At 41.8% G+C, this 41,955-nt stretch carries 34 protein-coding genes, 1 tRNA gene, 2 pseudogenes and 3 riboswitches; of the genes and pseudogenes, 22 read left to right on the top strand and 15 right to left on the bottom strand.

The window, feature by feature from the left end:
* Positions 1 to 240 precede the first annotated feature (240 nt).
* Positions 241 to 1,794 (top strand): hypothetical protein, encoded by a 1,554-nt coding sequence (locus tag B4G81_RS15045; protein ID WP_294083948.1) that lies wholly within the window; start codon positions 241 to 243, stop codon positions 1,792 to 1,794.
* Between the two features lie 137 nt (positions 1,795 to 1,931).
* On the opposite strand, the gene B4G81_RS15040 is transcribed toward B4G81_RS15045, so the two are convergent.
* Entirely contained in the window at positions 1,932 to 2,207 is a 276-nt protein-coding gene (locus B4G81_RS15040) for an antitoxin (RefSeq protein WP_294083946.1), read from the bottom strand.
* Positions 2,200 to 2,589 carry a nucleotidyltransferase family protein gene (locus B4G81_RS15035; protein ID WP_349678764.1) on the bottom strand — a complete coding sequence of 130 codons (390 nt, stop codon included), beginning with the start codon at positions 2,587 to 2,589 and terminating at the stop codon, positions 2,200 to 2,202. The genes B4G81_RS15040 and B4G81_RS15035 overlap by 8 nt, the downstream gene beginning before the upstream one ends.
* Positions 2,590 to 2,789: 200 nt before the next feature.
* On the opposite strand from B4G81_RS15035, the gene B4G81_RS15030 reads away from it, so the two are divergent.
* Together B4G81_RS15030 and B4G81_RS15025 are read left to right on the top strand one after the other, a co-directional pair.
* Entirely contained in the window at positions 2,790 to 4,283 is a 1,494-nt protein-coding gene (locus B4G81_RS15030; RefSeq protein WP_294083944.1) for a hypothetical protein, read from the top strand.
* A 1-nt stretch (position 4,284) separates the two neighbouring features.
* Positions 4,285 to 4,824, top strand: a complete 540-nt coding sequence (locus B4G81_RS15025; RefSeq protein WP_294083942.1) for an epoxyqueuosine reductase QueH — start codon at positions 4,285 to 4,287, stop codon at positions 4,822 to 4,824.
* On the opposite strand, the gene B4G81_RS15020 is transcribed toward B4G81_RS15025, so the two are convergent.
* Positions 4,808 to 5,401, bottom strand: a complete 594-nt coding sequence (locus B4G81_RS15020; RefSeq protein WP_294083940.1) for a DUF2284 domain-containing protein — start codon at positions 5,399 to 5,401, stop codon at positions 4,808 to 4,810. The two genes, B4G81_RS15025 and B4G81_RS15020, sit on opposite strands and share 17 nt — an antisense overlap.
* A gap of 44 nt (positions 5,402 to 5,445) precedes the next feature.
* On the opposite strand from B4G81_RS15020, the pseudogene cobO reads away from it, so the two are divergent.
* From cobO to B4G81_RS14955, 13 genes and pseudogenes are all read left to right on the top strand, one after another.
* Positions 5,446 to 5,988 (top strand): annotated as a pseudogene (gene cobO / locus B4G81_RS15015) (cob(I)yrinic acid a,c-diamide adenosyltransferase); the annotation flags it as partial.
* 169 nt (positions 5,989 to 6,157) lie between these two features.
* Positions 6,158 to 6,363, top strand: a riboswitch (cobalamin riboswitch).
* Between the two features lie 228 nt (positions 6,364 to 6,591).
* The gene (locus tag B4G81_RS15010; RefSeq protein ID WP_349678763.1) at positions 6,592 to 6,831 is read left to right on the top strand and encodes a thioredoxin family protein; all 240 of its coding nucleotides are present in this window, start codon (positions 6,592 to 6,594) and stop codon (positions 6,829 to 6,831) included.
* Positions 6,828 to 7,208, top strand: coding sequence for a class Ib ribonucleoside-diphosphate reductase assembly flavoprotein NrdI (gene nrdI, locus B4G81_RS15005; RefSeq protein WP_294083936.1), 381 nt, complete (start codon positions 6,828 to 6,830; stop codon positions 7,206 to 7,208). The genes B4G81_RS15010 and nrdI overlap by 4 nt, the downstream gene beginning before the upstream one ends.
* Positions 7,209 to 7,274: 66 nt before the next feature.
* Entirely contained in the window at positions 7,275 to 9,365 is a 2,091-nt protein-coding gene (gene nrdE, locus B4G81_RS15000) for a class 1b ribonucleoside-diphosphate reductase subunit alpha (RefSeq protein WP_294083934.1), read from the top strand.
* A 248-nt stretch (positions 9,366 to 9,613) separates the two neighbouring features.
* Positions 9,614 to 10,609, top strand: coding sequence for a class 1b ribonucleoside-diphosphate reductase subunit beta (nrdF, locus tag B4G81_RS14995; RefSeq protein WP_294083932.1), 996 nt, complete (start codon positions 9,614 to 9,616; stop codon positions 10,607 to 10,609).
* A 52-nt stretch (positions 10,610 to 10,661) separates the two neighbouring features.
* Positions 10,662 to 10,849: riboswitch (cobalamin riboswitch) on the top strand.
* 167 nt (positions 10,850 to 11,016) lie between these two features.
* Positions 11,017 to 13,302, top strand: a complete 2,286-nt coding sequence (gene metE, locus B4G81_RS14990) for a 5-methyltetrahydropteroyltriglutamate--homocysteine S-methyltransferase (RefSeq protein WP_294083930.1) — start codon at positions 11,017 to 11,019, stop codon at positions 13,300 to 13,302.
* A gap of 210 nt (positions 13,303 to 13,512) precedes the next feature.
* Positions 13,513 to 15,021, top strand: coding sequence for an acetyl-CoA carboxylase biotin carboxylase subunit (gene accC / locus B4G81_RS14985; RefSeq protein WP_294083928.1), 1,509 nt, complete (start codon positions 13,513 to 13,515; stop codon positions 15,019 to 15,021).
* Positions 15,022 to 15,179: 158 nt separating this feature from the next.
* The gene (locus B4G81_RS14980) at positions 15,180 to 15,695 is read left to right on the top strand and encodes a biotin/lipoyl-containing protein (RefSeq protein WP_294083926.1); all 516 of its coding nucleotides are present in this window, start codon (positions 15,180 to 15,182) and stop codon (positions 15,693 to 15,695) included.
* Positions 15,696 to 15,803: 108 nt separating this feature from the next.
* Positions 15,804 to 17,336 carry an acyl-CoA carboxylase subunit beta gene (locus B4G81_RS14975; protein WP_294083924.1) on the top strand — a complete coding sequence of 511 codons (1,533 nt, stop codon included), beginning with the start codon at positions 15,804 to 15,806 and terminating at the stop codon, positions 17,334 to 17,336.
* Positions 17,337 to 17,552: 216 nt separating this feature from the next.
* A riboswitch (cobalamin riboswitch) is annotated at positions 17,553 to 17,796 on the top strand.
* Positions 17,797 to 17,913: 117 nt separating this feature from the next.
* A complete protein-coding gene (gene nrdD, locus B4G81_RS14970; protein ID WP_294083923.1) occupies positions 17,914 to 20,031 on the top strand; it encodes an anaerobic ribonucleoside-triphosphate reductase in 2,118 nt (705 codons plus the stop codon).
* A 127-nt stretch (positions 20,032 to 20,158) separates the two neighbouring features.
* The gene (gene nrdG / locus B4G81_RS14965; RefSeq protein ID WP_294083921.1) at positions 20,159 to 20,632 is read left to right on the top strand and encodes an anaerobic ribonucleoside-triphosphate reductase activating protein; all 474 of its coding nucleotides are present in this window, start codon (positions 20,159 to 20,161) and stop codon (positions 20,630 to 20,632) included.
* A gap of 92 nt (positions 20,633 to 20,724) precedes the next feature.
* Positions 20,725 to 22,743 carry a TonB-dependent receptor plug domain-containing protein gene (locus B4G81_RS14960; protein WP_294083919.1) on the top strand — a complete coding sequence of 673 codons (2,019 nt, stop codon included), beginning with the start codon at positions 20,725 to 20,727 and terminating at the stop codon, positions 22,741 to 22,743.
* A gap of 14 nt (positions 22,744 to 22,757) precedes the next feature.
* Positions 22,758 to 23,843: a YncE family protein gene (locus B4G81_RS14955; protein WP_294083918.1), complete on the top strand. Its 1,086-nt coding sequence runs from the start codon at positions 22,758 to 22,760 to the stop codon at positions 23,841 to 23,843.
* Between the two features lie 176 nt (positions 23,844 to 24,019).
* On the opposite strand, the gene lepA is transcribed toward B4G81_RS14955, so the two are convergent.
* The 4 genes from lepA to purB form a co-directional block, all read right to left on the bottom strand.
* Positions 24,020 to 25,807, bottom strand: coding sequence for a translation elongation factor 4 (gene lepA / locus B4G81_RS14950; protein WP_294083916.1), 1,788 nt, complete (start codon positions 25,805 to 25,807; stop codon positions 24,020 to 24,022).
* Between the two features lie 2 nt (positions 25,808 to 25,809).
* Positions 25,810 to 27,207: an asparagine--tRNA ligase gene (gene asnS, locus B4G81_RS14945; RefSeq protein WP_294083914.1), complete on the bottom strand. Its 1,398-nt coding sequence runs from the start codon at positions 27,205 to 27,207 to the stop codon at positions 25,810 to 25,812.
* A 265-nt stretch (positions 27,208 to 27,472) separates the two neighbouring features.
* Entirely contained in the window at positions 27,473 to 28,678 is a 1,206-nt protein-coding gene (locus B4G81_RS14940; RefSeq protein WP_294083912.1) for a pseudouridine synthase, read from the bottom strand.
* A gap of 114 nt (positions 28,679 to 28,792) precedes the next feature.
* Complete coding sequence (purB, locus tag B4G81_RS14935) at positions 28,793 to 30,130, bottom strand: adenylosuccinate lyase (RefSeq protein WP_294083910.1); 1,338 nt, start codon at positions 30,128 to 30,130, stop codon at positions 28,793 to 28,795.
* 302 nt (positions 30,131 to 30,432) lie between these two features.
* Between purB and B4G81_RS14930 the strand changes: the two genes are divergently transcribed.
* Positions 30,433 to 30,507, top strand: a tRNA-Val gene (locus B4G81_RS14930).
* A 290-nt stretch (positions 30,508 to 30,797) separates the two neighbouring features.
* Positions 30,798 to 31,067: pseudogene (locus B4G81_RS14925) on the top strand (Arm DNA-binding domain-containing protein); the annotation flags it as partial.
* 126 nt (positions 31,068 to 31,193) lie between these two features.
* Here B4G81_RS14925 and B4G81_RS14920 read toward each other — a convergent pair.
* The 5 genes from B4G81_RS14920 to B4G81_RS14900 are packed head-to-tail and all read right to left on the bottom strand — an operon-like array spanning position 31,194 to position 35,165.
* Positions 31,194 to 32,117, bottom strand: coding sequence for a hypothetical protein (locus B4G81_RS14920; protein ID WP_294083954.1), 924 nt, complete (start codon positions 32,115 to 32,117; stop codon positions 31,194 to 31,196).
* Positions 32,089 to 32,787 carry a condensin complex protein MksE gene (locus B4G81_RS14915; RefSeq protein ID WP_294083908.1) on the bottom strand — a complete coding sequence of 233 codons (699 nt, stop codon included), beginning with the start codon at positions 32,785 to 32,787 and terminating at the stop codon, positions 32,089 to 32,091. Before B4G81_RS14915 ends, B4G81_RS14920 begins: the two co-directional genes overlap by 29 nt.
* Positions 32,757 to 34,073: a hypothetical protein gene (locus tag B4G81_RS14910; protein ID WP_294083906.1), complete on the bottom strand. Its 1,317-nt coding sequence runs from the start codon at positions 34,071 to 34,073 to the stop codon at positions 32,757 to 32,759. The genes B4G81_RS14915 and B4G81_RS14910 overlap by 31 nt, the downstream gene beginning before the upstream one ends.
* Before the next feature lie 34 nt (positions 34,074 to 34,107).
* The gene (locus B4G81_RS14905) at positions 34,108 to 34,374 is read right to left on the bottom strand and encodes a hypothetical protein (protein ID WP_294083904.1); all 267 of its coding nucleotides are present in this window, start codon (positions 34,372 to 34,374) and stop codon (positions 34,108 to 34,110) included.
* Complete coding sequence (locus B4G81_RS14900; protein WP_294083902.1) at positions 34,359 to 35,165, bottom strand: hypothetical protein; 807 nt, start codon at positions 35,163 to 35,165, stop codon at positions 34,359 to 34,361. Before B4G81_RS14900 ends, B4G81_RS14905 begins: the two co-directional genes overlap by 16 nt.
* 20 nt (positions 35,166 to 35,185) lie before the next feature.
* Here B4G81_RS14900 and B4G81_RS14895 point away from each other — a divergent pair, with 20 nt between their 5' ends.
* The 3 genes from B4G81_RS14895 to B4G81_RS14885 are packed head-to-tail and all read left to right on the top strand — an operon-like array spanning position 35,186 to position 36,534.
* On the top strand, positions 35,186 to 35,566 hold the full coding sequence (locus B4G81_RS14895) for a hypothetical protein (RefSeq protein WP_294083900.1): 381 nt from the start codon (positions 35,186 to 35,188) through the stop codon (positions 35,564 to 35,566).
* Between the two features lies 1 nt (position 35,567).
* Complete coding sequence (locus tag B4G81_RS14890) at positions 35,568 to 36,194, top strand: hypothetical protein (RefSeq protein WP_294083898.1); 627 nt, start codon at positions 35,568 to 35,570, stop codon at positions 36,192 to 36,194.
* Entirely contained in the window at positions 36,148 to 36,534 is a 387-nt protein-coding gene (locus tag B4G81_RS14885; protein WP_294083896.1) for a hypothetical protein, read from the top strand. Before B4G81_RS14890 ends, B4G81_RS14885 begins: the two co-directional genes overlap by 47 nt.
* Here the strand turns inward: B4G81_RS14885 and B4G81_RS14880 are convergent.
* From B4G81_RS14880 to B4G81_RS14870, 3 genes are read right to left on the bottom strand one after another with little or no spacing between them, the layout of a single operon-like run.
* The gene (locus tag B4G81_RS14880; protein WP_294083894.1) at positions 36,531 to 39,449 is read right to left on the bottom strand and encodes a TOTE conflict system archaeo-eukaryotic primase domain-containing protein; all 2,919 of its coding nucleotides are present in this window, start codon (positions 39,447 to 39,449) and stop codon (positions 36,531 to 36,533) included. The two genes, B4G81_RS14885 and B4G81_RS14880, sit on opposite strands and share 4 nt — an antisense overlap.
* Positions 39,450 to 39,458: 9 nt before the next feature.
* Positions 39,459 to 40,412, bottom strand: coding sequence for a nucleotidyl transferase AbiEii/AbiGii toxin family protein (locus tag B4G81_RS14875; RefSeq protein ID WP_294083892.1), 954 nt, complete (start codon positions 40,410 to 40,412; stop codon positions 39,459 to 39,461).
* Positions 40,405 to 41,172: a type IV toxin-antitoxin system AbiEi family antitoxin domain-containing protein gene (locus B4G81_RS14870; RefSeq protein ID WP_294083890.1), complete on the bottom strand. Its 768-nt coding sequence runs from the start codon at positions 41,170 to 41,172 to the stop codon at positions 40,405 to 40,407. The genes B4G81_RS14875 and B4G81_RS14870 overlap by 8 nt, the downstream gene beginning before the upstream one ends.
* Positions 41,173 to 41,570: 398 nt before the next feature.
* Between B4G81_RS14870 and B4G81_RS14865 the strand changes: the two genes are divergently transcribed.
* Complete coding sequence (locus B4G81_RS14865; protein WP_294083886.1) at positions 41,571 to 41,912, top strand: ISAon1 family transposase N-terminal region protein; 342 nt, start codon at positions 41,571 to 41,573, stop codon at positions 41,910 to 41,912.
* The last annotated feature ends 43 nt before the right edge of the window (positions 41,913 to 41,955 follow it).

Below are 41,955 nucleotides of genomic sequence, written 5' to 3'. Positions count from 1 at the left end.
TATGTCTTGGTAACCATAAAGTTACGAAATAATATCCAATCAACCAGCTGATATTCAATATATTATATTAATATTTCTAAATTCAAAACAGATTCTTAAAAAGAATTTATTGATTATGAAACAAAAAAAATTATTCATGGTCGCCATTATCTTGTTACTATAAGTTTCTTCATTGGCTGTTCCGACAAGGAAAATATTCTGGATGTCAATGATGTAGAAAATACTCTTGACAGGATAATTTTGCAAAAAAGGAATGCAAACTATCCTCTTCCAATTTATGATGAACCTAAGTCAAGAGCACTACAAACCAGAACCGAAACTACTGATTTTAAAAGTTTTCTTGGGAGTTCTTTCAGATTGAGAGAGTTTCCATATGAAGATGGTGTAAATATAGGCTCTCCAGTTATAGATATGCCTAAATATTTAGCTGATTATCCAAACGCCGTCAAATCTCTTCCCGCAAAAAAATCCGATACCGATTATTCTTCTTATGCAGGCTACGATAGATACGAAATAAAAATCAATAAAAGTAAGACTATCAGTAGTGGATTTAAGTTGGATTTTAAAGTTTTCTCAATAAGTTCAAAGAAAAAAAGTACCGAAATTTTTAAAGGTTCGATCATACAAGAAAGCAAACGGGTGAATGGCGAATTGAGTGTAAAATTTTATGATAGATATTATGAATTCGTATTACCCGTGAGCATTCGAGATGAAGTTTTTGAAGATTATATGGATAAATCATTTTTGAACATGCTATATCGACTTTCGACAGATGAATTAATCGAAGAGTATGGTGCTTTCGTCTTAATAAAATTTTATTCAGGAGCACAAGCATATGCTCTCTATGAGGCAGAGTCCAAAACAGACACTCATAATGAAGAAAGCATAATTGAGAAAAATCTTGATCGTGAAATCAATGCAACTATTGATTTGAAAGAAAATAACAATAAAAAAAGCACATTAAGTGCCTCCAATGATGATTATCAACGCTTCGTATTAGGAAGAACTCCCGGTACAGAACAATTTGAAACCAATTCGTTTACGAAAGTTCAATTCTCTATACGGACAGTGGGCGGATTACCAGCCTATTCAAAATTCACCACACCTAAAAACATTGATGAAACCAACTTTGATATTACTAATTGGTGTAATTCTTTAGCAAATAAAGAAGAACTTACTATAGCTGCTTTGCCTGAAAAATCGCTTATTCCTTTAGCCGACTTCATAGAGGAAGATAATTTAAAGAATGCTCTATACCGATACTATGAATTCGGTCCTACGCCCGAAAATAAATTCAAATATATGCAGGAGCCTTGCATAAGCATAAGAATGGTCTTTTATAATCAGCAAATAGCTGTTTATGAAACAAGCATAAAAACAAGATATGGAGAGTATATTCCATTAAAAAGAGCATCCATGTTTCCGACACAAGCTTCAGCATATTTAGTGGAAGAAGCCGAAAGAATAAAGAAAATTTTTCCAAATCTGGCAATTGAGGGTTTGCCAAACTATTACAAGACATTAGATGATAGTCAAAATTCTCTATATGCGAATGTTTCGGATGATATTAATGAATTTGATATGGATAATATGACTAAATTCATAGATTCAAGCACCGGCAAAATTTATCTTCTAACTTCCGTACAAGCCACCGGCAAAAAAATAGCTTATACACTATACAACGACAAAGTGGTCAAATCCTATATATTTCAAAACCTTATAAATAGTTTGCCAGTTAACAATAGTATCAGCTTAGAAACTATAAGAAAAAATCACTATAAAGTTGCTTTATAAGAAGAACTTTGTTACGCTAAATCGAAAAGAGCCCCCGTATTAAATCAAAAAACGTGGGGCTCTTTTTATATTCTCCTGCCACCGGAATAAACTACAAACCTCATGCCTAAACCGACTCATTCTCGAATCATCCACCCCTAAGCATGGGCGATAAAATCGCGAAATCCCATAATATTTTTCCATTCCATTTCAGAATATTGAGACAGTAATTCACTTCTACTCCGTCTCTCGATTTTCTTGATCTCTTCACCCACAGCCATAAGCCTTATCGCAGTAATGTCGAGTGCATCTACTCCGGAAGGGGTTTTAAGGAAATCATCAACGGTTTCAATCCACGAAGTACGATCAATAATATGCAATAGCGACTTTTCGATATTGTGCAACCCATTTATGATCAGTTCCAAATCATACATAAATAACCTCCTTTTCAATCTGACTCCTGAATTGTAAGGGCATATATTCAGTTTTACGTACTACATCTACGGGAGAACCTAATATCTCTTCCAAACGATGTTTTATACCTATGAGCGATAACAAGTCTAAGACGGGAGCTTCTATCAGAACGTCCACATCACTATCTTCTGTCTGTTGGCCACGTGCTACTGAACCGAAAATCCCAATCCGAGAAATTCCGTATTCTGCACCATGCTCTGAAACAAAACTGCGCAATAATCTTATATATTCTTCGCGCGTTGCCATTAATCTGTTTAAATCAGTTGCTACAAAAATAGTGAAAGGTGAGAGAAAAACCAAACTTGTTTGAGTTTTTCTAAGGGGCGCATCCTGATATGTCATTATAGTTGTTTCTATCCGATTACAAAATAACTAACTATTTGTAGAAGCTAAAGCCTTGCACTGAAAAAGTGCATGATTTTCACTGACGAACTTTAAAACAAAATAATTCGGGAAAGAATAGCTTTTCAACCTGTTTTGTGCTATTTTTGTATAGGAAAAGACTCTTTATGTGCCTGCATCTTGTTCGCACGATTTGACTTATGAAACGGAAAATATTTTTTTGCATGTTGTTGGCAATTACTTTTGCCTGCAGTTCGGATGACCCTATCAATGGTATTGATAATCCGGAGGAAATAGTAGATAATCCGGAGGACAATACTCCCGAAGCAAAAACCGATATATTTTTCACGCCTTATACCCATTCGGGAATCAAAGATGGCGACTACTCCCAATACTGGGGAACGGGGCAGAAAGAGGGTACCAGACTGAGAGGCGACTCCCTATCGGCAGACCGGCCGGTTATTGACATTGAAAGAGTCTTCACCGAAGAACCCCATTTTTTCGAGGCGAGAAAACTCCTCACCTCCGAATATCAATCTTTCGTAGTAGCTGATCCAAAACAATATGTGCAAGTTACCTCTTTCAGCGATAAAGGACTCGATGAATTGCTACCATCCGGTAAATTAAACCGACCGGGACGACTATTTGCGGAGGTGGTCAATGAAAGAATTGAAATATTATACAGGTCCATGGCCTCTACTTACATAAAAGGGATAATCGCCGAAAAATATCTCCTTCCCGAATTTTTAGACAAGCTGCATCACAACAGTATCGACAAGGTAATCGATGATTACGGTTCTTATCTTCTTATGAATTTCGTGACAGGATACAAAACTGTGGCATTCTATACCGGATTATACCGGGGAGAAGCCTCCGATTCCGAAAAAAAGGCGGCATTTTCTTCTTATATCTCCGGCATAAACCACACGGAAGAAGCCGTGGATAAGGAAGGAAACTCGGTCCGTAATGAATATATATACACTGACCAGAAAAGTAAGGATCCGAACATCACCGATGTGGAGATATCCATCCAAAATATAGGTGGAGGCGGAGAATTCCGGGAGTTGTCGCATCTGGCGAAGGTAGATAAAATCAAGGTGCACCTTACTCCCTGGGCTAAGACTTTTAATAACGACAACCTGGCTCTCATTGCGGACGAGGATCAAGGACTTCAACCGCTCTATGATTTCTTGTTGGAAGAGAATTTCAAGGAGAGGGCAAAAGAATATATCGACGAAAACAAAACGCCGCCTGCTATGCAGGAACCCCGTATCGAAATTGTAAACCAAAGCGATAACGGGAAGAGTTATCTCCATGTCTGTCTCGTAACCCGTTTCGGGGATAACGTGCTGATTGATTCCCGGGAACTCTCCCCGGGTGAAGACGCTACCCAACTGGCAGCGGAGATAAAAGAGGAGAAACAGAAGTTCTACCGGTTGAATATCCTTTACCGGGAAGCAAAACCTTCCGAAACCATCAAGGCTTTTTCATTCAATGGAATGGATGAGACGAAAATGAAAAAAATTGTCCGGAACGGGATGACCTATCTGCAGTATTCGAAGGGAACAGACCGGTATGCTTTTTCCGTTTATGACAAGCAGATAATGGATGCCTACGGGATAAAGGAATGGGTGGACGGAATGGAAGAGAGTGATAAATTATATTCCCAACGGTGTATATTCATAGGATTGTGACATGGAAAAAGTATTGCTACACTGCTGTTGCGCCCCTTGTTCGGCCGCTATCATAGAATGGATGATGATGCACGATATGCGTCCCACATTGTTCTATTTCAATCCCAATATCTTCCCGGAAGAGGAGTACCTGAAACGGAAGAACGAATGCACACGGTACGCGGAGTCGTTGGGTCTTGAGATTATCGATGGCGACTACGATCATGCCGAATGGCTCCAACGAATTAAAGGCCTCGAAAATGAACCGGAAAGGGGTAATCGCTGTCGCCGCTGTTTTGAAATACGCCTGCAGGCTACCGCACTCCTCGCCGCACAATCCGGTTTTCCTGTGTTTACCACTACCCTTGCCTCTTCCCGTTGGAAAAACCTTGTGCATATATTCGAAGCGGGCAACCGGGCCGCCTCCACGGTCGAGAATGTGACTTTCTGGGATAAGAACTGGCGAAAAGAGGGATTGACCGAACGACGAAATATATTGTTACAGGAGAATAACTTTTATAACCAGCAATATTGCGGTTGCGAATTCAGCATAAGGAAGTAAAATTCACCAAATCGATTTCGTGATCCGAGAAAACCGCACTTACGAGTGTGAAATATTCAGGCAAAACAAGATTTTCGCTCCATATAAGTGTGATACCCAGAAGCTCGGATGTGGTTCTCGCAATGTCGAACCCGTATGCTTCTAACGAAGATCGAGCTTTTTCAGGGAAAATACACTCCTGACCTTTACTCCGTGTACACTCTTCCTTACTGCATAGAAAACAACTTCCCGCAAAAAAAACCAGACTGCCGGGATATTGCTTCTCAAGACCGAGTAATCGTCCATCTATACCTTTACGGGTCTCTTCCATTATACAGTATGAAATATCCTTCTGCTCTTGAGGATTGGTCGGGGTATGGCGTGTAACTTCGTCTATAAACACTTTTGTTCCTACTATATAAACATATTTATAGTTTTCAATGCGGGAGAGCGGCTCAAACCGGTAAGGGGGACATACCCACATAGTACCATACTTGTTGCATTCTTTGCAATATTCTATAAAACGACAGGCGTCCCGGTAATTGTTTATATAATCACAGGCAGAAACCCGTTTTACGATGTTTTTAATTTTCAACATAAGAAACCGTGCAGACAAAATAAAGTCCCAAATATAAAACAAATAAAGAAAAGATATATCTTTGTTTCATGGAAAATAAAGGTTACATCCATATATATACCGGTAACGGACAAGGTAAAACTACTGCTGCGTTCGGGCTTGCAGTCCGGGCATTAGGTGCCGGCAAGAGAGTATATATAGGTCAATTCATCAAAAGTATCAAATATAACGAGACAGATATAGAGAACCTCCACTCGAATGTAAAAATTGAACAGTTTGGCCGGCGTTGCTTTATTGATGGCGATCCTACTTCTGAAGACTTTGATGCAGCCCGTCAAGGATGGAAGAAAAGTAAGCATCTGTTGCATTCCGGACAATATGACCTCGTAATACTCGACGAACTCAATATAGCGCTTCATTATAAACTGCTCGACATGCAAGATGTCATTGAAAGCCTTCAAAATCGACGTACTTCAACAGAAGTGATCATTACTGGAAGATATGCACCTCAAGAGATTATCGACATCGCCGATCTTGTAACCGACATGCGGGAAATAAAACATTATTACACTCAAGGCATTCTATCCCGCAATGGATTTGATAAATAATTTTTTTTGCAGATTGGAAAGGATTCCATATGAAGTGCGCATTATAATTTTCAAAAAGGAAAACTTTTTGATATAAAATAAAACTAAAGTTTTCCATTTATATAAACTTTGTCGATACTTCATAGAAAATAAAATATCTTTTAAGGTGCCAATTCCATTTTTTTATTCGATATTTGTAGCACGTTTTGGTGTTCCGGCGGAGAGGCCTCTCGACCGGAATGAAAAGGGAATCAGGTGTAAGTCCTGAACAGAACCCGCTGCTGTAAACTCATTCAAATGTTTTCGCAATTCTTTTTGCCACTTTTATTTATTTGTAAAGGGAAGGCTGCCGGAAACAGAGTAAGTCAGAAGACCTGCCAAAATAAAAATTGAATTTTCTTTCGGGATGATAAAGAAAATAACATTACGGGAATTTTAAACAACTCTTTCGGTATTTATTTATCAAATGTATGACAGGATTGTTATACGTATTACGTATATAGACTATATTAATTAATTACATACATAACAAATCAAAATAGAACCGACATAAAAGTCATTATGCAAAACAAAGATGATTATTGCGAGTTCCATATGATATGTTTAAAAATCAATAATTTACATATGAAAAAGATCGTCAAGTTTGAAAAAGAAGATTGCAATCCCTGCGTAATGGTATCTCAGTTTCTTGAGAATAAGAACATTGCTTTTGAAGCAATCAATCCGTTCAATAGCCCCGAATTGGCCATGAGGCATAGAGTACGCTCCGTTCCCACTACAATTCTGATTGATGGAAACGAGGAGCTGGCACGCATTGTAGGCTATGATCCGGAGAAGCTAAATGCAATGGCAGCACAGTTATGACCATCTATTACGACAGCAGGACGGGTAACGTGGAACGTTTCGTACGCAAGATAGCGGCCAAAACCGAATGGCAATGCCTGAAAATAACCGGTCAATTGGTCGCATTAAAACCCGGTCACTTGATCACTTATACTACGAAAATTGGTCAGGTCCCGGAATCCACAGAACGGTTCATGCAGACAAACCATTCCTCTATCCTCTCTGTCTCCTCGAGCGGAAATATGAACTGGGGAGCCAATTTCGGACTGGCAGCCGATAAAATTTCTGCAAAATACGATATACCGGTGCTGTTGAAATTCGAACTGTCCGGGTTGGAACGGGAGGTGAATAGCTTTATCGAGAAAGTGAATGCGTATCAGCCTATGTATAATTTTTAATGTACCAAAAGTCTGAATTCTTTACTATAAAAATAGTCTTGGCTCTTGGCTCTTGATTCTAAAAAAATGAAAGTAAAAAACTGGATATTACTCAACAACCAGGTGATGGTGAAAAAGGACGATGAGTTTCAGTTCGGGAAGGACAAAGAGGCGGTGCGCTCCTACTTCCTTGAATATGTGAACAAAAATACCGTCTTCTTTTATACGCTAAAAGAAAAGATTGATTACCTGATCGAAAACAATTATTACGAGAACCTGCTGGAATGGTACTCCTTTGAAGAGGTCAAGCAGGTATACGATTTGATGTACCGTAAGAAATTCCGTTTTCCCTCCTATATCAGTGCATTCAAGTTCTTCCAGAACTATGCGCTGCGGGATGATAGCGGCGAGAAATTCCTGGAGCGGTATGAGGACCGACTGGCGTGCGCAGCCCTCTATCTTGGTCGGGGCGATATTGACAAGGCGATGGAGTATGCCGAACTGTTTATCAATCAGGAATACCAACCCGCCACGCCCACCTTCCTGAATGCCGGCAAAAAGCGGTCGGGAGAGCTGGTCTCCTGCTTCCTCGATGAGATTGGTGACAACTTGAACGGCATCGGCTATGCCATTAACTCTTCAATGAAGCTCTCCTCCATCGGTGGCGGTGTGGCACTCAACCTCTCCAAACTGCGCGGACGCTCCGAAGCGATAAAAGGTGTGGAGGGACGTGCCAGCGGGGTATTGCCGGTGATGAAATTGTTGGAAGATGTCTTCTCTTATGCCAATCAGTTAGGGCAGCGGCCCGGTGCCGGAGCGGTTTATTTGAACGTATTCCACTCCGATATCGAGGAATTCCTCGATTGTAAGAAGATCAACGTAGACGAGAAGGTGCGTATAAAATCGCTTTCCATCGGCGTGGTGGTGCCCGACAAGTTCATGGAGCTTGCCGAAAAGGATGAACCGTTTTATGTGTTCTATCCGCATACCGTCTATCAGGCGTACGGGCAGTACCTCGACGAGATGGATATCAACGAGATGTACACCGAACTGATTGACAATCCCAAAGTGAGGAAGAAAAAACTCAACGCCCGGATGATGCTGGTAAAGATTGCCCAAACACAGAAGGAGAGTGGTTATCCCTACCTTTTCTTTAAGGATAACGCCAATCGTGGGCATGCACTAAAAGATATCGGTGAAGTGAAATTCTCCAACCTCTGTACCGAGATCATGCAGTTATCGGAAGTATCGGAGATCAACGATTATTACGAGGAGGATGTGATCCGTCGCGGTATTTCCTGCAACCTGGGCTCGTTGAACATTGTCACCGTGATGGACAACAAGCGGATCAAGGAAGCGGTAAAAACGGCCATTAGCTCCTTGACGGTAGTTTCGGATATTTCTAATATCGACATCGTTCCTTCCATCAAAAAAGCCAACGAGGAGTTGCACAGCGTGGGACTGGGCGCGATGAACCTGCATGGGCTGTTCGCCAAGAATTTTATCGCATACGAGAGTACGGAGGCGCTCGACTTCTGTAACGTATTTTTCATGATGATGAATTTCTACTCGCTGGAACGCTCCATGGAGATCGCCCGGGAAAGAGGAATTGTCTTCAAGGATTTCGACAAGTCGGAATATGCCAAAGGCACCTATTTCGACAAATATACCGAACAGGAGTACCTGCCTAAAACCGATAAGGTAAAAGCGCTGTTTGAAGGGATTGAAATCCCGGGGATCGAAGAGTGGAAGAGCCTGAAGGAGCAAGTAATGCAACATGGTCTGTATCATGCCTACCGACTGGCGATAGCGCCTAACCAGTCGACGTCGTACATCATGAGTTCCACCGCTTCGGTAATGCCGGTGGTGGATACGATCGAGGTGCGCGAATATGGTGACAGCACATCGTTCTACCCGATGCCCTACCTCACCAACGATAATTATTTCTTCTACAAATCGGCGTATGACATGGACCAGATGAAGGTAATCAGGCTGATCTCGGTGATCCAGCGGCACGTCGACCAGGGTATATCGACCATCCTGCATACCAAGAGCAGCCATACCACCCGCGACCTGGCAAGGTATTATATCTATGCCCATAAAGCGGGATTGAAATCATTGTATTATACCCGGACAAGGAAAACAACAGTCGAGGACTGCATCTCCTGCTCGGTGTAATTGAACAATTGGATTCTCACAAGCATATTTGGAATATGATTGCAAACTAAAGCGGAGACCTTTAGATGTTTTGTGGGGACCCATAGCTCGAAGTGAGCGTAAAAAGAGTAGTTAGCGAAGCGATTTTCTACTCTTTTAGCGGACAAGAGCTGCAATAGGCCACAAAACATCGGCAGTCGGATGCTTTAGTCGCAATCATACAACTGCAAAAAGAAGAATATAAAGAATCATATAATCCAAACAAAATAATGAAACAATTTAAAGCCGTCAACTGGAATACTCCCGAGAACGACTATGTGGAGATGTTCTGGGAACAAAACCTGAAACAGTTCTGGATCGACACCGAATACATCCCCTCGAAAGATATCGACTCCTGGAAGTCACTTTCACCTGAATTGCGTGAAGCCTATAAAAAAGCACTGGGCGGACTCACCCTGCTCGATACCCTGCAAAGCCATACCGGCATGCCAAAGGTGATCGACCATATCGAGGGATTGCAAAATAAATCGGTACTCTCCTATATGTGTATGATGGAGGCCATCCACGCCAAATCCTACTCCACCATCTTCACCACGGTGGCTTCCACCACCGAAATAGATGCCATCTTCGAATGGGCATCCACCAACGAACAGCTCCAATTTAAAGCCAAAACCATCGACAGCTATTACCGGAAACTCGATAAGGAGAACGTCTCGAAAGAAGAGATCTATATGGCACTGGTTGCTTCGGTAATGCTTGAGACCTTCCTGTTCTACAGCGGTTTCTTCCTCCCCCTGTGGCTGGCCGGACAAGGGCAGATGGTGGCCAGTTGCGATATCATCAAAAAGATCATTGCCGACGAGTCGATCCACGGCGTGTTTGTCGGCTTGCTGGCGCAGGAGATATTCAACACTTTCAGCGAAAAGAAAAAGGAAAAACTCAAAGCTGAACTATTCATCCTGATGGATATGCTCTACGAGAACGAAATGAAGTATACCGATCATGTTTACAGTGATGTAGGCCTCGGATCTGAAGTGAAGGAATACATCCGTTACAACGGCAACAAGGCGTTGATGAACCTTGGCTTCGAGCCGCGTTACGAGGTCAGTGAGGTGAATCCCATCGTGCTGAACGGATTGAATGTGGAAACGACGCAACACGATTTCTTCTCCAAAAAATCGACCAACTACGAAAAGACCCTCGAGGTGGTACATCTTCACGACGAGGATTTCGACATGAAAAAAGAATTGGAGATGGAGATTTGATAGTATTCATCTATTTTTCCTTATCTTTGCCGCACAAAAGTTCTTTTTATCATTTCTTCAACCGGTAAGGTGCCCCCTAAAAAGGGATAATAGGGAACCACGTGAGAATCGTGGACTGTCGCGCAACTGTAAGCACGGCCAAAGTTTCCGCCCATAGCAATCCACTGCCCTGTCAATCGGGGTGGGAAGGACGGCGGAAATCGTGCAAGTCAGGAGACCTGCCTTTATTCGGATTGACATTGCTTCGCGATAAAAGTATATGGTCAGGCTCATTCGTTTCTACCTAATTGATCAAGGGCAGAAGTATCTCCTGCATTTACTCCATCTTTTTTATCAGCCGTTGCATTGCAAAAGTTCGGAAAAGACTTTTAGCTTCATGGGTTATTCACTTTAATAAGTTAAAAGAAATGCAAACAAACATTCTTGGCTACCCGCGGATCGGTAGCCGGCGCGAACTCAAAAAAGCCTGCGAAAGTTTCTGGGCGGGCAACATCACCGAAGAGGAACTCCTCAAAACAGGAGCGGATATCAGACAACAAAACCGGTCGCTTCAGAAAGAGTCGGGTATAGACCTTGTCCCGTCGAACGATTTCTCTTTCTACAACCAGGTACTGGATACTACACTGACGGTTGGCGCCATTCCTGCCCGTTACGCTTCACTGCAAAACGACAGGATGGCGCTCTATTTTGCCATGGCGCGCGGTTACCAGCGCGAAGGCAAAGACATTACCGCGATGGAAATGACCAAGTGGTTCGACACGAACTACCACTATATCGTCCCCGAGTTTACCAAAAACCAACATTTCTCCCTCTTTTACAACAAGGCACTCGAAGAGTACCGCGAAGGGAAAGCACAGGGTATCGAAACCAAGCCGGTACTGCTCGGGCCGGTCTCCTATCTCTTGTCGGGCAAGGAAAAAGAAGCCGGATTCCACCGGCTGGAGTTGCTAGAACGGTTACTGCCCATATATATCGAATTACTGAAAGAATTGGAAGAGGCCGGAACGGTATGGGTGCAACTCGACGAACCGTTTCTGGTAACCGATATCGACGAAAAAACAAAAATTGCATATACCGCAGCCTACGATGCCATCAGGAAAGCCTGTCCACGGTTAAAACTGCTGGTCGCCACTTACTTCGAGGGGTTGGGGGACAACACGCCGCTGGCGGTTAACCTTCCGGTGGATGCGCTGCATATCGACCTGGTACGCGCGCCGTCCCAGCTGGATGATGTGCTGGCACAACTGCCGTCGGACAAGATCCTATCATTGGGCGTGGTGGACGGCCGCAATATCTGGAAGAACGATTTCGACCGGTCACTGGAGTTCATCTATAAAGCAGTTGCCGGACTGGGAACTGGACGGGTGATGATCGCCGGATCGTCGTCGTTCCTGCACGTACCCTACGACCTCGACCTGGAAACGGACGAAGAGGCGCTTACGCCCGAAATAAAACAGTGGATGGCTTTCGCCAGGCAAAAGGTGGAAGAACTGGCACTGTTGAAAAAACTGACGGAAGGGGATGCCTCTGTCCGGGGCCGCTTGGAAGAGAACCGTCGGGCGATGGAGAGCAAACGCACCTCCCCGTTGATCCATAACAAAAAGGTGGAAGAACGCTGTGCCGCTGTATCGGACAATGACGCCAGACGGAGAAACCCATTCCCTGTGAGGAAGAAACTACAGCAACAGGAATTGCAGCTTCCCTCCTATCCCACTACCACCATCGGCTCTTTTCCCCAGACGAAAGAGGTGCGCTCCTGGCGGGCGAAATTCAAAAAGGGAGAACTGTCGGCGGAAGAATACGACCGGCTGCTGAAATCCGAAACTAAAAAAACCATCGAATGGCAGGAAAGGATCGGCCTGGATGTGCTGGTGCACGGCGAGTTTGAACGGAACGACATGGTGGAATACTTTGGTGAGCAACTCGATGGCTTTGCCTTTACCCGGTTCGGCTGGGTGCAGAGTTACGGTTCACGGTGTGTGAAGCCGCCCGTTATTTATGGGGATGTGTCCCGTCCCCACCCCATGACCCTCTATTGGACAAACTACGCACAGTTGCTTACAACCAGACCGGTGAAAGGAATGCTCACCGGACCGGTCACCATCCTGCAATGGTCGTTCGTGAGGAACGACCAGGAGCGCTCCAAAACCTGCCTGCAAATAGCATTGTCTATCCGCGACGAAGTGCGTGACCTCGAACAGGCAGGAATCAGGGTCATCCAGATCGATGAACCGGCAATCAAGGAAGGGTTGCCGATCCGCCATAACGACTGGAAGAATTACCTCGACTGGGCTGTAAGATCGTTCTCTATTGCCTCCACGGGCGTAGAAGACAAGACGCAGATCCATACACACATGTGCTATTCTGAATTCAACGATATTATCGAACATATCGCATTGATGGATGCCGATGTGATCACCATTGAATGCTCCCGTTCACAAATGGAACTGCTGGACGCCTTTGTCCGTTTCAGTTACCCAAACGATATTGGCCCAGGAGTGTATGACATCCACTCTCCGCGCGTGCCAACTACAGACGAGATCGTCGACCTGCTGAAAAAAGCCGCCCGCGTTATCCCACAGGAACAGCTATGGGTCAACCCCGACTGCGGACTGAAAACACGAGGCTGGAAAGAGACGGAGGAGTCACTGAGAAGGATGGTAAAAGCTGCCCGATTGATGCGGGAACATTAAAAAATAAAACTAAAACCATATTGTTTTCGATCAAATTATGCACAATAGAGAACAAATTGTGCAAAAAAATTGTTTAAACAGTACCCTTTTTAGGGTGAATTGAAAATCAAGAGTTTCATCTGTTGTAGTTAGTGATGACTGCTATCATAACTTGTTGGATATCAACTATAACTTCTAAAAAATCATTTGGTGTAATTCCATTTTATAATAATGATACAAAAGATTTTAATTGCAAACCGGGGTGAGATTGCCGTACGTGTCATGCGCACCTGTAAGGAGATGGGAATCAGAACCGTGGCTGTTTATTCAGAGGCTGATCGCACGTCAAGGCATGTCTCTTATGCCGATGAAGCAGTATGTATAGGCTTGGCCTCTTCACAAGAGAGCTACTTGAATGTCGATAAAATCATTAACGCGGCAAAACAGTTCAAAGCGGATGCCATTCACCCCGGATATGGGTTTTTGAGTGAAAATGCCGACTTCGCACGCCGTTGCAAGGACGAAGGAATCATTTTTATCGGACCATCTGCAGAGAGCATTGAGGCGATGGGAGACAAGATATCGGCCCGCCGTACAATGATAAAAGCTAAAGTGCCTGTGGTACCCGGCACATCAGAGGATTTGAAACCGAGGGATCTCTTCCGTGTATGCCGCAAAATAGGGTTTCCTGTGATTATCAAAGCAACTGCGGGTGGTGGTGGAAAAGGTATGCGTTTGGTATATGAAGAGAGTCAATTACAGGCAGCGTATGATTCTGCCAAGTCGGAAGCAAGGGCTTCATTCGGGAACGACTCGGTCTATATCGAAAAATATATAGAATCGCCCCACCATATCGAAATACAGTTTTTGGGGGATTCGCATGGGAATGTGATACATCTGTTCGACCGTGAGTGCTCGGTGCAACGACGTCATCAGAAAATTGTGGAAGAAAGTCCATCCCCTTTTATCGATGAGAAGACCCGCCTGGCGATGGGCGCAATTGCTGTCAAAGCAGCCAAATCTATCGGTTATGTCGGAGCAGGCACCATTGAATTTTTGGTGGACGGGGATATGAATTTCTATTTTCTTGAAATGAATACCCGTCTTCAGGTGGAACATCCTATTACAGAAGAGGTATTGGGTGTGGACCTGGTAAAAGAGCAGATTCATATCGCCAACGGAAAAAAACTGCGCTTGCGTCAGAAGAATTTACACCAACGCGGACATGCCATCGAGTGCCGCATATGTGCGGAAGATCCCGAGAAAAATTTCGCTCCGTCGCCCGGTACCATCCGGCATATCCAGACACCTGAAGGAATAGGTGTGCGGGTGGATAGTTTTATTTATGACGGGTATGAGATTCCGGTCTATTACGATTCTATGCTTGGCAAGCTGATCGTGTGGGCTACCAGTCGTATTTATGCGCTGGAACGGATGCGCCGTGTCTTATATGAATACAAGATCACGGGCGTAAAGACCAATATCGATTACCTCCGCCGTATCATGGATACGCGTGACTTTGTGAAAGGTAATTATACCACTCATTTTATCGAGGACAACAGCAAGAAGTTGCATAAAAGTGCAGTGAATGACAACGAGATTGAAGATATGGCCATCATTGCCGCTTATATTGATTATATAGTAAATAACAATGATGCGCCGTCATCTTCGCTTACCGACAACCTTCCCATAAGCCGATGGCGTGCCTTTGGCAAACAAAAAGGAGTTTTGAGGATATAATTTGATCAGGAATAGAAGAATACTTAACTTTTATTTATCAAAAGTCTTGATTCTTAGTTCTTGAATCTTTAAAGAAACAAGGTTAAAACCCAACTGTTTCATCCCATTTTTAAACGGAAAAAAACGTTTCGGGATGCTTGGTTCTAAATTATAAAACGATGAAAGCTAAAATAGGAGACAGAACATGCGAGGTGGAACTGATTTCAAAAGATGAAAATAAAGTGGAAATCTCGCTGGACGGAAAAATATATGACATCGATGTGGTGATGTCAGAAAACGGATTCTGTTCTATCCTCCATGAGGGACGATCGTACAACGCCGAATCGGTGCGCCACTCAGAAGGGAAATACACCATCACTACCAATTTCCGTTATTTTGACATCGAACTGTCTAATCCGCAGAAAAAATACTTAAGAGGGCGGCAAGCAGCTGTGGAAGAAGCACAGGAAACCATCACATCTCCCATGCCGGGAAAAATCATAAAAGTAATGGCGTCCGAAGGTATGGAAGTGAAGCAGGGTGATCCACTTATTGTGGTGGAAGCCATGAAGATGCAGAGCACTTATACGGCAGCACAGAATGCCGTTGTGGAGAAGATACATGTTGAGGAAGGCGATTCGGTGGCACGAGATCAGTTACTCATCTCTTTTAAAACCGACTATTCCGACAAGTAAAGTAATAAGAACAGAACATAGGCGCTTGCTTGAGAGTTCGTCGTTACAAGCTTGAGAGTTCTGTCGTTACAAGAAAGAGCCTGATTTTAATGAATTAAAATAGCAATAATGACACTACAGGAAATATATCACTCTTTTGAGGAAAAAGACAAAGCTGCCGAATTGGGTGGTGGAGAGAAAGCGATTGAAAAACAAAAGAATGCCGGTAAACAAACAGCCCGTGAGCGGATCGACATGCTGTTGGACGAGAATACGTTTGTGGAAATAGATAAATTTGTGTTTCATGAATGTCATGATTATGGCATGCAAAACAAGCGCATAGCGGGAGACGGAGTTGTAACCGGCTACGGAAAAATAGAAGGGCGACTGGTATATGTATATGCCTACGATTTCACGGTATACGGTGGTTCTTTGAGCCGCACGAATGCCAATAAAATTGTAAAAGTACAAAAACTGGCAATGAAAAACGGTGCTCCTGTTATTGCGCTGAACGACTCGGGCGGTGCACGTATTCAGGAGGGAGTTATGGCACTCAGCGGATATTCCGATATTTTTTACCAGAACATCAAAGCTTCGGGTGTTGTACCGCAAATTTCCGCTATTCTGGGACCTTGTGCCGGCGGGGCCTGCTATTCCCCTGCTCTCACCGACTTTATCTTTATGGTGAAAGAGAAGAGCTACATGTTTGTCACGGGACCAGATGTCGTGAAGACGGTCACCCATGAAGAGCTGACCAAAGAGGAGTTGGGAGGTGCCAATACCCATGCTTCTAAAAGCGGCGTGGCTCACTTTGTGGGTGAGGATGAAGAGGAAACATTGATGATGATTCGTGAATTATTGAGTTTCCTTCCTTCCAATAATATGGAAGATCCGCCGATAGTGCCCACACAGGATAGCATTCATCGTGAGTCACCCGACTTGCAGACGTTGATTCCCGACGATCCCAATATCCCCTATGACATGAAAAAACTCATTGAGGAGGTGGTGGATGAACATTACTTCTTCGAGATCATGTCGCAATTTGCGCAAAATATTGTGGTGGGGTTTGCACGGTTAGGAGGTCGATCGGTGGGGATCGTCGCCAATCAACCGGCCTATCTGGCGGGGGTGCTTGATATCGATGCGTCGGACAAGGCAGCGCGGTTTATACGTTTCTGCGACTGCTTCGATATCCCTATCATCACTTTTGAAGATGTGCCGGGTTTCCTTCCCGGGCGCGACCAAGAACACAATGGTATTATTCGTCACGGTGCCAAAATTGTCTTCGCCTATGTGGAAGCTACCATACCCAAAATAACACTGATTACCCGGAAAGCCTATGGGGGAGCATACATTGTCATGTCGTCAAAAGAATCGGGCGCGGATGTGAACCTGGCTTATCCGAATGCCGAAATTGCAGTGATGGGTGCGGCCGGTGCGGTAAACGTACTTTATCGCTCATCGAATGAGGAAGAGCGCCAAAAAGCATTGAACGAATACAACGAATTGTTTTCCAACCCTTATCGGGCTGCAGAGAAAGGATATGTCGACGAGATTATCTTGCCGAAAGATACCCGCTATAAACTGATCCAGGCATTGGAAATGACGGCCAATAAAACAGAGACCAATCCACCTAAGAAGCATGGTAATATGCCGTTGTAGGAAAGTTTTTTTCAGTCTTATTGGCAAAACAGGGATTATATCACCTCGATAAGTGCACATCACAATTCCCAAAATAGAAAACTTTGTATAATTTTTCCACAGCCCATATTGGCACAATATAAATATAATATTCTGAATTTAAACTATTTAAATATTTGAATAAATATTGTTGATAACTTTTCAGGGAAACTTTGTATTTCATTTTCCAGGAAAAGTTATCTTTGTTTTGCATTTGGTTTTTATTCACACAAACTAAAAAAGAGGCTGTGAATAGAATGAAAAGGGAATGCCGTGAAAGTCGGCAACAGTTCCCGCTGCTGTAAGCTCTGTTTGGAAGCCGTTGTGCAATATTTTATATCCACTGACCTGACCTCTGCCTATGGGAGAGGACTGAAAAAGGCCGGGAAGGATGCACAAAGGGAGAGCGAGTCAGAAGACCTGCCAGATGTATACACTTTTTGATCTCTTTCGGGTAAAAAGAAGGTCGAATTGGATGATCGCCGTCCCGGCAGCTGTTTTCCCGTATCGAAAAGTGTAATGGCATTCGTATATACTATTCACGCTAAAACAAAATCGTATGGAAAATCCAGCAATTCAGATCGTGAAACGGGATGGTAAATGTGTCCCTTTCTCCATTCAAAAAATTGAAAATGCCATTGCAAAAGCATTTCTATCGGTAGGCACGTTCGCCACCCAGGATGATTTCATTGCTATCCTCTCACGTCTTCATGTCTCCGACGGGATGACAGTGGAAGAGATCCAAAACCAGGTAGAAACGGCACTGATGGCAGAGAAATATTTTTCTGTCGCCAAATCTTATATGCTTTACCGGCAAAAGCATACCGAAACCCGCGAAATACGCGATAATATGAACTTTCCGATGAACTATTGCGATGCACAGAATGCTGCCACAGGAAGTAAATTCGACGCGAACGCTAACGTGGAGAAGAAAAATATCGCCACCCTCATCGGGGAACTGCCCAAAAAGAGCTTTATCGACCTGAACCGGAAGATGATCACCGACCGGATAAAAGAGATGTACGGGAAAGAACTCGCGGATAAATATATCGGTATGCTGAATGAACATTTCATCTATAAAAATGATGAGACCAGCCTTGCCAATTATTGTGCAAGTATCACCATGTATCCATGGCTGCTGAATGGTACCTTGGGCATTGGTGGAAATTCCACCCCTCCTACCAACCTGAAATCGTTCTGCGGCGGTTTCATCAATATGGTATTTATGGTATCGAGCATGCTGAGCGGTGCCTGTGCCACTCCCGAGTTCCTGATGTATCTGGACTATTTCATCCGTAAAGAATATGGTGACGATTACTTCACCCATAGCGGGGATGTGGTGGATCTATCGAAACGGAAACGTACACTCGACAAGGTGATCACCGACTGTTTTGAACAGATCGTCTACTCCATTAATCAGCCGACCGGTGCACGTAATTTCCAAGCCGTCTTCTGGAATATATCCTACTACGATAAGTATTATTTCGAAAGCCTATTCGGAGAATTCGTGTTTCCCGACGGATCACGCCCCCTGTGGAAATCGCTCAACTGGCTCCAGAAACATTTTATGCAGTGGTTCAATAAAGAGCGTACCAAAACGGTACTCACTTTCCCTGTAGAAACAATGGCATTACTCACGAAGGATGAGGATGTAATGGACACCGAATACGGCGATTTTACAGCTGAAATGTATGCCAGGGGACACTCGTTCTTCACCTATATGAGCGATAATGCCGATTCGTTGTCGAGTTGCTGCCGGCTGCGCAATGAAATACAGGACAACGGCTTTAGTTATACCCTCGGCGCGGGAGGTGTTTCTACCGGATCGAAAAGCGTGCTGACTATCAACCTGAACCGATGTGTCCAATTCGCACGACGCACAGGACAATCCTATACAACCTTCCTCGAAGAGATAGTTGATTTAACACACAAAGTGCAGACCGCCTATAATGAGAACCTGAAAATGTTCCGGCAGAAAGGCATGCTCCCCTTATTCGATGCAGGGTTTATCAATATTAGTCGACAGTACCTCACAATAGGTGTGAATGGTTTGGTAGAAGCTGCCGAATCATTGGGTATAGAAATCAACGACAACCCCCGCTATAAGGTTTTTGTACAGGAAATCCTTGGAATTATCGAACGATACAATAAAAAATACCGGTCGAAAGAATTGATGTTCAACTGCGAAATGATTCCTGCCGAGAACGTAGGAGTGAAACATGCCAAATGGGACAAGGAAGATGGGTATCAAGTACGGCGTGACTGCTATAACAGCTATTTCTATCGGGTGGAAGACCCATCACTTAACGTAATTGATAAATTCCGACTCCATGGACGTGATTATATTGCTCATCTCACAGGCGGATCGGCACTTCATATGAACCTCGAAGAACATCTCTCCAAAGCACAGTACCGCCATTTATTGCGTGTCGCCGCCACGGAAGGATGCAATTACTTCACCTTCAATATTCCCAATACGGTTTGTAACGACTGCGGCAAGATTGATAAGCGCTATCTTAAACAATGTCCGGCATGTGGTTCCAAAAACTTAGATTATCTCACACGTATCATCGGCTATATGAAACGGGTAAGTAATTTCTCCGTACCACGTCAGGCAGAAGCATCTATCCGCTACTATGGCAAAATGGAATCGAAAAAGGAAATGGCGGCCTTTTAAAAAATCGGGATGTATAAAAGGAAGGGTAATCAATCCAAGTTTCATATGTAAGTTGGAGAACTGTAAAGGAGTGAATCTTGTCTCATATGGCGAATTTATGTAAAGTCGTTGCCAATAAGTTGTTTCTATGTTGAAGTATATCGATTATAATATTGTCTTTCAGGAAATTCCGGATGAGGTGACGCTGGCAGTAAACCTCTCTAACTGTCCCTATCGCTGTAAAGGGTGCCATAGCCCTTATCTACAACAGGATATCGGAAAAGAATTAACTGATTCAGAATTGAATGGATTGTTGCAAAAATACGAAAAGGCAATCACCTGCCTCTGTTTTATGGGTGGTGATGCCAATGCCGGCGATGTATACCAGTTGGCAGATTTCATCCGTGAGAGCCGGGGAGGGAAGATAAAAACGGCGTGGTATTCAGGTAATGACAAACTTACGGAGCATTGCATTGAACATTTCGATTTTGTGAAAACCGGCCCTTATATAGAAGCGCTCGGGGGATTGGATAAAATGACGACCAATCAACGACTTTACCGGATCGAAAATGGCAGTATTACAGACATTACACAACAGATACACAACATGGTTGTTCTGTAATTTTCCGTACCTTTGCCGCCATTAAGATTAGGCTTGTTCACAAAGACCTTGAGACCCTCGCTCCTTCAGGAGCAGAAAATATTCAGATGTTGATGAAGATTTGTAAAAAGATTGTTTTGTCACTGCTTACAGCCGCTATACCTGCCTGTGGTATCTTAGCCCAGGAGGTTGCTGACAGCCTGAGGTTACCTGAAGTGGTGGTCACAGAACGATATAGCGACCGGGAGATACGTTCTTCGGCACCGGTGCAGATATTCTCGCAAGACCAGATACGCTATCTGCATTCGCTACAGTTGTCGGATGCCGTGAAGCATTTCTCGGGGGTGACCATCAAGGATTATGGCGGTATCGGGGGATTGAAAACTATTTCTGTCCGTAGCCTGGGAGCACATCATACCGCCGTCATATACAATGGTATATCCATTAACGACGTACAGGCCGGACAGATCGATATAGGCCGGTTCTCTCTCAATAACGTGGAACTGGTCACATTGCATACCGGACAAAACGACCAGATTTTTTTGCCGGCAACGGCTTTTTCTGCCGCTTCCTCACTCGTTATACAAAATGTACGTCCTCATTTCGATAAAGGAAAACGTATCAATGGGAGTGGGTCTGTGAAAGCAGGATCATTCGGACTGTTTAACCCTTCGTTTTACGCTAACACGAGGATTACAGACAAGCTGACGATGACCGCAAGTGCCGAATGGCTTACATCGAAAGGCGAATATCCTTACCGGTTGCAATACGGTGAAAAGGGCGACAGCAGCTCCATGGAAAGAAGGAGGAATACCGATGTGGAGAATCTTCGTTTGGAAGGAGCGCTTTTTGCCGATTTATCCCCCGCAACCAAAGGTGACCTGCGGGTATACCATTACCGGTCGGAACGGGGATTACCCGGTGCCACCATCTATTATAATACGGAGAATTACTCAAACCAACGTTTATGGGACCGCACTTTCTTCGTACAAAGCAATATCGAACATATCTTTTCTCCGAAATGGGTGTTAAAGGGCGATGCAAAATATAACCGGGGATATTTGCGCTATCTCGACCCTGCCTACTTGGGTCCCGGGGGAAAGTATGAAGATATTTTCAATCAGCATGAGACCTATGGCTCCCTTTCGGCGCTCTACAGGGTATTTGAAAGGTTGTCGTTTTCTGCGTCAAGCGACTTGTCGTCGGCCACCATGCATGCTGAACGAAAAAAATTCACCACTCCCACCCGGCTCACATGGCGGTCGGTCTTTGCCGCAAAATGGGTGGAAGAACAGGTTATATCCACGGCAAACATTCTTTATACCCAAACGTTCGAGTCGGTCCGGAATGTAGAGGCTGCCGGAAACAGGAGCAAAGTTTCCCCTTATCTCAGCGTGTCGGTAAAACCATTCACCGGAACCAATTTGCGTATAAGGGCTTTTTACAAGAATAGCTTCCGCCTACCTACCTTCAACGACCTCTACTATCCCGCGGTCGGCACACGTGACCTGAAACCCGAAGATACCCACCAGTGGAACATAGGTGCTACTTATGCTGTTTCACCGGGTAAAAACCGTACTTCGCATTTCACCGCCACACTGGATGCCTACCGCAATCGGGTAAAAAATAAAATTGTAGCTTACCCTACCGGCAATTTGCATCAGTGGGCAATGATCAATGTGGGCAAGGTGATCATCACCGGCATGGACCTCTCCGTGGAAGGAACAATCACATTCACGGAGCAGGTCCGGTTACGGATGGGAGGAAATTACACCTTCCAGTCCGCGCTCGACAAAACCAACCCCGACAAAAATACATATAACCACCAGATAGCTTATACTCCACGTCATTCCGGTTCGGGGCGGGCTGTGATACAACTGCCCCGGGTAGATATAGCCTATACGCTGTTGTGGAGTGGCGAAAGGTATTACAATAACTATAACAGCAAAGAGTTCCTGATGAAAGGATACAGCGATCATGCCCTGTCGGTTTCAAAGGATTTTCGAACACGACTTGGTAAAATAGACTTGCAACTGGAGGTATTGAATCTGTTGGATAAAAATTACCAGATCGTGCGCAATTATCCTATGCCGGGACGCTCTTTCAGAATAAACGCATCGTTTAATTTTTAATTTTGTAGACAACAATGAATCAAAAAAAAATCTTTTTCTATCTGACGCTTCTTGCGGCATTGTTTATCACAGCTTGCTCTGATGATGATAATCCTATTGATAACGGAAATCCCTCAACAGAGGGAAAGACTTTACTTATCCTCTCTGAGGGGTCATGGAATGGGAATAATAGTACCCTTGCCCGTTATGACCTATCCACAAGAGATCTGGATAAAGATTATTTCAAGTCGGTAAATAAAAGAGGATTGGGTGATACCGGAAATGATATGCTTTTGTATGGTTCCAAGGTGTATATAATAGTTAATATGTCGTCTACCATAGAAGTGATGAATGTTTCCACCGGCATATCCCAATCGATAGAGATGAAAAAGGAAGATGGTTCCGGAAAACAACCTCGCCGGATTGCCTCGCATAATGGCAAAGTATATGTCACTTCATTCGATGATACTGTCACCTGCATCGACACCACTTCCCTTGCAATCAGCGGCTCGGTGGATGTGGGCATGAATCCGGAAGCTATTGTGGTTAAAAATAACAAACTCTATGTGGCCAACTCCGGGTTCGGGTTCGACAATACCGTGTCGGTCATCGATATAAGTGGGGAAACAATGAAAGAGGAGAAAAAAATAGAAGTCGGACCCAATCCGGTCAATATGGGGAGCGACAGCCAGGGAGATCTTTATATCTCTTTGATGGCGACTTATGATCAAGAGGGAAACATAACGGAAGCCGCATCGTTCAAACGGATAAAACCGGCCTCAGGCGAGGTGGAAACCATTGAAGCAGTGGAATCTCCCGACCGGTTCGTAATCGCAGACAACAAGGCCTATATCATCAGCAATGTAAATGGAACTTCTAAAATAGTAGTATATGATTGCTTGCAGGAAAAGGTGGTTTCTGAAAACTTCATACAGGATGGCACAAAGATTACAAATACCATCTATAATATTTCAGCGGATGAAAAATCCGGGGAATTCTTCATCACGGAGACCGATTACACCACTCCGGGATCGGTGTACTGCTTTGACAAGGATGGTAAATTACAATACACAATCGCTGACTTGGGTATAAATCCTACGACAGCGATTGTACTGAGATAAAAAAACCACACTATTGGCGCGGCATTTTTATTTATTATTTTGAGAAAAAGGCATTCCAAGTGATTGGCGTGCCTTTTATTATTCACATCGACTTCGTCCATTTTCTGTCGTCACTCGACAATACTCAAACAAGTTTGGCTATGTACTCGTTCCTAAGAAAATTGGCACATTAATCATCAGTCCAATTTCAACACTGCTAAAAACGCTTTCTGAGGGACCTCCACATTGCCTACTTGTTTCATCCGTTTCTTTCCCTCTTTCTGCTTTTCGAGCAGCTTACGCTTACGGGATATATCACCGCCATAACATTTGGCAGTCACATCTTTCCTGACAGCTTTTACCGTTTCACGGGCGACGATCTTTGCTCCAATGGCCGCCTGAATAGCAATATCGAACTGTTGCCGGGGAATCAGCTCTTTCAACTTCTCACACATGCGTCGTCCAAAACTCTGCGCATTGTCGATGTGGGTGAGCGTGGAAAGTGCGTCCACCTGTTCACCGTTCAGCAATATGTCCAGTTTCACCAGCTTGGACGGACGATAATCATGGATATGGTAATCGAAGGATGCATATCCTTTCGAAATACTTTTCAGTTTATCATAGAAATCGATCACAATCTCTCCCAGCGGTAGGTCGTAGATAATCTCTACCCTGTCACCTGAAACATATTCCTGTTTGATAAGTATACCCCGCTTGCCAAGGCAAAGGGTCATAATGGGACCGATATAGGCCGTATTGGTAATAACCGAGGCGCGGATAAAAGGCTCTTCGATACTTTCAATCAATGTGGGGTCCGGTAAACCGCCGGGATTATGCACCTCCTTCATATTCCCTTTCTTGTCATATACCTTATACGAAACGTTGGGCACCGTAGTGATCACATCCATATTGAATTCCCGCTCCAGCCGTTCCTGTACGATCTCCATATGGAGCAATCCGAGGAAACCGCACCGGAAGCCGAATCCCAATGCAACGGACGATTCGGGCTGGAAAGTAAGTGACGCGTCGTTAAGTTGTAATTTTTCGAGAGATGAACGCAGGTTCTCGAAATCTTCGCTCTCAATGGGATAGACGCCGGCAAATACCATGGGTTTTACCTCTTCAAATCCTTCGATTGCCTTGGCTGCAGGCCGCTTCACATGGGTAATGGTATCGCCCACCTTCACTTCTTTCGAGGTTTTAATGCCGGAGATGATATACCCCACATCACCACAGCCCACTTCATCCTTCGGCACCATATTGAGGCGCAGGATACCCACCTCGTCGGCATCGTATTCTTTGCCGGTATTGATGAATTTCACCATATCACCTTTTCGCAACGTGCCATTCACGATTTTATAATAAGCAATGATTCCGCGGAACGCATTGAATACAGAGTCGAAGATCAATGCCTGCAGGGGTGCCTCAGGGTCGCCTTGCGGAGCCGGCACCTTCTCAATGATGGCACGGAGGATCTCATCGATACCGATCCCCGTCTTTCCGCTTGCACGGATGATATCTTCGCGGGGAATACCAAGAAGTTGCACGATCTGGTCTTCCACCTCGTCGGGCATGGCACTCTCCAAATCGATCTTATTGAGAATAGGGATAATCTCCAGGTCATGCTCAATGGCCATATAGACATTCGATATGGTCTGCGCCTGTATACCCTGGGCTGCGTCAACCACCAGCAAGGCACCTTCACAGGCGGCAATGGAACGCGATACTTCATACGAAAAATCGACGTGTCCCGGTGTGTCAATCAGATTAAGGGTGTATTTCTCACCCTCATATTCATAATCCATCTGTATCGCATGGCTTTTGATTGTAATGCCCCGCTCCCTCTCCAAGTCCATATTGTCGAGCACCTGCGCCTGCAGGTCTTTTCCTTCGACGGTCCTGGTGAATTCCAGCAAACGGTCTGCCAGCGTACTCTTACCGTGGTCTATATGAGCAATGATACAAAAATTGCGTATATTCTTCATAGTTAAAAGTCCGCATTATTGGGCGTTCTTGGAAACGGGATCACGTCACGGATATTCGCCATGCCGGTGATAAACAACATCAACCGCTCAAAACCCAAACCAAAACCGGAGTGCGGTGCAGTGCCGAACTTGCGGGTTTCGAGATACCACCAGATAGGCTCTGTATGCATGCCGGTTTCCTCTATCCTTTGCATCAGCTTGTCGTAATCCGCTTCACGTTCCGATCCACCGATAATTTCCCCTATCTTAGGGAAAAGCACATCCATCGCGCGGACCGTCTTACCATCATCGTTCTGCTTCATATAAAACGATTTGATTTCCCTCGGATAATCAGTCAGGATTACCGGACGTTTGAAATGTTTTTCTACCAGGTAACGTTCATGCTCCGACTGCAGGTCGGCGCCCCAATAGACCGGGAATTCGAATTTTTGCCCCGAATCTTCCAAAATTTTCACCCCTTCGGTATAAGTTAGGCGGACAAAGTCATTTTCCACTACAAAATTCAGACGGCTTACCAGTTCTTCGTCATACATCTTGGATAGGAATTCAATATCCTCCCTGCAATACTCCAAGACGTAACGAATTAGATATTTCAGGAAATCTTCGGCCAGATCCATATTATCGTTGATATCATAGAAAGCCATTTCCGGTTCAATCATCCAGAACTCCGCCAGGTGACGGGGCGTATTGGAATTCTCCGCACGGAATGTGGGACCGAAAGTATAAATGGCTCCCAGTGCCATAGCGCCGAGTTCCCCCTCGAGTTGTCCGGAGACGGTCAGGTTAGTCTGGCGACCAAAAAAATCCTCTGTAAAATCCACTTTGCTTTCTTTATTGCGGGGTGGATTTTCTATATCAAGAGTAGATACTTCGAACATCGATCCGGCTCCTTCCGCATCGGAAGCAGTGATAATAGGCGTATGGAAATAGTAAAAACCTTTATCGTTGAAATATTTATGGATGGCATATGCCAAATGGTGCCTCATTCTGAAGATTGCTCCAAAAGTATTGGTACGCGGGCGCAAATGGGCTACCTCACGCAGGAACTCCAATGAATGTCCTTTTTTCTGCAAAGGATAAGTAGCGGGATCGGCCGGACCATAGACTTCAATCTCAGTTGCACGTATCTCCACCGACTGTCCCTGTCCCTGGGATTCCACCAGTTCACCATTCACATTGATACATGCCCCCGTAGTGATGAGACGAAGTAACTCTTCATCAAAATTAGCTATATCAATAACTATCTGAATATTATTGATGGTCGATCCATCATTTAAAGCGACGAAACCGACATTTTTGTTTCCTCTGCGGGTACGCACCCACCCTTTTACATTCACTTCCTCGTCAACACTGGCAAGTTGCAATGCTTCCGAAATTTTTGTTCGTTTTAGTTGTTTCATAAACTATATACTTCAATATCGCTGGCAACACGCATCAATCATGCACTTGTGTGCAAACAATCACGTGTACTCTTCATACGATTAAATTACCCTGATAAATACCCAATCTGTTCCTGTACAAAACCCGCACAGGAACAGAATAATCATTCAATTACATTTACCATTTTCCCGCAGAAGCCTGATCCAAGCAAATCCGGGTTTCTGCACATAGTGTTTAACGAAAACGTTATTACTATCTATAAATTTTTATATGAAGGGAGGTTCTTTAATCGAACGCCCCCATTCTGAGCATGTTCACCTCTTGTTCTGTGAGGTAACGCCATTTTCCGCGCGAAAGTTTTTTCTTGGTCAATCCTGCAAAATAAACCCTGTCGAGTTTCATCACCCGATAACCTAATTTCTCGAAGATACGACGGATGATACGGTTCCTTCCGGAATGGATCTCAATACCCACCTGGGTAAGGTCTTCCTCACTCACATAACTGATCGCATCGGCATGAATCTCTCCGTCTTCCAATTCAATCCCGTCGGCAATCATCTGCATGTGTTCCATTGCCACCGGCTTGTCGAGCCATACCTGGTAAATCTTTCGTTTTTCGTACTTCGGATGTGTTAATTTTGATGCCAGGTCACCATCATTGGTCAGCAGCAAAACACCTGTGGTAGCCCTGTCCAGACGTCCCACCGGATATATCCTTTCGGAAGCGGCACTTTTCACCAGTTCCATTACCGTCTTTCGGTTCTCGGGGTCATCGGTCGTCGTCACAAACCCTTTCGGCTTATTCAGTAACACATATACCTTGCTTTCAAGTTGGACGGGCTGGTTGTGGAACATCACAGAATCGGCACGGGTAATTTTGGTACCCAGTTCGGTCACGATCTCTCCATTCACCTTCACCACGCCGGCCTGGATAAACTCATCAGCTTCACGGCGTGAGCATACTCCGGCATTGGCCAAGTATTTATTCAGACGGATGGGTGCATTGGGATCAGCATTTTCCTTATACTTGACCTGCTTGAACGGCTTTTTCTTTTTCAGCTTCTTTACCGGCTTACCAGGACCATTTGGTCTTCCCGGACCGTTAGAAGATTGATTGCCCCAATTTCGGTTATTATAACCTCCACCGCCGGAAATCCTTTGTGGCGACTGTGGACGTTCCCCTACGCGAGGGCGGCGTTTCCTCATGGCCCCGTCATTATTCCCTCCATAATTTTCTTGACGCGAATCCCTGTAATTGGAATTGTACGACCTGTCGGAATTATTATAAGACTGCCTGTCCTGGCTGTACGACCTGTCCGGATTATAGGATTGCCGGTCCTGCCTGTCCAGATTGTATGATGGTCGGTCCGGATAATAACCATCTTGCTGTGATCTCCTCTCATTGTAATTTCTGTTAGAGGAAGGGTGTCTCTCATTGTTCGCGCTGTGATAACTCCGTCGTGGGCGCGATTCGTCATTGTTTGTTGTCATTGTTGCATTTACTTTTTGATTTACATAATGAAACCTCACGGTTTTTTCTTTATTTACAATCGCATTTTTCGAATTATTACCGACCGGTTTGCATGACCGGCAGCCTCTTTCATTTTAAATTCCCGTATAATTTTGGGGTGTAATTTCTTTCAATTCTTTTTTTATCTGATCATTCACATTCAGATTATCAATAAATTTCGATATACTTTCCCTAGTAATATGCGCATTGGTTCTAGTCAAAGCTTTCAGTGCTTCATACGGTTTCGGGTACCCTTCACGTCTCAGGATAGTCTGGATTCCTTCGGCAACCACGGCCCAATTATTTTCCAGATCCCTGTCTATTGCCTCTCTGTGTAATAACAATTTATGCAGTCCTTTTGTTGCGCTTTTAATAGCAATTAATCCATGTGCCATGGGAACACCGATATTCCTGATTACCGTAGAATCGGTAAGGTCACGTTGTAACCTCGAAACGGGAAGCTTTGCGGACAGGTGCTCCAGCAGGGCATTGGCAATGCCCAAGTTCCCTTCGGCATTTTCAAAATCAATCGGATTCACTTTGTGGGGCATGGCCGACGAGCCCACTTCCCCTTCCCTGATCTTCTGCTTGAAATACTCCATCGATACATATTGCCATATATCCCTGGTAAAGTCGATCAGGACAGTATGGATACGCTTCATCGCATCGAACGATGCGGCGAAAGCATCATAATTGGATATCTGGGTGGTAAATTCTTCCCGCCGCAAGCCCAGTTTCTCTTGCAGAAAACGATTACCGAACAGTTTCCAGTCGGTTTGAGGATATGCTACACGATGCGCATTAAAGTTGCCGGTCGCTCCGCCGAATTTCGCTTTAGAAGGAATACTTTTCAATACTTCTATTTGCCCGGACAGCCTATAGGCAAAAACTTTCATCTCCTTTCCCAGACGTGTGGGCGACGCCGGTTGCCCATGGGTACGCGCCAGCATGGGAATCTCTTTCCACTCTGCAGCCAGTGCGTCGATATCCGAGACCAGTTTTTCCAATTCGGGGATATAGACTTGGTGGAGGGCATCCCGCCACATCATCGGCGTAGCAGTATTATTGATATCCTGCGATGTCAATCCGAAGTGAATAAATTCCTTATGATCTGCCAACCGGAGCACATCGAATTTCTCTTTCAGGAAATACTCCACAGCCTTTACATCATGGTTGGTGGTTTTCTCAATTTCTTTGATTTGCCGGGCATCCTCTTCGCTGAAATTGATATATAAATCCCTTAATTGTGCAAAGATATTCTTATCTTCAACAAGAAGAATCCCCTCTTCGCACAGAGCGATAAAATACTCTATTTCCACCTGCACCCGGTATCGGATAAGTGCATACTCGGAAAAGAACATATCCAAAGCGACGGTCTTGTCCCTGTATCGTCCGTCTACGGGTGAAATAGCTGTCAGTTGATCTAGATTCATTATAATTAATGCTCGTATTGCTTATGAAAACGTTAAACTATCGAATAGCGAAAAATCACTTTTCTATCCATTCACTATAACCTTTAGAGTTCTGTATTATTATAAAATATCACCTCTATCATGAAAACGTATTCAATACCCTTTTTTCACGGTACAAAAATAGGGATAATTATAGAGCCATGAAAATTTTTAGAAAAAATATTTACAAAAAGTTTTGCAGAAAAATAAAAACGACGTATCTTTGCATCGCTTTTCAGGAAAGCAACCTCCACAGCGGTAGTGAGGACAGGAAAGCAAATATCGGGCGTTTAGCTCAGCTGGTTCAGAGCATCTGCCTTACAAGCAGAGGGTCGGCGGTTCGAATCCGTCAACGCCCACGGAAAGGCAAAAAGGTCGAAAGACAACAAAAGCCAAACAAAGACATAAAGTCTGTTAGTCAGTAGATTAACAGACTTTTTTTATTCTACCCTCGGACAATAAAAGTCAATTTAGGACAGCGGTTGAGTGAGTAAAACGTGAGTAAACTCACAGTACAAATTTTACTCACGATTAAGTATTTTATTCGCTGGAAATAAGCGGATTACAATGTCCTAATTTGGCGTTTTTAGGAGCTTTATTCTTTAAGTGATAGCAAGTAATTTTGTCAAATCATTAAAAAGAAAGAGCAATGAAAAGTACGTATCGAATCCTTTTCCTAATCAGAAAAAGAGACTTAAACAAAGATGGACTAGCCAATATTATGGTTAGGATTACTATCAGTAGAGAAACAGCAGAGTTTAGTTCCAAGATGTTTATTGACCCTGAAATGTGGAGTCCTTTAGGGAAAGCTATTGGCAGAACTAAAGAAGCCAAAAATATCAATGACGCTTTAGATAGAATCAAGATAGCTTTGGACAACCAGTATAAAACAATTCTTGAAAAAGACGGTTATGTCACACCAGATAAACTTCGGAATACTTATCTCGGCAAGGAAATTCGCAAAACCACAGTATTATCCTTATATGATACTAAAGTAGAACAAAAATGGAATCTTGTCGGGAAGACAATCCGGGATACTACCCTTTCAAAATATTTGGCTACAAGAAAGCGTGTTGGCAATTTTATGGTACACAAATACAAGAAAGAAATATGCCTTTTTCTTTATTCTGAATATTACGATAATGTGGAAGACAGATTTAGCTTTGTAAAATTCTACTTCAGTTTCATATTTCTTTTGCTTCAACGACTTCAACTTTATTAGTCCTTGTTCTTTCTCTGATACATTTTGCAAAATTTCTTTATGCCTTTTATGTCCATCCAAATCAGCTTCAATATTGTCTAAGCGTTTTTGAAAGTCTTCATATATTTCAATTTCTATTTGGTCGTCAAAAAAGAAATATTTCAAGGATTCAGAATCATGTTTGAAATCACGTCCCCTTGCAAATGAACGAAGAATACGTGCATAATTTTTTAGGCGTGTCTTGTCTGTTATCTGTATTGGCAATAACTCATGTTCCATCAAATATTCATGATAGGTTTTCTGAGTCATCTTTTGACAATTAAATTTACCATCTAATCGTTTTGTAACAGTATCAATATCTTCGACTATTTCGCCGTTTAACATATCCTTATATGATATGGGGTTCTGAAGAGAAACATATGCATCTTTACCATACCCTCCTTGAATAATGAAAGCTTCTGGGTTTATAGTTGCAGTAGAAATGAACATGCCAAGAACAATAAACTTACGTGTTTCTACATTGATAAATACATATCCATATCGACCAGTAGGCATTGTTTTGACAAGTCTTTCGTCTGTTCCTTCTGTTGCCGATAGGAATTCACTACCTACAAAAACTAATTGTAACATATCGGCAATCATTGATTTTCCGACTCCACTGTCTCCTGAAAAATCAGTGCGGAAATGATGAAACATATAATCTGTATGGAAGTGATGTTGAATTCCAACAGTGGACAAACTATATATTCGGGGATATTGTTTTGTCATAGTTACCTTTAATTATTTCTTCAATATTCATGATTATTTCTTCATACAAAGTGAGCAACCTTTTACAAGATGGCATCACTTCAAATACCTGAGAATCTTTGTCAAGATTGACCCATCCGATGTCATTAAAATCAGAAAGGGCACTTCGAATAATTTGCTGAATCGCTTTTTCATCGGCATCTATAGATATATCTTCATTGTTTTTTGCGAATAATCTGAACAGATTTGTTTTATATTCATCATAGTCTTCAAATATACGTTTGACGAAAGTATCGATTGATTGTTGATATTCAGAGGTTGGGTCTATAATGCAAATTCTTACCAATAGAAATCCAACTATTAGATGAGCTTCTTTTAATCTTTTTCTGTTTATTTCCGGTATATTCCCTCGGCTAATCCTTCCATTTTCATCTTTGCGAAAATCAATAAAATAATATTGTTCGCTATCTTGGCCTTCAGTAGATAAATACAAGTCAAAGAAATTCTCGTAATATTGGTGTAAACTAGGATAGTTGTACCTGACAAAACCAAAAATCCCTTTGGGTTTGCTTTGTTGCTGAATATATACTCCGTTCTTTAATGCATAATCCAATGGAGCAAAAAAATCTTTGGCATCGGAATGCTCTAAGAATTCATAGCTTACGTTCGTTTGTATATTGTTGTTTTCCATACTGTAATAGTTGGATATAATGAATAACTTATTTTCTCTTTTTGTATCTCTATTTGATGTGCTTTACTTTTGAAGTATTTTTCCATAGCGCGTGAGGCAAAACGGACAGCGGCATTCACATCTCCATGTTCTTTTTCCATAACTTCAAAAAAACACATCGAAAAATCAACTTCTTTCGAGGTATTTAACTGATATTCGAGTTCTTCAAGATATTGCTTGACCCGTTTGAACATAGCTGACTGTTCATTGCAACGTTTCAACTCAAGCGAAGAGGCTTCTTTATCGATTGTCGGAACAGCAACTTTTGAGCTTCGCTGAAGAGGAATTTGTTCTTGATTCCAATTTTCTTTTATTATTAGAAATTTTTGCAATTTATCAGGAAGGATGCATTCATTTGGAATATTAGTGGGCAAACACATTTCTCCGCTTTTATTTAGCTGAGCATTCTCCAAAGTGTATTTCAGAAGTAATTTAAACTTTCTATAAAAGTCCTGTTGATTGATGTTGTTGATGTACTCATCCAGTTTGGGCTTTATTCCATCAATTTTTCGACCAATAATTTGCAATTTATTTCTAATGTATTTGAAATACTGGATAACATCTGCAGTTTCTTTGAAGTACGTAATCCCCTTTTCTTCTTTTTGAAAATCAATCATCCAATCCTCAATCTGCCTTGAACTGCGAAAAGCGACATTAAGTTCCCGAGTTTGTTCACCTAAACCTGATAATATATCTACAATATTTTTGAGTGATGATATATTGTAATCATCATTCTGGTTTATTTCTGTACGAAATTCAGTAATTGCTTTTGCTACTTTCCGGTCTAATACAGATGTTTGTGCACTGACTTTTCTTCGATATCCGTCGAACGACGTGTATTGATACCACATATCGAAAGATTCAACATCCAATTGCGTTTGGATATGCTTAAAATCTTTTTCTATTTCTGTAGGATTGAATGTGTCTGATAATACTTTAGCGACCTCAGCACATAGTTGTTCCGCATAGGGGCGAAAACTATAGACTCCTTTGTTCTCATCTCGCCATAGAAAGAACTTTTGTAACGACCTTATGGTTTGATTGAACTGTTCTGTTTGCTCTGTCTTAATTTCGTTTCTCCTGACATACTTTATTGATTTAAGAATTTCATCTTCCGTAAATGTTGTATCAAGTTCTTTGTTTTCGATGCGTTGATATAAATGAAAGATTACCAACATGACTTTTTTGTTGGGTAGCAAGTTGTTATATTCTTGCTTGACTTCATTATATAGGTTGAATGCATCCATGTTCAGAAACTATATCATTTTAATCTTCATGCCTTTACTCCTGTTTTACTTTCCCAAATGTTTCTAATTCAATGTATTTCGCATTGAATCTATTGGAAGGAATTTTCTTTTGCAAAAGATTATGGAAGTTTTCATCATGTGTTGCTAAAACAATTTGTTTTCGCATATTGACAGAAATACTTCTTAACAAGTCGATAGTCGATAAGATATTAATGCTATCCATTGATTGAATAGGGTCATCAATAAAAATACAATCAACAGAATTGCCTTCATTATCTTTAGCATTTAATGCTTTAGCCAAAAAATACTTAAACTCAAAATATTCAATTGAGCTGTGCTAAAATATAGCGTTGGAACAATAGAGGCACTACTGTCTACATCTGTTACAAAAACGTTTAATCGGGGTTTGTCAGTACTGAAATCACATTTGAATTTAATCTCTTTATAAACAGGATGTGGGTCTATTTTTTGATACAAGGAATTAATCAATTTTCCATGAAAAAATGATTCAATTTGCTTATCAATATATTCCGAAAGTAATTTTCGTTCTTCTTCCAATTTAGGATATACGGATTTCTCTAAGAATGATTTGTCTTTCAAAATAGCGGTTTCTTTCCGCTTGAATTCTTCATGTTTCAAAAATGGCAATACGCTTTCCTTGTACACTTTTGTTTTCTCAAATGATTGAATAATATCTTCTGTTTGAGAAATTTTCTTTTTATAAAGTGAATTTGTATTATCCAGCAACTTTCCTAATTCATCCTTGGTTTTATTGAAGAAATCTATTTCTAATTCTGACTTTAGAAAATATTCAAAAGAGGTGATTTTCTGATAAAGGGATTCTCGTTCTATTTCAATTTGCTGAATATCTGAAAGTACAGCTGCTTCCTCGTTCTTCTCTAATGTCTTTTGATACTCCGTAATTGATTTGATATATTTTTCTATCTCATCTTTTACTGTATCTATCTTTGCCTGAAAATCCTTGCGTCGTTTGTTAAATTCAGCAACAATATCATCATCTCCAATTTGGTTTTCAATGTGGTGGAAAGGGGCGTAAAATAGAGATAAAACATTTATTAAACCCAAAATCATATTTTAAGATTGATTTTAGTATGAGAAAAAGTGATGGAACAGTCAACTCTGGTAGTACAGGTCAGACATATGCTGCCATCGCTTTGCTTTGTATTGCCCGTTTGTCCCTAATTGAGAAAAAAGCAAGTGGAGGAAAATTAGCGAAGGGATTGCGGATTATGCCAATAGATGAAACTGAGAATATTGGAAGTAACTTTACTATATTAGAAAAGATTGCGCAGGATTACGACTATCAGCTTGTCGTTATATCCCGACATCCTTTAGATGATTCCGGTGAACATGGTCGCTATCAGTACATGTTGAATGGACAAGCTGAAAGTGGTAAAATCGGCACATTTGCGATTTTCAATGAAGGAGAAGATGCGATAGAATACATGAGTCCAATTTCAAACTCATTATAAGATGAATAAGCAATTAACTTGGCGAGATATAAAAGCATTATATCAGTTATATCACGAAAGGAAAACCCGTGCACAAATAAGGGAACATCCATATATAGACCACTTATTTTCTTATCCAGATAAATGTTTGGAATACATGCAGAAGGGAACAAAAAAACTAATTGTTCCTACAAATAAATTCAATGTTGAATACGTAAAGCAAGGATTTGAACAATTGTTTCTTACTTATAAGCAATTTCTATCGGAAAACGAATTGCTGAAAATTCAATCGAATTATTCTGAGTTTGAAATTCGGGTGCTGATAACGATGAAAAATTCAGATACGATTTTAGACGAACTTAAGACTAAAATTGAAAAAGGTGAAGAAAGCAGAAAAGGTGTATCTAATCTGTTTTTTAAGTCGGCAAAATATATCCAAAAAGATAGTGCATTGGAACGAGCAGTCCTGAAAATCATTAGAGTGCAGGAATTTCCTCAAAACGAAAATCAAGGATTTTATCGTGTACCCTGCTTAAATCCTAAATTTATTATCATTTGCGAGAATATGTATTTTCTTACTCTTACAATCGCCCGTCAAAACAATGTTGAACTTTGGTGTGCGGGCGGGAATAATACAAAACCTTTTTGAAAGCATGCCTAAAATTGATTATCCGATATACTATCTGTGTGATTGGGATTATGATGGATTAAAAATTTATGAGCGTATTGCTAATATAATAGAATGTATCTCTGATAAAAAATCATCGTTAAAACTAATTACCCCCAATGGAAAAAGAGAAAATATTGTTGGCACATCTGACTATCATGATAGCCAATGGCGACATCATCTTTCTCTCTCTGGCTTAAGTCCTGAGAAATATTCAGAAGAACAAAAAGAACTGATAAATAATTTGATGGAACTAAATGAATGGATTGAAGAAGAGGGTAACGATATAAAAGAAATCATTGACTTTATTCGTGAATTCTAACGTTTTGTATAAGTATCCAATTCGGCAACCAGTTCCCTTGATTCTAGTCGCATAATAGTATCCTCAGAATTGCCAAAGTCAAAAAGACCAATGCTTCCATACCAAACGAGCCGATTATCTATAATGATGAATTTCTGATAGATATCAGGTTCTTGTATGAGTGTTAATTTTCGTTGAAGGATTTCAATACATTTTCTTGCCCGCTCTTGCTCTCTGTATGATTCGATTGGACGAGTAATAACGGTAATTGAAACTCCTTCTTGTAAAGGTACTTTCAGCCATTCAAGTGTTAAGTCGAGTTGCTTTTTCCGAATGAAAGGACTTACTATCAAAATTTCCTTTTTTGCTTCTGCAAAATCATGTCTGATAACATCTGCAAAAGTATCGCAATCGTAAATCATGCTGATTCTATCTGGTTCATTTTTTGAGGCTAAGGCTTTATATCCAATTTGAGCATAACCTGTTAACCGTTTATGATACATTCGTTCTAAAACGGGAACATGAATATCTACATAGTCATAAACGATAACATCTTGTTTGCCGGGATATTCACGGTGTAATCTTCCTGCATATTGGGCTAATGTGCCTTTCCATGCAATCGGTGAAGCAAGAAACAGAGTATCTAAGCGTGGATAATTAAATCCCTCTCCAATATATTTGCCTGTAGCGATTATAATAAGTTTCTCATCCTGCGAAATGGCTGCTAATGATTCAGTCATTTTGTTTTTTACTTTTGTTGAATCAGTTCCAACAAGCGTAATAACGTGTACATCTGTTAGATTTCTAATGATTGCAGCCAATTGCATGACATGTTCTTTCCGTTGGGTTAGAATAATTGGTGTTCTGCCGTCTATTACAGCTTCTTTTACATCTGTCGCTATCTGTTGATTCCGGATTTCATCTTCTGACAGATCTGCATATATTTTCGTTATATGCCAATCGGACTTCTTTTGTGGTAATGGCTTCTTAAATCCTGTAAAACAATGTATAACATAATGTTCAAAGCTTCGTTTAATCGCTTGTTCCTTTGCACTGACACTGTATCGTATCGATCCGCATTGCATAAAGGTTACCGGATGCTGTCCGTCTTGCCGTTTAGGTGTTGCTGTCAGACCATAAACATATAGGGCATTTGTTTCGCTAAGTACTCTCTCATAATTCAGGGAAGAAGCATGATGACATTCGTCCACAATCACCATCCCATATTTTTTCACAATATCATTTACTTCATTTTCATGAACTAAACTCTGAACAAGTGCGATATCTATAATGTTGGAAGACGTGTCCTTCCCCGAACCGATCTGTCCAATTATAGATCGCACCTTCTTTCTTCCCCGCTTTTTCTCCGGCTCCGGCAAGGATTCATTTATTTCGAGGAATTGCTCTAATGATTTCTTCCACTGATCGCACAACGTTTGTAGATGAACTAAAATTAACGTATTGCATTTTCTACTTGCTATAAGCGAAGCCCCTATTACTGTTTTTCCGAAAGCTGTTGGAACAGATAATATTCCGTTCTCGTATTGAAGCAAAGTATTTGCTGCCAAATCCTGTTCCTCACGCAGAGCACCTTTGAAGCAGACATTAACCTGTCTCCCTTTATTTCTTTTATCATCAAAGACATACTTTGCATTCGAGCCGTCTAATAAATCTATAAGAGAAGAACGGCAACCGCGTGGAATGCCGATGTATTCCTCTGTTTCGCTTAGTGAGTGAATAATTCTTGGAATGCCATAAGTGGACATTCGCATTTTTTGTGTTTTATAGAACAATGGATTCTGAAAAGCTGCCAGCCGTTTGATGCGGTTAAGTGCTCGTGGACTTATTCGTTCTTTAGGTACATACAACTGATTAGCTTCAACGATAGTTAGAGTCTCTGGAAAGTCTTCTCTTTCAAGATTTTGTTCAAGCCTCTTGCTTTCCCAAGGTTTGAATAAAACCTCCACTATTTTTTCTAGGCTCCCAAGTTCGCCCAATCCATTTCCCTCACAAAGTAAAGTAAGCAAGCTTTCTATTTCTGACAATTCCATTTTCCTAATAGAAGCTAAATATGCCCATTGGTCAGGATAGCTTTGAATATTCTTATCAATAAATTCACTGTTCCCGTTTTTGCGTGCTCCACCTTGCAGAGGCAATGCTATCAGGTTGCCAAAGCCACCCTTAGGCATAAAATCCTGATTGGGAAACATCCGATCATAAGAAGTGAAGCGTATTTCATGTCTGACTGACATCGCCTTTGTCAAAAGAGCATTTCCTAATTTTCGGGCAGATATTGCTGTAACAGGTTCTTCGAAAAATATCCAAGCATGAACTCCATTTCCCGAACGAGAGCGTTCTATCGCGACTGGAATATTATAAGTATAGCATACTGATCGGAATATCTTTATATCATCCTCCCATTTTTCTTCATCAAAATCAATAGCAAGAAACAGACATGTTTCATCTGGCAAGAGTGGATAAACGCCTACTATCCCGGCTCCGTTCTCATCATTGTTTCGCAAATGGGCATTAATAACCTCTTTTGTCAAGGGTAATAAGTCGCGATTAGCGCAATCTTTACATTTGATTCGTGTCCTGTCGCAAAGACCTTTTACCCATTCGTTTTTACATGCCGGGATATAATAACAGCTTCCATATTTCTTGCTATAGCAGCGTTTGGCATACACATCAGTCCGACCCCGGAATAAGGATTGAAATAATGCGATCTTCTCATCAGGACTACTATATTTGTTAATTGATGGTGTGGAAACCTCGTCGATATTGTCCTGTTCCGGGACTTCTGCCTCTTGGGGAATAGCGGTAACGTTTTTCTGAGGTAAACCCAACATCTCCCGTAATCTCTCATTCTCTGTAAGTAATTCAAGATTCCAGGCTTCCAGTTCTGCAATTCGCTTTAATAAGTCGGATTCGGACATGTGGATTTTTTATTTGCTATTCCTTATCTTCCACATTGCCATTGGATGATTTTTGACTCGCTCTACAATTTCAGTATCTTCAAACAATAACTCTGGTTGATAAACATTATTGTTAAAGTTTTCGATAAAAGACTTTTCTTCTTCGGTAAATGTCATCAATTTTTGAAGAAAAGCTTTCACTTCTACTTTCGCTGATTCAAAATCGAATCGTTCACTTTTCTTAAGAACCGGAAGTAAAGAACTTCTGATTTGTGTAAATTTCAGGTTATCAATACTTTCAAAATCATAACTGATAGAAGGCTTATCACTTCCTCCTACAGCAAGATAGAATAATACGATTTTACGAAGTTTGCCCATTTCATCAGGATAGATGATGTTATATTTCAACATATTTTGAATATCATACAAATCTCGGGAAGCTGTTCGTTCAATAAGAGCTTTAATTTTGCTGCCAAATAGTTCAAGGGTAGATAGAGTCTTTACTTCTGAATCAAATTGCAGAAATTCCACATTTACTTTCTTTCCGACTATTGGTAGGATATGGTTTCGCAAGGAATAGTTTATCTCTACCTTTAGGTTATCTTTATTCCCTCCTGCGTTCTGGAAGTAAAACACCCATGAATCAAGTGAATGTGGACTTTTCGTATTAGGACTTAAAGCATATCCTTGTGTAAACATATAGTTCAGAAAATCCTGATTGATATTCTCCCTGATTTTCATCATTTCATCCCGGGAACACTCTTTTGTGAAATCCAAGTCGATATCAACCGATAGACGAGGAAGATTAAATACGATCAGATTAATCGCTGTTCCTCCTTTTAATGCCAAATGATCCACAAATAAAGGATTTTCATTTAAGTGCTTCAAAACATCGCAAAGTCGGAATACTTTTTCTAAATTATCCCGAATAAAATCTGTACCAGAGGCTATTCTCTCCAAATCAGTTTTACTATAATTATACATTTACATTTCCTCCTTGTTCTAGAAATGAAAGAATATTTTCAGGAGCATAAAGCTGCCATTCATTAAAATAAATATTAGATTCTTGTCTGTCAGTCAGGTAACGAATGCTTTTCCCAATCTTGGATTTACAAAAGTTAAAGAAAACATCACTTAACTTCATTTCTCTTTGAAAATGACTAAGGAGAAATCCCGTCTTTTGATAAAGAGCCTGTTTGTTGAATAGTTTCAGATAATCCTGCAGCTTACCCTCATTAAGATAAGTGATAAGAGCAAAGCATTCTATCATCTCTTCCAGTCCTCCGCTTCGATCTATTCGATTAATACAATCTAAAACAGTACGTTCCAAATCGGTTACTCTGATCAGTGTATCGGCAGGAGGAGTAATAACTCCGGCATCCAATTTTGACTCCGAATAGATATAACTAATCCCATCGTACTCAAAGTTGTTGAACCTCTCTTTGGACGAAACTTGTATTTCATAAAACACCTGATGAGCCAGACCATGATATTCTAATGCTGCATGATAGGATAGATAAGATGAAGAGTTTATTTGACTGCCGATTTCGTACTTTGAAGCAGAGCTGACTTTTGTAGCCAAATCCGTCGCAACATAAAGATCTCGCCTTACTTGTGATATCAATCCTTGTTGTTTATACCTCCGTAAAAGTTCTTTTGCTGCATTTTCGCTATCGGTGAATGCAACAACGTCTTTTTTATGGAAGATTTTGAGTTTATGAAATTCTTCGATATATTTGATCATATCCTCTTGTTTTATTTTATTTCTTGCGCAAAGATACATGAAATTCACAATTATCGCGCATAAAACAAAATAATATTAGGAAATTCACAAATTTATTTCGTACCTTTGTTCTACCTACTTAAAGAGGAAAAGTTCTTTAAAAAACGCCTCCAAAAACGGAGTGAGTAACGAGTGAGTCGAATAAATTTCAGACAGCTAAATCACTGACAGCATACGGGTTAGATAGGACTGATAAAATCCGTCAACGCCCACTTATAATTAAGTACCCTGATAATCAATATGTAATAGTTGATTATCAGGGCTTTTTTATGCTTACTTTTAGGTAAAAATATCACGGGGATGTCCCGGATCAACCCTAAAAGTTGTGGAGGGATTTAAAACCCTTTATCTTTGTAGCCATGAAGACAGGATACGAGCTATTGTTGCCCCAGGGCATGACAGACTACTTTGAGGTAGTAGAGGTTGAAGAGACCGATAAGATTATCATTTTACATCTGGAAGAAAATAGTTTATCCCCATCGGAGGCGCCAGAGAGAAGCTTCATCTCTAAAGGTTTTTATCCTGCTGTTGACATTCATGATTTTCCGATCCGGGACAAGGGTTGCATCTTGCGTGTTCGCCGTCGTCGCTGGCAGGACAAGCAAAGCGGGGATCCCTACATGCGTGACTGGGATGTAATAGCCGACGGCACTCGCCTAACCCGTGAGTTCGCCGCTTTTTTAAAAGCATTACCTCGATAGCGAACCGGTCAACTGTACTGTATTCCGCTTGTTATGTGCGTAT

It is taken from the genome of Proteiniphilum sp. UBA5384 (assembly GCF_002410825.1).
GTDB lineage: Bacteria > Bacteroidota > Bacteroidia > Bacteroidales > Dysgonomonadaceae > Proteiniphilum.
This window is presented reverse-complemented; position numbering and strand designations above follow the sequence as displayed.

Excerpts from the sequence above, each read along its gene's own strand:
- B4G81_RS15040 (WP_294083946.1), bottom strand. The coding sequence starts at position 2,207 with ATGTATGATTTGGAACTGATCATAAATGGGTTGCACAATATCGAAAAG.
- B4G81_RS15035 (WP_349678764.1), bottom strand. The coding sequence starts at position 2,589 with ATGACATATCAGGATGCGCCCCTTAGAAAAACTCAAACAAGTTTGGTT.
- B4G81_RS15030 (WP_294083944.1), top strand. The coding sequence starts at position 2,790 with ATGAAACGGAAAATATTTTTTTGCATGTTGTTGGCAATTACTTTTGCC.
- B4G81_RS15025 (WP_294083942.1), top strand. The coding sequence starts at position 4,285 with ATGGAAAAAGTATTGCTACACTGCTGTTGCGCCCCTTGTTCGGCCGCT.
- B4G81_RS15020 (WP_294083940.1), bottom strand. The coding sequence starts at position 5,401 with ATGTTGAAAATTAAAAACATCGTAAAACGGGTTTCTGCCTGTGATTAT.
- B4G81_RS15010 (WP_349678763.1), top strand. The coding sequence starts at position 6,592 with ATGAAAAAGATCGTCAAGTTTGAAAAAGAAGATTGCAATCCCTGCGTA.
- nrdI (WP_294083936.1), top strand. The coding sequence starts at position 6,828 with ATGACCATCTATTACGACAGCAGGACGGGTAACGTGGAACGTTTCGTA.
- nrdE (WP_294083934.1), top strand. The coding sequence starts at position 7,275 with ATGAAAGTAAAAAACTGGATATTACTCAACAACCAGGTGATGGTGAAA.
- nrdF (WP_294083932.1), top strand. The coding sequence starts at position 9,614 with ATGAAACAATTTAAAGCCGTCAACTGGAATACTCCCGAGAACGACTAT.
- metE (WP_294083930.1), top strand. The coding sequence starts at position 11,017 with ATGCAAACAAACATTCTTGGCTACCCGCGGATCGGTAGCCGGCGCGAA.
- accC (WP_294083928.1), top strand. The coding sequence starts at position 13,513 with ATGATACAAAAGATTTTAATTGCAAACCGGGGTGAGATTGCCGTACGT.
- B4G81_RS14980 (WP_294083926.1), top strand. The coding sequence starts at position 15,180 with ATGAAAGCTAAAATAGGAGACAGAACATGCGAGGTGGAACTGATTTCA.
- B4G81_RS14975 (WP_294083924.1), top strand. The coding sequence starts at position 15,804 with ATGACACTACAGGAAATATATCACTCTTTTGAGGAAAAAGACAAAGCT.
- nrdD (WP_294083923.1), top strand. The coding sequence starts at position 17,914 with ATGGAAAATCCAGCAATTCAGATCGTGAAACGGGATGGTAAATGTGTC.
- nrdG (WP_294083921.1), top strand. The coding sequence starts at position 20,159 with ATGTTGAAGTATATCGATTATAATATTGTCTTTCAGGAAATTCCGGAT.
- B4G81_RS14960 (WP_294083919.1), top strand. The coding sequence starts at position 20,725 with ATGAAGATTTGTAAAAAGATTGTTTTGTCACTGCTTACAGCCGCTATA.
- B4G81_RS14955 (WP_294083918.1), top strand. The coding sequence starts at position 22,758 with ATGAATCAAAAAAAAATCTTTTTCTATCTGACGCTTCTTGCGGCATTG.
- lepA (WP_294083916.1), bottom strand. The coding sequence starts at position 25,807 with ATGAAGAATATACGCAATTTTTGTATCATTGCTCATATAGACCACGGT.
- asnS (WP_294083914.1), bottom strand. The coding sequence starts at position 27,207 with ATGAAACAACTAAAACGAACAAAAATTTCGGAAGCATTGCAACTTGCC.
- B4G81_RS14940 (WP_294083912.1), bottom strand. The coding sequence starts at position 28,678 with ATGACAACAAACAATGACGAATCGCGCCCACGACGGAGTTATCACAGC.
- purB (WP_294083910.1), bottom strand. The coding sequence starts at position 30,130 with ATGAATCTAGATCAACTGACAGCTATTTCACCCGTAGACGGACGATAC.
- B4G81_RS14920 (WP_294083954.1), bottom strand. The coding sequence starts at position 32,117 with ATGACAAAACAATATCCCCGAATATATAGTTTGTCCACTGTTGGAATT.
- B4G81_RS14915 (WP_294083908.1), bottom strand. The coding sequence starts at position 32,787 with ATGGAAAACAACAATATACAAACGAACGTAAGCTATGAATTCTTAGAG.
- B4G81_RS14910 (WP_294083906.1), bottom strand. The coding sequence starts at position 34,073 with ATGGATGCATTCAACCTATATAATGAAGTCAAGCAAGAATATAACAAC.
- B4G81_RS14900 (WP_294083902.1), bottom strand. The coding sequence starts at position 35,165 with ATGATTTTGGGTTTAATAAATGTTTTATCTCTATTTTACGCCCCTTTC.
- B4G81_RS14895 (WP_294083900.1), top strand. The coding sequence starts at position 35,186 with ATGAGAAAAAGTGATGGAACAGTCAACTCTGGTAGTACAGGTCAGACA.
- B4G81_RS14890 (WP_294083898.1), top strand. The coding sequence starts at position 35,568 with ATGAATAAGCAATTAACTTGGCGAGATATAAAAGCATTATATCAGTTA.
- B4G81_RS14885 (WP_294083896.1), top strand. The coding sequence starts at position 36,148 with ATGTTGAACTTTGGTGTGCGGGCGGGAATAATACAAAACCTTTTTGAA.
- B4G81_RS14880 (WP_294083894.1), bottom strand. The coding sequence starts at position 39,449 with ATGTCCGAATCCGACTTATTAAAGCGAATTGCAGAACTGGAAGCCTGG.
- B4G81_RS14875 (WP_294083892.1), bottom strand. The coding sequence starts at position 40,412 with ATGTATAATTATAGTAAAACTGATTTGGAGAGAATAGCCTCTGGTACA.
- B4G81_RS14870 (WP_294083890.1), bottom strand. The coding sequence starts at position 41,172 with ATGATCAAATATATCGAAGAATTTCATAAACTCAAAATCTTCCATAAA.
- B4G81_RS14865 (WP_294083886.1), top strand. The coding sequence starts at position 41,571 with ATGAAGACAGGATACGAGCTATTGTTGCCCCAGGGCATGACAGACTAC.